The organism is Pseudomonas sp. Sample_22, assembly GCF_004307635.1.
GTDB lineage: Bacteria > Pseudomonadota > Gammaproteobacteria > Pseudomonadales > Pseudomonadaceae > Aquipseudomonas.
Map to the genome: position 1 here is coordinate 1 of NZ_RCNY01000010.1, position 52,048 is coordinate 52,048.

At 58.8% G+C, this 52,048-nt stretch carries 48 protein-coding genes and 2 tRNA genes; 30 read left to right on the forward strand and 20 right to left on the reverse strand.

Translation table 11 applies throughout. The features are described from left to right. Window positions 1-60: 60 nt before the first annotated feature. From msrQ to D8U73_RS01405, 6 genes are all read right to left on the reverse strand, one after another. Complete coding sequence (gene msrQ, locus D8U73_RS01380) at window positions 61-681, reverse strand: protein-methionine-sulfoxide reductase heme-binding subunit MsrQ (RefSeq protein WP_130903532.1); 621 nt, start codon at window positions 679-681, stop codon at window positions 61-63. Further along, the gene (gene msrP / locus D8U73_RS01385) at window positions 681-1,694 is read right to left on the reverse strand and encodes a protein-methionine-sulfoxide reductase catalytic subunit MsrP (protein WP_130903533.1); all 1,014 of its coding nucleotides are present in this window, start codon (window positions 1,692-1,694) and stop codon (window positions 681-683) included. The genes msrQ and msrP overlap by 1 nt, the downstream gene beginning before the upstream one ends. Before the next feature lie 63 nt (window positions 1,695-1,757). Further along, a complete protein-coding gene (gene pssA, locus D8U73_RS01390; protein WP_056855607.1) occupies window positions 1,758-2,615 on the reverse strand; it encodes a CDP-diacylglycerol--serine O-phosphatidyltransferase in 858 nt (285 codons plus the stop codon). 145 nt (window positions 2,616-2,760) lie between these two features. Further along, complete coding sequence (ilvC, locus tag D8U73_RS01395) at window positions 2,761-3,777, reverse strand: ketol-acid reductoisomerase (protein ID WP_003228216.1); 1,017 nt, start codon at window positions 3,775-3,777, stop codon at window positions 2,761-2,763. Between the two features lie 45 nt (window positions 3,778-3,822). Next, entirely contained in the window at window positions 3,823-4,314 is a 492-nt protein-coding gene (ilvN, locus tag D8U73_RS01400; protein ID WP_003176102.1) for an acetolactate synthase small subunit, read from the reverse strand. A 2-nt stretch (window positions 4,315-4,316) separates the two neighbouring features. After that, complete coding sequence (locus D8U73_RS01405) at window positions 4,317-6,041, reverse strand: acetolactate synthase 3 large subunit (RefSeq protein WP_130903534.1); 1,725 nt, start codon at window positions 6,039-6,041, stop codon at window positions 4,317-4,319. A gap of 400 nt (window positions 6,042-6,441) precedes the next feature. Here D8U73_RS01405 and D8U73_RS01410 point away from each other — a divergent pair, with 400 nt between their 5' ends. Next, the gene (locus tag D8U73_RS01410) at window positions 6,442-6,864 is read left to right on the forward strand and encodes a DUF4124 domain-containing protein (RefSeq protein WP_130903535.1); all 423 of its coding nucleotides are present in this window, start codon (window positions 6,442-6,444) and stop codon (window positions 6,862-6,864) included. Between the two features lie 49 nt (window positions 6,865-6,913). Here D8U73_RS01410 and D8U73_RS01415 read toward each other — a convergent pair whose 3' ends face one another. The 3 genes from D8U73_RS01415 to mrcB are packed head-to-tail and all read right to left on the reverse strand — an operon-like array spanning window position 6,914 to window position 10,318. Beyond that, complete coding sequence (locus D8U73_RS01415; RefSeq protein WP_130903536.1) at window positions 6,914-7,249, reverse strand: YqcC family protein; 336 nt, start codon at window positions 7,247-7,249, stop codon at window positions 6,914-6,916. Beyond that, the gene (locus D8U73_RS01420) at window positions 7,249-7,983 is read right to left on the reverse strand and encodes a hypothetical protein (protein ID WP_056855610.1); all 735 of its coding nucleotides are present in this window, start codon (window positions 7,981-7,983) and stop codon (window positions 7,249-7,251) included. The genes D8U73_RS01415 and D8U73_RS01420 overlap by 1 nt, the downstream gene beginning before the upstream one ends. A gap of 16 nt (window positions 7,984-7,999) precedes the next feature. Beyond that, complete coding sequence (mrcB, locus tag D8U73_RS01425; protein ID WP_130903537.1) at window positions 8,000-10,318, reverse strand: penicillin-binding protein 1B; 2,319 nt, start codon at window positions 10,316-10,318, stop codon at window positions 8,000-8,002. A gap of 116 nt (window positions 10,319-10,434) precedes the next feature. On the opposite strand from mrcB, the gene D8U73_RS01430 reads away from it, so the two are divergent. From D8U73_RS01430 to D8U73_RS01440, 3 genes are all read left to right on the forward strand, one after another. Beyond that, window positions 10,435-11,991: a bifunctional aminoglycoside phosphotransferase/ATP-binding protein gene (locus D8U73_RS01430; RefSeq protein ID WP_130903538.1), complete on the forward strand. Its 1,557-nt coding sequence runs from the start codon at window positions 10,435-10,437 to the stop codon at window positions 11,989-11,991. A gap of 90 nt (window positions 11,992-12,081) precedes the next feature. Next, on the forward strand, window positions 12,082-12,426 hold the full coding sequence (locus tag D8U73_RS01435) for a pentapeptide repeat-containing protein (protein ID WP_056855613.1): 345 nt from the start codon (window positions 12,082-12,084) through the stop codon (window positions 12,424-12,426). Between the two features lie 244 nt (window positions 12,427-12,670). Continuing rightward, complete coding sequence (locus D8U73_RS01440; RefSeq protein ID WP_056855614.1) at window positions 12,671-12,943, forward strand: TfoX/Sxy family protein; 273 nt, start codon at window positions 12,671-12,673, stop codon at window positions 12,941-12,943. A gap of 300 nt (window positions 12,944-13,243) precedes the next feature. Here D8U73_RS01440 and D8U73_RS01445 read toward each other — a convergent pair whose 3' ends face one another. Further along, complete coding sequence (locus tag D8U73_RS01445) at window positions 13,244-14,116, reverse strand: ABC transporter substrate-binding protein (RefSeq protein WP_130903539.1); 873 nt, start codon at window positions 14,114-14,116, stop codon at window positions 13,244-13,246. Between the two features lie 162 nt (window positions 14,117-14,278). Here D8U73_RS01445 and D8U73_RS01450 point away from each other — a divergent pair, with 162 nt between their 5' ends. Further along, window positions 14,279-14,596: a Rieske 2Fe-2S domain-containing protein gene (locus tag D8U73_RS01450; protein ID WP_130903540.1), complete on the forward strand. Its 318-nt coding sequence runs from the start codon at window positions 14,279-14,281 to the stop codon at window positions 14,594-14,596. Here D8U73_RS01450 and sfsA read toward each other — a convergent pair. Continuing rightward, a complete protein-coding gene (gene sfsA / locus D8U73_RS01455; protein WP_130903541.1) occupies window positions 14,593-15,306 on the reverse strand; it encodes a DNA/RNA nuclease SfsA in 714 nt (237 codons plus the stop codon). The two genes, D8U73_RS01450 and sfsA, sit on opposite strands and share 4 nt — an antisense overlap. Then, complete coding sequence (locus D8U73_RS01460) at window positions 15,306-16,478, reverse strand: pyridoxal phosphate-dependent aminotransferase (protein WP_130903542.1); 1,173 nt, start codon at window positions 16,476-16,478, stop codon at window positions 15,306-15,308. Before D8U73_RS01460 ends, sfsA begins: the two co-directional genes overlap by 1 nt. A gap of 334 nt (window positions 16,479-16,812) precedes the next feature. On the opposite strand from D8U73_RS01460, the gene dksA reads away from it, so the two are divergent. From dksA to D8U73_RS01540, 15 genes are all read left to right on the forward strand, one after another. Next, window positions 16,813-17,256, forward strand: a complete 444-nt coding sequence (gene dksA / locus D8U73_RS01465) for an RNA polymerase-binding protein DksA (RefSeq protein WP_056855619.1) — start codon at window positions 16,813-16,815, stop codon at window positions 17,254-17,256. 203 nt (window positions 17,257-17,459) lie between these two features. Next, window positions 17,460-18,356 (forward strand): tRNA glutamyl-Q(34) synthetase GluQRS, encoded by an 897-nt coding sequence (gluQRS, locus tag D8U73_RS01470; protein ID WP_130903543.1) that lies wholly within the window; start codon window positions 17,460-17,462, stop codon window positions 18,354-18,356. 77 nt (window positions 18,357-18,433) lie between these two features. Further along, window positions 18,434-18,610: a hypothetical protein gene (locus D8U73_RS01475; protein WP_003176118.1), complete on the forward strand. Its 177-nt coding sequence runs from the start codon at window positions 18,434-18,436 to the stop codon at window positions 18,608-18,610. After that, the gene (locus D8U73_RS01480) at window positions 18,594-21,548 is read left to right on the forward strand and encodes a sensor histidine kinase (protein ID WP_177434431.1); all 2,955 of its coding nucleotides are present in this window, start codon (window positions 18,594-18,596) and stop codon (window positions 21,546-21,548) included. Before D8U73_RS01475 ends, D8U73_RS01480 begins: the two co-directional genes overlap by 17 nt. 22 nt (window positions 21,549-21,570) lie before the next feature. Next, window positions 21,571-23,010 carry a sigma-54 dependent transcriptional regulator gene (locus D8U73_RS01485; protein ID WP_056855622.1) on the forward strand — a complete coding sequence of 480 codons (1,440 nt, stop codon included), beginning with the start codon at window positions 21,571-21,573 and terminating at the stop codon, window positions 23,008-23,010. A gap of 745 nt (window positions 23,011-23,755) precedes the next feature. After that, window positions 23,756-25,156 carry a polynucleotide adenylyltransferase PcnB gene (locus D8U73_RS01495; protein WP_056855623.1) on the forward strand — a complete coding sequence of 467 codons (1,401 nt, stop codon included), beginning with the start codon at window positions 23,756-23,758 and terminating at the stop codon, window positions 25,154-25,156. 3 nt (window positions 25,157-25,159) lie between these two features. Then, the gene (folK, locus tag D8U73_RS01500; protein WP_130903545.1) at window positions 25,160-25,645 is read left to right on the forward strand and encodes a 2-amino-4-hydroxy-6-hydroxymethyldihydropteridine diphosphokinase; all 486 of its coding nucleotides are present in this window, start codon (window positions 25,160-25,162) and stop codon (window positions 25,643-25,645) included. 361 nt (window positions 25,646-26,006) lie between these two features. Beyond that, on the forward strand, window positions 26,007-26,807 hold the full coding sequence (gene panB, locus D8U73_RS01505) for a 3-methyl-2-oxobutanoate hydroxymethyltransferase (RefSeq protein WP_130903546.1): 801 nt from the start codon (window positions 26,007-26,009) through the stop codon (window positions 26,805-26,807). Then, window positions 26,804-27,664: a pantoate--beta-alanine ligase gene (gene panC, locus D8U73_RS01510; RefSeq protein ID WP_130903547.1), complete on the forward strand. Its 861-nt coding sequence runs from the start codon at window positions 26,804-26,806 to the stop codon at window positions 27,662-27,664. Before panB ends, panC begins: the two co-directional genes overlap by 4 nt. 362 nt (window positions 27,665-28,026) lie before the next feature. Next, window positions 28,027-29,691, forward strand: a complete 1,665-nt coding sequence (gene pgi, locus D8U73_RS01515; protein ID WP_056855627.1) for a glucose-6-phosphate isomerase — start codon at window positions 28,027-28,029, stop codon at window positions 29,689-29,691. A 191-nt stretch (window positions 29,692-29,882) separates the two neighbouring features. After that, the gene (gene acs, locus D8U73_RS01520; protein WP_056855628.1) at window positions 29,883-31,820 is read left to right on the forward strand and encodes an acetate--CoA ligase; all 1,938 of its coding nucleotides are present in this window, start codon (window positions 29,883-29,885) and stop codon (window positions 31,818-31,820) included. A gap of 128 nt (window positions 31,821-31,948) precedes the next feature. Continuing rightward, the gene (locus D8U73_RS01525; protein ID WP_056855629.1) at window positions 31,949-32,821 is read left to right on the forward strand and encodes an oxygenase MpaB family protein; all 873 of its coding nucleotides are present in this window, start codon (window positions 31,949-31,951) and stop codon (window positions 32,819-32,821) included. Window positions 32,822-33,013: 192 nt separating this feature from the next. Further along, window positions 33,014-34,030 (forward strand): class I SAM-dependent methyltransferase, encoded by a 1,017-nt coding sequence (locus D8U73_RS01530; protein WP_056855630.1) that lies wholly within the window; start codon window positions 33,014-33,016, stop codon window positions 34,028-34,030. A gap of 93 nt (window positions 34,031-34,123) precedes the next feature. Then, window positions 34,124-37,075, forward strand: a complete 2,952-nt coding sequence (locus D8U73_RS01535) for a DUF748 domain-containing protein (protein ID WP_056855631.1) — start codon at window positions 34,124-34,126, stop codon at window positions 37,073-37,075. Beyond that, window positions 37,075-37,371 (forward strand): DUF2845 domain-containing protein, encoded by a 297-nt coding sequence (locus D8U73_RS01540; RefSeq protein WP_056855632.1) that lies wholly within the window; start codon window positions 37,075-37,077, stop codon window positions 37,369-37,371. The genes D8U73_RS01535 and D8U73_RS01540 overlap by 1 nt, the downstream gene beginning before the upstream one ends. 277 nt (window positions 37,372-37,648) lie before the next feature. On the opposite strand, the gene D8U73_RS01545 is transcribed toward D8U73_RS01540, so the two are convergent. Both D8U73_RS01545 and D8U73_RS01550 read right to left on the reverse strand, forming a co-directional pair. Beyond that, a complete protein-coding gene (locus tag D8U73_RS01545; protein ID WP_130903548.1) occupies window positions 37,649-38,002 on the reverse strand; it encodes a BON domain-containing protein in 354 nt (117 codons plus the stop codon). A gap of 305 nt (window positions 38,003-38,307) precedes the next feature. After that, entirely contained in the window at window positions 38,308-38,715 is a 408-nt protein-coding gene (locus D8U73_RS01550) for a pilin (protein ID WP_056855634.1), read from the reverse strand. A gap of 225 nt (window positions 38,716-38,940) precedes the next feature. On the opposite strand from D8U73_RS01550, the gene pilB reads away from it, so the two are divergent. Genes pilB through yacG form a run of 5 tightly spaced genes read left to right on the forward strand, consistent with a single transcriptional unit; the run spans window position 38,941 to window position 43,552 of the window. Then, window positions 38,941-40,641 carry a type IV-A pilus assembly ATPase PilB gene (pilB, locus tag D8U73_RS01555; protein WP_130903549.1) on the forward strand — a complete coding sequence of 567 codons (1,701 nt, stop codon included), beginning with the start codon at window positions 38,941-38,943 and terminating at the stop codon, window positions 40,639-40,641. 2 nt (window positions 40,642-40,643) lie between these two features. Continuing rightward, window positions 40,644-41,861, forward strand: coding sequence for a type II secretion system F family protein (locus D8U73_RS01560; protein WP_056855636.1), 1,218 nt, complete (start codon window positions 40,644-40,646; stop codon window positions 41,859-41,861). 1 nt (window position 41,862) lies between these two features. Further along, window positions 41,863-42,735, forward strand: coding sequence for an A24 family peptidase (locus D8U73_RS01565; protein WP_056855637.1), 873 nt, complete (start codon window positions 41,863-41,865; stop codon window positions 42,733-42,735). Beyond that, on the forward strand, window positions 42,732-43,355 hold the full coding sequence (gene coaE / locus D8U73_RS01570) for a dephospho-CoA kinase (protein ID WP_056855638.1): 624 nt from the start codon (window positions 42,732-42,734) through the stop codon (window positions 43,353-43,355). Before D8U73_RS01565 ends, coaE begins: the two co-directional genes overlap by 4 nt. Next, complete coding sequence (gene yacG / locus D8U73_RS01575; protein WP_056855639.1) at window positions 43,352-43,552, forward strand: DNA gyrase inhibitor YacG; 201 nt, start codon at window positions 43,352-43,354, stop codon at window positions 43,550-43,552. Before coaE ends, yacG begins: the two co-directional genes overlap by 4 nt. A 27-nt stretch (window positions 43,553-43,579) precedes the next feature. On the opposite strand, the gene D8U73_RS01580 is transcribed toward yacG, so the two are convergent. After that, window positions 43,580-44,269, reverse strand: coding sequence for an energy-coupling factor ABC transporter permease (locus D8U73_RS01580; RefSeq protein WP_056855640.1), 690 nt, complete (start codon window positions 44,267-44,269; stop codon window positions 43,580-43,582). A gap of 249 nt (window positions 44,270-44,518) precedes the next feature. Here D8U73_RS01580 and D8U73_RS01585 point away from each other — a divergent pair, with 249 nt between their 5' ends. Next, on the forward strand, window positions 44,519-44,761 hold the full coding sequence (locus tag D8U73_RS01585; protein ID WP_056855641.1) for a DUF2790 domain-containing protein: 243 nt from the start codon (window positions 44,519-44,521) through the stop codon (window positions 44,759-44,761). Between the two features lie 8 nt (window positions 44,762-44,769). Here D8U73_RS01585 and D8U73_RS01590 read toward each other — a convergent pair whose 3' ends face one another. From D8U73_RS01590 to D8U73_RS01600, 3 genes are read right to left on the reverse strand one after another with little or no spacing between them, the layout of a single operon-like run. Then, complete coding sequence (locus tag D8U73_RS01590) at window positions 44,770-46,038, reverse strand: OprD family porin (protein WP_056855642.1); 1,269 nt, start codon at window positions 46,036-46,038, stop codon at window positions 44,770-44,772. A gap of 10 nt (window positions 46,039-46,048) precedes the next feature. Further along, a complete protein-coding gene (locus tag D8U73_RS01595; RefSeq protein ID WP_130903550.1) occupies window positions 46,049-47,260 on the reverse strand; it encodes a benzoate/H(+) symporter BenE family transporter in 1,212 nt (403 codons plus the stop codon). Between the two features lie 3 nt (window positions 47,261-47,263). Further along, window positions 47,264-48,607, reverse strand: coding sequence for an aromatic acid/H+ symport family MFS transporter (locus D8U73_RS01600; protein ID WP_056855644.1), 1,344 nt, complete (start codon window positions 48,605-48,607; stop codon window positions 47,264-47,266). 219 nt (window positions 48,608-48,826) lie between these two features. Here D8U73_RS01600 and D8U73_RS01605 point away from each other — a divergent pair, with 219 nt between their 5' ends. From D8U73_RS01605 to D8U73_RS01620, 4 genes are read left to right on the forward strand one after another with little or no spacing between them, the layout of a single operon-like run. After that, window positions 48,827-49,453: a DUF1780 domain-containing protein gene (locus tag D8U73_RS01605; RefSeq protein ID WP_007970534.1), complete on the forward strand. Its 627-nt coding sequence runs from the start codon at window positions 48,827-48,829 to the stop codon at window positions 49,451-49,453. Then, the gene (locus D8U73_RS01610; protein ID WP_056855645.1) at window positions 49,450-49,977 is read left to right on the forward strand and encodes an MOSC domain-containing protein; all 528 of its coding nucleotides are present in this window, start codon (window positions 49,450-49,452) and stop codon (window positions 49,975-49,977) included. The genes D8U73_RS01605 and D8U73_RS01610 overlap by 4 nt, the downstream gene beginning before the upstream one ends. A gap of 51 nt (window positions 49,978-50,028) precedes the next feature. Further along, window positions 50,029-50,202 (forward strand): DUF3094 domain-containing protein, encoded by a 174-nt coding sequence (locus D8U73_RS01615; RefSeq protein WP_007970531.1) that lies wholly within the window; start codon window positions 50,029-50,031, stop codon window positions 50,200-50,202. A gap of 60 nt (window positions 50,203-50,262) precedes the next feature. Continuing rightward, window positions 50,263-51,561, forward strand: a complete 1,299-nt coding sequence (locus tag D8U73_RS01620; RefSeq protein WP_130903551.1) for an NAD(P)/FAD-dependent oxidoreductase — start codon at window positions 50,263-50,265, stop codon at window positions 51,559-51,561. A gap of 180 nt (window positions 51,562-51,741) precedes the next feature. Here the strand turns inward: D8U73_RS01620 and D8U73_RS01625 are convergent. Both D8U73_RS01625 and D8U73_RS01630 read right to left on the reverse strand, forming a co-directional pair. Next, window positions 51,742-51,818 (reverse strand) — tRNA-Pro (locus tag D8U73_RS01625). A 95-nt stretch (window positions 51,819-51,913) separates the two neighbouring features. Next, window positions 51,914-51,989 (reverse strand) — tRNA-Lys (locus D8U73_RS01630). Window positions 51,990-52,048 lie beyond the last annotated feature (59 nt).

Genomic DNA, 52,048 nt, shown 5'->3' on the forward strand with positions numbered 1-52,048 from the left:
TTCGACTGCGCCGGAAGTGGGGCGAATTATAGACACCTGAGATCTGCCGTCAACCACTATTTACGCCTTTTTGGCAGAAGAGGCCTTTTTTGTCATTAATCGTGGGATTCGGCGTGCCAACGGCGGTAGGCGCAGCACTAGCAGCAACACACCTATAACGGCATAGATCGCCCACTCCTTCAGATCGGCACGCACGATCCACAGCATATGCAGCAATCCAAGCCCCAGAATCACATACACCAGACGATGCAACTTCTTCCAACGAACACCCAACCTTCTTTGACTGTATCGATTGGAAGTCACAGCCAGTGCCAGCAAACACAGAAAACCTAGCGCACCAACAATGATGTAAGGACGCTTGCGCAACTCGACGCCCAATTGCGACCAGTCAAACCCCAGAATAAATGCCAAATAGGCGCTCAAGTGCAGTACGACATAACAGAAGCACCAAAGCCCCAGCTGACGCCGGACAGCAATCCACCCCGCCCAACCTGTGAGTTTCTGCAGTGGTGTCATACTTAATGTAATAAGCAAGAGGACAAGCGTTCCCAATCCCAACCGGTCGACCAGCACTTTGCCAGGGTCTGGCCCCAACACATCCTCCCAAGCCTGATACAACCAGAGCAGGGGCCACACCATCGCCGCAATGAAAACGCCAATACGCCAAAGCGGATATCGCATCAGTAATTCTTCCGCAGATCGAGCCCTGTATATAGAGAAGCAACTTCGTCCGCATAGCCGTTGAACATTTGCGTGTCCCGCACATTCGGCTTGAACAGACCACTTGGCAAGCGTCGCTCACGCGCCTGCGTCCAGCGTGGGTGGTCAACCGCAGGATTCACGTTCGCATAGAAACCATATTCGTCCGAGGCAATACTCTGCCAAGTGGTTTTGGGCTGCTCGCTCACCAGACTGATGCGCACGATGGACTTGATGCTTTTGAACCCGTACTTCCACGGCACTACCAAACGCAGCGGCGCTCCGTTCTGGTTCGGCAATTCGCGCCCGTACATCCCCACCGCCAGGATCGCCAAAGGATTCATCGCCTCATCCAGTCGAAGTCCTTCCACATAAGGCCAGTCAATCAAGGCAAAACCAGAGCGCTGCCCCGGCATGCTCTTGGGATCCTGCAGAGTTTCAAAGCGAATGAACCTGGCCTTTGACGTTGGCTCGACCTGGCTGAGCAAAGCCGATATCGGGAAGCCTATCCAGGGAATCACCATGGACCACGCCTCAACGCAGCGAAGTCGGTAAATGCGCTCCTCCAACTGATAAGGCTTCATGAAGTCTTCCAGCGCATACCGTCCCGGCTTGCCCACCTCCCCGTCCACGATCACCGTCCACGGTTCAGTCTTCAGCGTGCCGGCATTGGCAGCCGGATCGCCCTTGTCGGCACCGAACTCATAAAAGTTGTTGTAATGGGTCGCATCCTTGAAGGGGGTTATTGCCTCATCCCTGACATTGACCGCGCCCCATTTGGTCGAAGGCAGCTTCTCACTGAACCAGTAAGGCGCCTTGCCAGGCTCCACATCCGGATAACGCGCCGCCTCATCAGCCACTGCCCATTGAGGCAGAGCGCCCACAGCCAATCCGGCAGCAGCAGCGCCCAACACAGTGCGTCGAGAAAGATAAATAGATTCAGGCGTGACGTCCGATTCATGGCAATCGGACGCTTTGGGGATTTTGATCAGCATGGCTACTCCGCAGCATTGGAGAACAGATGCACCAACAGTCTGCGGAGTATGAGGGAAATTACATCACTCGACGCTTTTGCGCCGACGAAGATGTAACAAGTACTGCACCGGTCCGGAAGCCGCATAGGCGAGGAACACCAGCAGCAGAATGCGCGGAGGATCACTGAACACGACTGCGAACACCAGCACGACAGCGAGGATAGCCACGAAAGGTACGCGTCCTTTCAGGTCCAGCTCCTTGAAGCTGTTGTACTTGATGTTGCTGACCATCAGCATGCCCGCGGCTGCCACCATCAACGCCACCAGGAAGGACATCTTGGAGCCCTGAATGCCGTAATCGCTGAACGCCCAAACGATACCCGCCACGACTCCGGCGGCAGCCGGGCTGGCCAGACCGATGAAATAGCGCTTGTCGGCGGTGCCGACCTGAGTGTTGAAGCGCGCCAGACGCAACGCAGCGCCCGCTACATATATGAAGGCGACCATCCAGCCAACCTTGCCCATGTCGCCCAGCGCCCAACCAAATGCCAGCAATGCCGGCGCCACACCGAAAGCGACCATGTCCGACAGCGAGTCGTACTCGGCACCGAACGCACTCTGGGTGTTGGTCATGCGGGCAACACGACCATCCAGGCCGTCAAGCACCATGGCGACAAAGATCGCGATGGCAGCGAAAGCGAAGTACTTGCTTGCGCTGACCGAGTCGCCGGCGCTCAAGGCGGCCTGCGCGCTCATCGAGTTGATGATGGAATAGAAACCTGCGAACAGGTTCGCAGTGGTAAACAGATTCGGCAAAAGATAGATACCACGATGCCGGACTTTACGGCCTTCAGCGTCGTGCCCTTCTTCGATATGTTCATCGATGGGCAGCAGGCTTTCGGCGTCAGAGGCCTGGTTTGGCTCTTCGGGACGTTCGCTCATGGACAATACCTTGCAACGGGGTGGAAAGTTTCGACAGGTGTCTGCGACAGCGGTTCGCATCGCAAACGATGCAGCTTTATACCAGAACCGGCGATCCAAACGAAAAAACGCGGCCTAAGCCGCGTTTTTCGTACAAGTGTCAGACTTAGTTTTTGGCTTTGTCGACGATCTTGTTGGCACCGATCCACGGCATCATGGAGCGCAGTTGCTCGCCGATGATTTCGATACCGTGAGCGGCGTTGTTACGGCGCTTGGCGGTCATCGAAGGATAGCCGGTAGCGCCTTCGCTGATGAACATCTTGGCGTATTCGCCGTCCTGAATGCGTTTCAGGGCATTGCGCATGGCCTGACGGGATTCGGCGTTGATGACTTCCGGGCCAGTCACGTACTCGCCGTATTCGGCGTTGTTGGAGATCGAGTAGTTCATGTTGGCGATACCGCCTTCGTACATGAGGTCAACGATCAGCTTCAGTTCGTGCAAGCATTCGAAGTAGGCCATTTCCGGCGCGTAGCCAGCTTCAACCAGGGTTTCGAAACCGGCTTTAACCAGTTCAACGGTACCGCCGCACAGAACGGCTTGCTCGCCGAACAGGTCGGTTTCAGTCTCGTCCTTGAAGGTGGTTTCGATGATGCCAGTACGACCGCCACCAACGCCAGCTGCGTAGGACAGTGCAACGTTTTTGGCGTTGCCCGAAGCATCCTGGTAGATAGCGATCAGGTCAGGGATACCGCCGCCTTTCACGAATTCGGAACGTACGGTGTGACCTGGAGCCTTCGGCGCGATCATGATCACGTCGAGGTCAGCGCGTGGCACTACCTGGTTGTAGTGGATCGCGAAACCGTGGGAGAAGGCCAGGGTAGCGCCCTTCTTGATGTTCGGTTCGATTTCGTTCTTGTACAGGGAGGACTGGAACTCGTCCGGGGTCAGGATCATGACCAGGTCGGCAGCTGCAACAGCGGAAGCAACGTCAGTCACTTTCAGGCCATGAGCTTCAGCCTTGGCAACGGTGGCCGAACCTTTACGCAGGCCAACGGTAACGTCAACGCCGGAGTCTTTCAGGTTGCACGCCTGAGCGTGGCCTTGGGAACCGTAACCGATGATGGCAACTTTCTTGCCCTGGATGATCGACAGGTCGCAGTCTTTATCGTAGAAAACTTTCATGAATTTCCCCTATATCAGGCCGTTCAGGCCATTCGCTAATTTGGTTTAGATGCTGAGTACTTTGTCGCCGCGGGCAATACCGGTGACGCCACTGCGGACGGTCTCCAGAATCGAGGCGGTGCCAATGGACTGAATGAAGCTGTCGAGCTTGTCGCTGGTACCGGTCAATTGAACGGTATACACGCTGGCACTGACATCGACGATCTGTCCACGATAAATATCGGTGGTGCGTTTGATCTCGGCGCGCTGGGCACCGGTAGCCTTGACCTTGACCAGCATCAGCTCACGCTCGATGTGCGCGCTTTCCGACAGGTCGACCAGTTTGACTACTTCGATCAGTTTGTTGAGGTTCTTGGTGATCTGCTCAATGACCTCATCGTGACCGACAGTGGTCAACGTCAAACGCGACAGGGTCGGGTCTTCGGTTGGCGCCACGGTCAGGCTTTCGATGTTGTAGTTGCGCTGCGAGAACAGACCAACCACACGAGACAAAGCGCCCGGTTCGTTTTCCAGAAGCAAGGAAATAATGTGCCGCATGATTAGGTACGCTCCGTCTTGCTCAGCCACATATCGCGCATGGAGCCGTCTTTGATCTGCATCGGATAGACGTGCTCGCTGGTGTCGACCGAAATATCGATCACTACCAGGCGATCCTTCATGGCAAACGCTTCTTCCATCTTCGACTTCAAATCTTTCGAATCGGTGATGCGCACGCCAACGTGACCATAAGCCTCTGCCAGCTTGACGAAATCAGGCAGCGATTCCATGTAGGAGTGAGAGTGGCGGCTGCCATAGCTCATGTCCTGCCACTGGCGAACCATGCCCAGTACACCGTTGTTCAGGATGACGATCTTTACCGGCAAACCGTATTGCAGGCAGGTCGACAACTCCTGAATGTTCATCTGGATGCTGCCCTCGCCCGTTACGCAGGCGACGTCATCATCCGGAAAGCTCAACTTGATGCCCATGGCCGCCGGAAAACCGAAGCCCATGGTGCCCAGGCCGCCGGAGTTGATCCAGCGGTTCGGCTTGTTGAACTTGTAGTACTGCGCCGCGAACATCTGATGCTGACCCACGTCAGAAGCAACAAAGGCATTGCCCTTGGTCACTTCGCAAAGGGTCTCGATCACGGCCTGCGGCTTGATGACGCTGCCGTCACCCTTGTCATAAGGGAACAGGCCACGATCACCGCGCCACTCGTCGATCTGCTTCCACCAGCTGGCAACGGACTCCTTGTTCGGGGTCTCGCCGATTTCCTTGAGGATCGCGACCATTTCGGTCAGGACGCTCTCGACCGGACCAACGATCGGCACATCGGCCTTGATGGTCTTGGAAATCGAAGCCGGGTCGATGTCGATGTGAATGATCTTGGCATTCGGGCAGAACTTGGAGGCGCCGTTGATCACGCGGTCGTCAAACCGTGCGCCGACAGCCAGGATCACGTCAGCGTGGTGCATCGCCAGGTTGGCGGTGTAGCTGCCGTGCATGCCCAGCATGCCGATGAACTGACGATCCGTACCGGGGAAACCGCCCAGGCCCATCAGGGTATTGGTCACTGGCAGGTTAAGCATTTTCGCCAGCTCGGTCAGCGGCGCGGAGCCACCACCGAGAATCACGCCACCGCCCGAGTACAGCACAGGGCGCTTGGCCGCCAGGAGCATTTCTGCCGCCTTGCGGATTTGCCCGGAGTGACCGCGAACGGCCGGGCTGTAGGAGCGCAACTTGGCTTTTTTCGGGAAGACGTATTCGAACTTCTCGGCCGGGTTGGTCATGTCTTTCGGGATATCGACAACGACCGGACCAGGACGACCGGATTGCGCCAGGTAGAAAGCTTTCTTCATGACTTCCGGGATTTCCGACGCATGCTTGATCATGAAGCTGTGCTTCACGATCGGCCGGGAAATACCGATCATGTCGGTTTCCTGGAAGGCGTCGGTACCGACCATGGTGCTCGGCACCTGGCCGGAAATAACCACCATCGGAATGGAGTCCATGTAGGCGGTGGCAATACCGGTGATGGCGTTTGTAGCGCCAGGACCGGACGTCACCAGTACCACACCGGCTTTACCGGTGGCACGGGCGTAGCCGTCAGCCATATGGGTAGCCGCTTGCTCGTGACGAACCAGGATGTGGGTCACTTCCGGTTCTTTGAACAGGGCATCGTAGACATGAAGAAGAGCACCACCCGGGTACCCGTAGATATATTTGACGCCTTCGTCACGCAAGAAGCGGACGAGCATCTCACCGCCAGATAAAAGCTCCACGTTGCTCACCTCTAAAACGCCAGAATACCGCCCACGAAAAATGGGACGGGTCTTAATAGGTTTACTTCTCTGCAGAGCATGAGCGACGGTGGTCGCCGACTACGTCAGCACTGACTGAGCAAGTATTGGGATCGTCCCAAGTGTTGCGGGCTTCTCCCACCCAGCGCGAGGTAACGCGTTGCGGGTGTAACAGGTCGGCGCGGATGTGCGCCTCATGATCTGCTGAGAGGGTCTGCTTCTGGCAGTCCCTGTACAGCGGACTTTGGATTCTTCTGTTTCGCCCTTCGCAAGTCAAGCCGTCTATGTGCTTTATTCTAGTAACCGCATGAGAACGCAAGAAAAAACCTATAAATCCCATGTGTGTTAGCTTCAATTGCGCAACTTTTGACTAGGAATTGGCATGCGTACGCACTTCTTCATTGCCGGCCTGTTGGTCGTCCTCAGCCCGGCGGCCATGGCCGCGCAGATTTATAAATGGGTCGACGCCCAAGGCGTTACCCATTTCGATGGCCAGCCGCCCCCAGGCCTGCCAGCCACGACCATCGTCACCCCCGCTTCATCGCCGGGAAAACCATCCATCCCCGCCAACGGCGGCGCCATCGGCGATCAACAGGCCATCGACAACAGCGTCAAGAAGCAGGTTGCCGAGCAGCAGGAACAGTTGAAAGTGTTTTGTGAGCAGGCGCGAACGAATCTTGCGCAGTTGCAGAACAATCCGCGACTCAGGGAGGAAGTGGAAGGACAGTTGCGCCGTCTGGACGATGCACAGCGGCAAGAGCGTATCGGCGAAACGCAGAAACAGATCGCGGACAACTGCCAGTGAACGCCTGCAGGAGCCGAGTTTGGTCCGGCTCCTGCAATGGGCGGTGGGGTCAGCGGGCCGCGGTGATCAGTTGATCAAACTCTTTGAGCAGCACTTGCAACTGGCGATCCCGGCCCTGGACATTGCGTCCAGCGAAGACCATTTCGGCCATTTCCTGAATCCCTGAAGCATTCGGCAACGGCAGGTCCTGCTCGAGGATCGCTTTCATGCGCGGCAGGAATATCCACTGCAGCCATTGTTCGAAGTCCAGCGTATCGACCGAAAAGGGTTCCACGCTGGAAAGTGCTTCGGCGGATGGCCGAACGTCGTCCCACCACCCTTGTATCCGCAGCTCTCGCTCGATCAGCAGCAACTGATCGGCGATCTGGAGAAAACGTGTGTCCATTACGACGTAACCTTGGCTTTCTGACGGGCCAGTGCCGCACCCGAGGAATCACCCTGTTTCTCGCGAGCCTGAGCGATCAGCTCCCAGAGGCTGGCTTGAAGAGCCGGACGGCCATTGGCGAAGGTCAGGCCACGACGGGCGAATTGCTCGGCTTGCGCGGCATCACCTTGGGCCATGCGCACTTGCGCCAGGCGATAAAGCACTTGAGGTTCACGCGGGGCTACTCGTTGGGCGCGCTCAAGGCTCGAGGACGCACCGTTCAGGTCGCCGCCAGCCTGTTGTTGCTGAGCAGTGGTCAGCAGCGCAAGGACCGGGCCGTCCAATTGCTCGTCGGCGGACAGGCCACCGGAACTCGCCGACGGAATTCCGCTCGGCGTCGACGGCATGCTGTAGCTGCCCTGATTGACCGGCGCAGATTGAACCGGCGATGTATCAATCGGCCCTGGCGTGATCGGCCCAGGAGTAATCGGTGTGGTGCTGATCGGTGTCGACGTCGTTGCGCCCCCGCCCGGGATCATCACAACCACACCGGTATCGCCTTGTGGAATCGCCTGTGTTTGCGATTGCACGGGACGCTTCACCGTCGTCTGGCGATAACCACCGTTCGCGGAAACGCGCTCGCTGTTGGAAACCGCGGTACCGGAATCCACAACCGGAATCGAACCACGCTGCACTGAAGAACAACCGCTGAGCAAAGCCACGGCGGTAACCGCTGGAATCAACCACTTGTTCACTTGAAACCCTCTTTGCTTAATTCATCCAGCCCTTGACCCAATCCATCACCGTCTCTGCAGGGTTTTCACCCCCACAAGCGGCACCGGGAGGCGGTTCGCTGCCGCGAATATACGGCATCTGCACGGCACCTGGGCAACCGGCATTGGAGCCTTGTCCGGTTCGCGAATCAACCCAGGCCTGAACGATATTGTCCGGCTGCGGCATGTCCAGGGGAAGTGGGTCTGCCTTGCGCATGAAGCTGGTCCAGACCTGCAATGCGCCGGTAGCGCCGGTGAATGGCGTCTTGCCATTGTCATCGCGCCCCAACCAGACCACCGCCAGCAAGTCCTGACTGAAGCCAGCGAACCAACTGTCTCGGGAGTCGTTACTGGTCCCCGTCTTCCCCGCCAGGGTCAAGGTTTTCGGTAACACGTTGTAAACCGAACTGCCGGTGCCTTCCCGCATGACCCGCTGCATGGCGCTCTGGATCAGATAAATCGAAGCCGGGTCGAAACGCTGTTGAATCTGGAAAGGGTAACGCTTGAGCGGCTCCCCCTCCGCCGTCAGCACGCTGCGAATCCCGCGCATCGGCGTATTGAAGCCACCGTTGGCGAGTGTCTGATACATGGTCGCGACTTCAATCGGCGTCATGCCGCCAGCCCCCAGCAACATCGAAGGGAAGGCCGGAAATTCGCGGCTTACGCCCAGACGCCCCAAAGTCTTGAGGACATTGGGCACACCCACCGCCAGACCGAGACGCGCAGTCGACAGGTTGTAGGAATGCGCCAGACCTTGATAAAGGAAGACCGTGCCGTGAGAACGACGATCATAGTTTTGCGGCTTCCAGACCTGGCCATCCGCCCCTTTGACCGAAAAGTATTCGTCCGACAACCAACTGGTCAATGTGTACTGGCTGGGTTTCTCAAGCGCTGTCAGATACACCGCTGGCTTGATCAACGAGCCGATAGGTCGCACAGCATCCAGTGCCCGGTTGAAACCGGCAAAACTGGCCTGGCGACTGCCAATCATGGCCTGGACCTCACCGGTTTCCGGATTGGTCACGACCATGGCCGCCTCGACGTCGTCAGATCCTTTGCGCCCGGAAAGACGCTTGAAGGTGTCGTTGACCGACGCTTCGGCCTTCATCTGCAGGATCGGGTCAAAACTGGTGAAGATGCGCAGGCCTTCTTCGGTCAAGTCTTCGTCGCGATAGTCTTCACGCAGTTGACGCTTGACCAGATCAAGGAAGCCAGGGAACGAGCTGTCCGCCAGCTTGCCTCGCGTTGTCACGCCCAACGGCATTTTTTTCGCGGCGGCGACTTGCTCGGCACTGGCAACACCTTGTTGTTCAAGCACGTCCAGCACCAGATTGCGCCGCTCGAGTGCCCGCTCAGGATTGCGACGCGGGTTGTAATAGGAAGGCCCCTTGACCATGCCTACCAGCATCGCGACTTGATGCAGCTTCAGTTCGGACAATGGCTGCCCGAAGAAAAACTGGCTGGCCAGACCGAAACCGTGCACAGCGCGCTGACCGTCTTGACCGACGAACACTTCATTGAGGTAGGCCTCAAGAATTTCCCGTTTGTCGTAATGCAACTCGAGCAACATCGCCATCATGGCTTCGGTGAGTTTACGACTCAGGCTGCGTTCGCTGGTCAGGTAGAAATTCTTGACCAGTTGTTGCGTGAGCGTACTGCCGCCCTGAGTCATCTTGCCGCCAGAAGTGTTGACGTAGACGGCTCGCGCAATCGACTTGGGCGACACGCCCCAATGGCTATAGAAATCCCGATCTTCCACCGCGACCAGGGTTTCCAGCAAATAGGGCGGGACTTGATCGATTTTGATCAGAATGCGGTCTTCGAGGTTCTTCGGATAAATCCCGCCGATCAGCAGCGGCTCCAGGCGCACTACCGAAAGCTTCGAACCGTTCGTCGCCGAGAGTTCGGCCACATAGTCGCCGGAGAAACGCACACGCACCGGCTGCGCCTGTTCCATGCCTTCATAAAACTGGAAACCACGGGTATTCAAATCAACAGTATTACCGTTGACCGCCGCAGCGCCGGGGCCATTGCTCACACTTTCACGGCGATAGCCCAAAGCATCGAGCTCGGTAAGAAAGTCGTCGCGACTCAGCTTTTGTCCGACGAACAGCTCGAGCGGGCGCGCGTATACCTTCGCCGGAATGGTCCAGCGCTTGCCGGAAAACTTCTCCTGCACGACGGCATCGAGGTAAACCGCGAATCCGGCCAGCACTACCAGGCCGACCAGACTGAGTTTAAGGGCCCAGCCCAGCCAAGGCCGCAAGCCTCGGGAAGGTGGTTTTTTAGGGGTACGGGGGGATCGGGTACGAGTCATGGCGGCGGATTATACGCACTTTATTCGTCCCCAACAGGAGCCCTCCGAGTTTGCGTTAGGCTGGCTAGCCGCCATAATAGCGACCTGAAATTTTTCCAGACTCTGAAGGATCGCCTGTGAGCCAGTCCCTGATCGCCGCCCTGCAAAACCCGGCCCTCTACCCGCACTCCGTAGACGGGTTCCAGCTCATCGAAACCCACATTTCCTGGGTACTGCTGACTGGCGACTTTGCATATAAAGTGAAGAAACCGATGAATTTCGGCTTCCTCGACTTCACGACCCTCGAAGCCCGCAAGCATTTCTGTGGCGAAGAGCTGCGCTTGAACCAGCGCCTGACTGACGATCTTTATCTTGAAGTATTGCCGATTACCGGCAGTGCCGAAGCACCTCAATTGGGCGGGGATGGCCCGGCCATCGAATACGTGCTGAAAATGCGCCAGTTCCCCCAGACCGGCTTGCTCAGCACCCTGCAAGCCAACGGCGAACTGACTACCGCACACATCGATGAGATGGCAGCCCAGATTGCTCGCTTCCACCTCAACGCACCGAAAGTCCCGGCGGAACATGAAGCCGGCACCCCCGACAGCGTGATGGCCCCCGTGCGCCAGAACTTCGAACAGATCCTGCCGTTCATCAGCGACAAGGCTGACCTTCAACAACTCGACGCCCTGCAAGCCTGGGCCGAAAGCAGCTTCGAACGCCTCAAGCCACTGCTCGAGCAACGCAAGGCAGATGGCTTCATCCGCGAATGCCATGGTGACATCCATTTGGGTAACGCCACGGTGATCGACGGCAAGGTCGTGATCTTCGACTGCATCGAGTTCAACGAGCCCTTCCGCTTCACCGATGTTTACGCCGACAGCGCTTTCCTGGCGATGGACCTGGAAGACCGTGGCCTTAAATGCCTGGCACGGCGTTTCATCAGCCAATACCTGGAACTGACTGGCGATTATCAGGGCCTGGAACTGCTGAACTTCTATAAAGCCTACCGTGCGCTGGTGCGCGCCAAGGTCGCACTGTTCAGCATGCCGGCCGATGCCACGCCGGTGCAACGTGCCACCAGCCTGCGCCAGTACCGCAATTACGCCAACCTGGCGGAAAGCTACAGCACCATTCCTTCCCGTTTCATGGCCATCACCCACGGCGTCTCCGCAGTAGGCAAAAGCCATGTGGCCATGCGTCTGGTGGAAGCACTGGGCGCCATTCGCCTGCGCTCCGACGTAGAACGCAAACGCCTGTTTGGTGAACAGACGATGGCGAACGATCTGCAGGCAGGCATCTACAGTAGCGAAGCCAGTACCGCCACGTACCAGCGCCTGCATGAAATTGCCGCGGTGATTCTGCACGCCGGTTTCCCGGTGGTGGTTGATGCGACCTACCTAAAGCACGATCAACGTGACAGTGCAGCAAAGGTGGCAGAAGCGACTGGCGCACCGTTCCTGATTCTGGATTGCAATGCCCCTCAAGCTGTCATCGAAAGCTGGCTGCAACAACGTCAGGCCGAGAAATCGGATCCATCCGACGCGACATTGGCCGTTATCGAGGCTCAACAAGCCAGTCGCGAAGCCCTCACGCCAGCGGAAATTCTCTGCAGCAAACGCGTCCAGACCAATGAAAGCGGGACGCTTGACACCGTGGTAGAGCAGATTCGCCAACGCCTTCCGGGGCTGTAAAAAGTATTTCGGTCGTGAAGCCCTCTGCGGCTTCACGGCTGTCAAATAGTGGCACTATACTGGCGTCATAAAACCAACAGGTGATGCGACATGAGCCAGCCGAAACTTCTCGACACCCCGCTGTATGCCTTGCTGCACAAGGACGACATCACAGGATTCAATAACGAACGACCAAAGGAAGGACCGATCGACATGGTCGGAGGTGATTTCCGAGGCCTGGACCTGCGCGAACTCAATGCTGATGGTATCGACTTCACCGATGCTTATTTTCGATCCGCCGATTTGCGTGGCATCGATTTTCGCAAGGCTTCGCTTGAAGGCGCGAGCCTGGCCCATGCACAGATTTCCGGCGCCTACTTTCCAGCGGAACTCAGCGCTGACGAAATTCTGATGTCGATGAACTTCGGTACCCGATTGCGTTATCGCACACGCTGAATCCCGTGCGTAAATTGACAAGTCCAGCGCCCCCGCCTTGCGCTGGACTTCAGGTGTATTTCCTCTGATTTCCAGCTGTTCCCCGCTGCTTCCTGCCCGTTTCGCGGATTTTATCCGCGTGCTTTTTCAACGACGCTTAGAAGCTTTTGCGTCGAAAACGACCAAACGATAACGCTTTTCCTGCTGATGGCTACACTCCTCAGAAGCTTGCCCACGCACCATTCGGCCATCGCAAGGAGGCTTGATGAATGATGAACTGCAACACCTGAAAAATCTTGGCAAGACGTCGGCGCAGTGGCTGCATGCCGTGGGCATCCACAGCGCCTCTGACTTGCGTCGCCTCGGGGCGGTGGATGCTTATCGGGCCGTGCGCACGCGCGGCTTCAGGGCTTCCAAGGTGTTGTTGTATGCAATAGAAGGCGCCCTGATGGATGTGCACTGGAATGACATTCCTGCCGAACGCAAAGAAGCCCTGAACAAACAATTGGAGGCTATTTCTTCACGCCACAAGAGCTGAATGACGGCTGTCGCTTCCCTTGGAATCAAGCCAATGAAAAATTAACTCATCAAAACGATCGACCAAAGCCCGCTATTTCAATGACTTACATCGAAAGCTCATCAACAGGCTGGAAAACGAGCAATCAGATGTTGACTCGCTAATGAGAATCGCTATGATTATCACAACCGGTCGCGAGACTGGTCGATTTTCTGAATAGCCCTTGGTTCGGACTCTCAGATTATCTCCTCATCAGGCTAATCACGGTTATTTGACCCGGCTCTTGCCGGGTCTTTTTTTGCCCTGGAAAAGTCCCGTGATTCACTGACTGTCTGTTTCGGGATAGAACTCGTCGGCGAGCTTTTTCAGAACCTCAGGTAAACGTGGCCCCAATCCACCTACGAGCAAGGTTGGATCGAGCTCGATGACCCGCCCATCCCTGGCGGCACGAGTGGATGCCAGAATCGGGTTTTCCTTGAACAACGCGGCCCGCGCCGCATTGCCGCTCAATGCCCTGTCGGCAAACACCAGGACATCGGGATCCAGGCTCACCAGCGACTCGTTGGAGAATGGTTTGTATCCGGTGTGGGTCGCCAGATTGTGGCCGCCGGCCCGTTGCAGCAGCCAATCGGCAGCGGTGTCCTTGCCGGCAATCAGCGGCTTGCCACCTGCATGACCGAGCAACATCAGAACACCGGGCGATGGTTTCGTCAGCTGTGCACGGGTCACCCGGACTTTCTGTTGCTCAAGGGCCTGTTGATAAGTGGCCAGCAATTGACTAGCCCGGTCTTCCGCGCCGAGTAACTTGCCCAAATGCTGGAGGTTATTCTGCAGCGTGGAGAGGTCCGGTTGCGCCGAGAATAATTCGACCTGCACACCCGCACTGCGTACCTGCGACAGCACCGGCGGCGGCCCCATTTCCTCTGTGCCGACCAATATCTGCGGGCGCAAACTCAAGATGCCCTCCGCCGAAAGCTGGCGTTGATAGCCGATACTGGGCAGTGCCTTGAGGGTTTCAGGATGTTGACTGGTGGTATCGACCCCGACCAATTTCGCCTCGCCACCCAATGCAATCACCCACTCGGACAGCGCTCCCCCCGCACTGACCCAGCGCTGGGGCAACTCGTTGGCAGTCACGTGACAGCAAACGAAGAATCCGACACAGAGTGCAGCAACACGGGTAGTCAGACGCATGAAGAGCTTCCTTTTAGGGTTTCCCGGGCGCTGAATCGACAAGCCAAGTATCCTGCGCATCTGGCTGCCGCTAGGCCGGCTAGTCAGTCATTTGATAATCACTCGCATTTTTACGTCAAGCTCATACACATCCGGTCACCATTGCGGGACCTGAGGACCAACATGAAACTTCTGTGTGCCGGCGTTGAGCTGGCCGATGCCAGTAGCCGCGGCTTCGAGATCGATGGCCAGAAACTCTTTGCCGTGCGCCGGGGCGGCCAGGTTTATGTGTACATCAATCGCTGCCCGCACCGGGGCGTGGGCCTGGAGTGGACGCCTGACCAGTTTCTCGACCCCAGCAACAGCTTGATCCAGTGCGCCACCCACGGCGCGCTGTTCTTGATCGAGGATGGCGAATGTGTGTCCGGCCCTTGCGCGGGCCAATCGCTGACCCGCGTTACCTGCCGTGAGGATAGCCAAGGGATCTGGGTCAACCTTTAATCGCCCAACAGCACCTCCAGCCGTCGATCCACCACCATTTCTTCATGGGTCAGGCTCACGCCATATGCCAGGACTTCAACACCACAAGCCACAGCCTCACGTAACGCCGCCGCGTAGACCGGGTCGATTTCTTGTGCCGGGCGCACGGCGTCGATCCCGGTCAGGTTGACACAATACAGTTGCACCGCACGAATCCCGTCTCGAGCCAAGTGGGCAAGCTCCCGAAGGTGTTTGGCCCCGCGCTGGGTCACGGCATCAGGGAACGCGGCAATGGCGATGCCGCCGAAACCCAGGGTGACGCTTTTCACCTCTACATAGGCCGGCCCTTCGGGGTAGTCGAGACGGAAATCGATCCGGCTCTTTTCCTGACCATAGGCCACTTCGCGCTTGAACTCGGTAAAACCGTTCAGTTCCGTGATAACACCCGCCCGCAGCGCTTCTTCGATCAAGCCATTGGCCCGACCGGTATTCACGCAAAAATGCCGGCCATGTGGCGTCTCACCAATTTCCCAGGTACCTGGCAATTTGCGTTTGGGGTCATTGGAGCGGCTGAACCAGACTTGCCCGCCTTCGACCTGACAATTGAGCATCGAGCCGGTGTTTGGGCAATGAATAGTCAGCAACTCGCCGCTAACGGTCTCGATATCGGCAAGAAAGCGCTTGTAACGACGTATCAGCCGACCTTCTTCGAGAGGAGGATGAAAGCGCATCAGCCTTGCCAACTCCGCAGACCACGAGCGATCCGATCCACCGCTTCCTCCAGGCGTTCCAGGCTTTGGGTATAAGCAAACCGCACATGGTGCCCCGCCTGATAGCGACCGAAATCCAGCCCAGGGGTAAACGCTACGTGTTCGGTTTCGAGAAAATGGCGGCAGAATGCGAAGGCATCACCGCCGAACTTGCTGATATCAGCGTACAAATAGAAGGCACCTTCCGGCTCGACGGCAATCCCGAAGCCTAACTCACGCAGTGCTGGCAACAGGAAATCCCGACGCCGCCCGAATTCGGCACGACGCTCTTCGAGAATGCTGATGGTCGCCGGCTCGAAGCAGGCCAATGCGGCGTGTTGAGCCATGCTTGGGGCGCTGATGTACAGGTTCTGCGCAAGCTTCTCCAACTCGCCGACCGCGGCTTCTGGCGCGACCAGCCAACCCAGGCGCCAGCCGGTCATGCCGAAATACTTCGAAAAACTATTAAGCACGAAGGCACTGTCGTCGACTTCCAGCACACTGGCGGCATCGGTGCCATAGGTCAGGCCATGGTAGATCTCGTCCACCACCAGGTGACCATGGCGCTCCTTGATCGCGCGAGACAGCCCGGCCAGCTCATCGCGGGTCAGTATTGTCCCGGTCGGATTGGCCGGTGACGCAACCAGCGCGCCGACGCTGTCATGATCCCAATGCCGCTCGATCAAGCCGGGCGTCAATTGATAACGCACATCCGGGCCGACCGGCACCAATTGCGCCGCGCCTTCGACCAATCGCAAAAAGTGTCGGTTGCACGGGTATCCCGGGTCTGCCAGCAGCCAATGCTTGCCCGGATCGACCAGCAAGGCACTGGCCAGCAACAGGGCACCGGAACCCCCGGGCGTTATGAGAATGCGGCGCGGGTCGATGTTCAGCCCGTAACGCTGTTGATAAAAGCCCGAAATGGCCTCACGCAGTTCAGGAATGCCACGGGCCGCGGTGTAACGGGTCCGGCCTGCCTCCAGCGCGGCTTGCCCCGCACGAATGATCGGCTCGGCGGTAGTGAAGTCCGGCTCGCCGATTTCCAGGTGGATGACATCGTGGCCGGCGGCCTGCAATTCATTGGCCCGTGCGAGCAACGCCATGACATGAAAAGGTTCGATCGCGCGACTGCGAGCACTGTAGGACTGAGCCATTGGCCTTCCTTCAACGAAGAAAAGAATCGATTCTACCCAAGCGCAGGAACGAGCGAGAACCTAAAGCGGTCAGAGGCGTTATGGCCCAGACCCAAAACGACTCAAGCGAGCGCCCAAGGTTTGACTAAAATCAATATTTGAGCAGCGCTCCAGACCCACCAGACAGCGCTTTGCCAGCATTTGCAAGCGCCACAGGCCGCGGGCTCGACATCCGGGAGTAGCGCGGTCTGATTTGATCTGGTAAGTTCGCCCGCTTGCAGCCGCAGGGCCGGCAGGTGTCGGTGATGGAGCAATCCTGCGCAGATGGATTACAAGAGTAGAGGCGGTCTATTTCATGTCCACCCAAGCAAAGCAACAGGCAGTCCCGTCGATCAGCGGCTTCGAACCCTATAAAGAAGTTCCGGGCGAGGAGTACATGGGCAAGCCCATGCGCGCTCATTTCACCAAGGTCCTGAACAAGTGGAAACAGGACTTGATGCAGGAAGTCGACCGTACGGTTGATCACATGAAGGACGAAGCAGCCAACTTCCCGGACCCGGCAGACCGTGCCAGCCAGGAAGAAGAGTTCGCCCTCGAACTGCGGGCCCGCGATCGTGAGCGCAAGTTGATCAAAAAGATCGACAAGACGCTGCAACTGATCGAAGACGAAGAGTATGGCTGGTGCGAGTCGTGCGGCGTTGAAATCGGCGTCAAGCGCCTGGAAGCCCGCCCTACGGCCGACATGTGCGTTGACTGCAAGACCCTCGCGGAAATCAAGGAAAAGCAAGTCGGCAAATAATGGCGACTTGAATGAAAAACGGAGCGTGCGAACGCTCCGTTTTTGTTTCCGATATTTGCCGATACCTGTTACGCCTTCGGAATCGCCTTCGCGAGCAAGCTTCGCTCCTACAGAGACTGGCGATATCTCCTGTAGGAGCGAAGCTTGCTCGCGAAGGCCGCTCGAGCCATGCTCAAAACGATTGGACAGCCCGACATCGCTTTATGACCACCATCACCTCCCCCACCTACATCGGGCGCTTCGCCCCCACGCCAAGCGGCCATTTGCATTTTGGTTCGCTGGTCGCGGCACTGGCTTCTTACCTGGATGCGCGTGCGGTGGGTGGCCGTTGGCTGATGCGCATGGAAGACCTGGACCCGCCCCGTGAAGAACCCGGTGCCCAGGCCGCCATACTCAGGGCGCTGGAAAGTTACGGTTTCGAGTGGGATGGCGAACTGATTCGCCAGAGCGAGCGTCACGACGCCTACGCTGAAGTGCTCAATCGCCTGCTCAACCACGGCCTGGCCTACGCCTGTACGTGCTCGCGCAAACAATTGGAGCCGTATCACGGCATTTACCCCGGTTTGTGCCGCAACGCCGGGCATGGCACTGAAGACGCCGCAATCCGAATACGCGTTCCTGAACTGGATTACCACTTCATCGACCGCGTGCAAGGCGAGTTTCACCAACACCTGGGGCGGGACGTCGGTGACTTCGTCATTCGCCGCCGCGACGGACTCTACGCCTATCAATTGGCGGTGGTGCTGGACGATGCCTGGCAAGGCATTACCGACATCGTGCGTGGCGCCGACCTGCTCGACTCCACGCCGCGCCAGCTTTACTTGCAGGAACTGCTTGGCTTGCGCCAACCGCGGTACTTGCACATCCCGCTGATTACCCAGCCCGACGGCAACAAACTGGGCAAGTCCTACCGTTCGCCACCGCTGACGGAAGACCAGGCCACACCTTTGTTGCTGCGAGCCTTACGCGCACTGGGGCAAAACCCCGGCGCCGAACTGGTTCATGGCACACCACGGGAAGTGCTCGACTGGGGCATCGCCCACTGGGACGCCTCGCTGATCCCGCGCACACTGAGCCTTCCCGAGGCACAACTACAGTGATCATGCTTGCAGTGGCACGCCCATCCGTTACCATCGCCGCACGTTTTCGGGCACGCGGATAAAAAAGAGAGGCCGGGATGTACATCTATCGCTTGGTCCTGCTCCTGGTAGTGGGGATTTATCTGTTTTCCCCGGCCATCATGGATTGGTGGATCGACGCCACGGGCGCCTGGTATCGCCCTTATCTGCTTTGGCTGATCCTGATCGTCGTGACCTTCATCCTGCAGAGCCAAAAAGATGCCGATGAGCTTTAGCCTGACCCAGATGATCCTGATCAGCGCCGCGTACCTGGCGGTGCTGTTCGGCGTAGCCTGGATCAGCGAACGGGGCATGATCCCGCGGGCGATCATTCGCCATCCGCTCACCTACACCCTGTCGCTGGGCGTCTACGCCAGTGCCTGGGCGTTTTACGGCACGGTCGGCCTGGCCTATCAGTACGGCTACGGCTTCCTGTCCAGCTATCTCGGTGTTTCCGGCGCATTTCTGCTGGCGCCGGTGTTGCTGTATCCGATCCTGAAAATTACCCGTACTTATCAGCTGTCGTCCCTGGCGGACCTGTTTGCTTTCCGCTTTCGCAGCACCTGGGCTGGTGCGCTCACCACGATTTTCATGCTGGTCGGCGTATTGCCGCTGCTGGCGTTGCAGATTCAGGCGGTGGCGGACTCCATCGGCATCCTCACCCGCGAGCCGGTGCAGCATCGCGTGGCCCTGAGTTTCTGTGCGCTGATCACGCTGTTCACGATTTTCTTCGGCTCCCGACACATCGCCACCCGTGAGAAACATGAAGGGCTGGTGTTTGCGATTGCCTTCGAATCGGTGATCAAGCTGATTGCACTCGGTGGCGTCGGCCTGTATGCGCTGTACGGCGTATTCGATGGCCCGCAGCAACTCGAGCTTTGGCTGCTGCAAAACCAGACCGCTCTCGCCGCGCTTCACACGCCGCTGCAGGAAGGCCCGTGGCGAACCTTGCTGCTGGTGTTCTTCGCCTCCGCCATCGTGATGCCGCACATGTATCACATGACCTTTACCGAAAACCTCAACCCGCGCTCATTGGTGAGTGCAAGCTGGGGCTTGCCGCTGTTCCTGCTGTTGATGAGCCTGGCAGTACCGTTGATTCTCTGGGCCGGCCTGAAACTCGGCGCCACCACCAACCCGGAATATTTCACCCTGGGCATTGGTATTGCCGCCAATAGCAAGGCGTTGGCGTTGCTGGCCTATATCGGCGGATTGTCCGCCGCCAGCGGCCTGATCATTGTCACTACGCTGGCGTTGTCGGGGATGGCGCTCAACCATCTGGTGCTGCCGCTCTATCAGCCGCCAGCCGAGGGCAACATCTACCGCTGGCTGAAGTGGACCCGCCGCGCCCTGATCGTCGCGATCATCATGGCCGGTTACGGCTTCTATCTGCTGCTGGGTGCCGAACAGGATCTGGCCAATCTCGGCATCGTCGCGTTCGTTGCCACCTTGCAGTTCCTGCCCGGCGTACTCTCGGTCCTTTACTGGCCGACCGCCAACCGCCGCGGCTTCATCGCCGGTTTGCTGGCGGGGATTCTGGTGTGGCTGGTGACCATGCTGTTGCCGTTGGTCGGCAATCTGCAAGGCTTCTACATTCCGCTGTTGAACATGATCTACGTACTGGACGACACCAGTTGGCACATGGCCGCAATCGCCTCGCTGGCCGCCAACGTGTTGATGTTCACCCTGATCTCGCTGTTCACCAACGCCAGCACCGAAGAAGCCAGCGCCGCCGAAGCTTGCGCCGTGGACAACGTGCGTCGCCCGCAACGCCGCGAACTGCATGCCGCCTCGCCACAGGAGTTCGCCACGCAACTGGCCAAACCGTTGGGCGCCAAAGCGGCACAGAAGGAAGTCGAACAGGCCCTGCGCGACCTCTATCTGCCCTTCGACGAGCGTCGACCTTACGCCTTGCGCCGCTTGCGTGACCGCATCGAGGCCAACCTCTCCGGTCTGATGGGGCCGAGCGTGGCCCAGGACATGGTCGAGACGTTCCTGCCTTACAAGGCGGGTGGCGAAAACTATGTCACCGAAGACATTCACTTCATCGAAAGCCGCCTCGAGGATTACCACTCGCGCCTGACCGGCCTGGCGGCTGAACTCGATGCCCTGCGCCGCTATCACCGCCAGACCCTGCAGGAGTTGCCGATGGGCGTCTGCTCGCTGGCCAAGGATCAGGAAATCCTCATGTGGAACAAAGCCATGGAGGAGCTGACCGGTATCGCCGCGCAGCGCGTGGTCGGTTCGCGCCTGAGTACGATCGCCGACCCATGGAAAGAACTGCTGCAAGGCTTCATCAACGTCCCCGACGAGCATTTGCACAAGCAGCACTTGGCCCTCGACGGCCAGACGCGCTGGCTCAACCTGCACAAAGCGGCGATCGACGAGCCGCTCGCGCCAGGCAACAGCGGCTTGGTGCTGCTGGTGGAAGACCTGACCGAAACCCAGATGCTCGAAGACAAACTGGTGCACTCCGAACGCCTGGCCAGCATCGGTCGACTGGCCGCCGGGGTAGCCCACGAAATCGGCAACCCGATCACCGGAATTGCTTGCCTGGCGCAAAACCTGCGCGAGGAGCGCGAAGAGGATGGCGAGCTCAAAGAAATCAGCGGGCAGATCCTCGAACAGACCAAACGTGTGTCGCGCATCGTGCAATCGCTGATGAGTTTTGCCCATGCGGGCAGCCACCAGCACAGCGACGAGCCCGTTTGTCTGGCGGAGGTCGCCCAGGACGCAATCGGTTTGCTGGCGCTGAACCGACGCAATTTCGAAGTGCAGTTCTACAACCTGTGCGACCCCGATCACTGGGTCGAAGGCGACCCGCAGCGGCTGGCGCAGGTATTGATCAATCTGCTTTCAAACGCCCGCGATGCCTCGCCTCCCGGCAGCGCAGTGCGGGTCAAGAGCGAAGCCGGCGAACACACGGTCGACCTGATCGTGGAAGACGAAGGCAGCGGTATCCCCTCGAGCATCATGGACCGATTGTTCGAACCCTTCTTCACCACCAAGGACCCGGGTGAAGGTACCGGTCTGGGCCTTGCACTGGTCTATTCCATCGTTGAAGAGCATTATGGACAAATCACCATCGACAGCCCGGCTGATGTTCAGAGCCAGCGCGGCACCCGTATACGGGTGACATTGCCGCGTCATGTCGAAGCGACGTCCGCTGTGAACTGAGACCGTCGAGAGTATCGAATCAATGCCGCACATTTTGATCGTCGAAGACGAAACAATTATCCGCTCCGCCTTGCGCCGCCTGCTGGAACGTAACCAGTATCAGGTCAGCGAAGCCGGTTCAGTGCAGGAAGCACAAGAACGCTTCACCATTCCCACGTTCGACCTGATCGTCAGTGACCTGCGTCTTCCGGGCGCCCCGGGCACCGAGCTGATCAAACTCGGCCAGGGCACTCCGGTGCTGATCATGACCAGTTACGCCAGCCTGCGCTCGGCGGTGGATTCGATGAAAATGGGCGCGGTGGATTACATCGCCAAGCCTTTCGATCACGACGAAATGCTCCAGGCCGTCGCGCGCATCCTGCGCGACCGCCAATCGTTGCAGACCAGCGGTGAACCGGTTGTCGGCAAAACCAGTAATGGCGCAGCCAAATCCGGCCCGGACAACAGCAACGGTGAAATCGGCATCATTGGCTCGTGCCCGCCGATGCAAGATCTGTACGGCAAGATCCGCAAAGTCGCACCGACCGATTCCAATGTCCTGATCCAGGGCGAATCCGGCACGGGTAAAGAATTGGTGGCGCGCGCCTTGCACAACCTCTCCAAGCGCGCCAAGGCACCGATGATCTCGGTGAACTGTGCGGCGATTCCGGAAAGCCTGATCGAGTCCGAATTGTTCGGCCACGAAAAAGGTGCGTTCACCGGCGCCAGCGCCGGGCGTGCAGGCCTGGTGGAAGCCGCTGATGGCGGTACGCTGTTCCTCGATGAAATCGGCGAGTTGCCACTGGAAGCCCAGGCTCGACTGCTGCGCGTGTTGCAGGAAGGCGAGATTCGCCGGGTCGGCTCGGTTCAGTCGCAGAAAGTCGATGTGCGCTTGATTGCCGCGACCCACCGCGACCTCAAGAGCCTGGCCAAGATCGGCCAGTTCCGTGAAGACTTGTACTACCGCCTGCACGTGATTGCGCTGAAATTGCCCGCCTTGCGCGAGCGAGGTGCCGACGTCAACGAAATCGCCAATGCCTTCCTGGCGCGGCAGAGCGCACGGATCAATCGTACCGACCTGAAATTCGCCCCGGACGCGGAGCAAGCCATTCGTCATTACTCATGGCCAGGCAACGTGCGTGAGCTGGAGAACGCCGTCGAGCGCGCAGTCATTCTTTGTGAGAGCCCGGAAATCTCCGCCGAGCTGCTGGGCATCGATATCGAACTCGGTGATCTGGAAGACGACGAGTTCATCGGCCTGCCCCCGCAACAGGGCAGCGCCAGCACCGGTAACAACAATCATGAGCCGACCGAAGATTTGTCCCTGGAGGATTATTTCCAGCATTTCGTGCTCGAGCACCAGGACCACATGACCGAAACCGAACTGGCCCGCAAACTCGGGGTCAGCCGCAAGTGCCTGTGGGAACGCCGTCAGCGCCTGGGCATTCCACGGCGCAAAACCGGGGTGGCCAGCGAGAGCTGAACCGCAGCTACCTCATGTGCGGGTAACAGGTGACTTTGTGAAAAAACTGTTACCTCAGTTTTTTTCACGTAACAGAAGCCGGGGCTTACGGTAACGAAGCCCCGGCTTTTTTTGGCCTGCGCAAACCTCATCAGCACGCCTAACCCCTTGTTTTACTGGGTTTCACAAAAGTTGGCACGCACCCTGCTATATGTTTGGTACAAGAACAATAACAAGCAATGCACAAGACAATAAAAATAAGACGAATCGACTCACGCACAATAAAAACAAGACGGCGAGAGGCGCAGCTAACTGATTCTTTTGGAGAGGCGTTGTATTTGGGGCTTGCCCCACGACCAGGCCGAGAACAACAAAAACTGTCTTAAGACAGAGCCTGTACTGGTTGGATCGAGAGATCACTGCAATTCAGCGACCAAAGCAATCCGTTTGCTCTTGGCTCCCGATTGGGAGGGTCATGAAGGAAAGCTTCATGGCGAGGGCACTTAACAAAAACAAAAAGCCCGAAACCAATAACAAAAATAGAGCATGCAACTACTTCTTGGGGAGCTTCGGCTCCCCTTGTAGTTTCTGGCGTTTGGCGCCCTGCGCTCCCAGAGTCTGCCGCTATGCCTATTGCGTCCGCAGACAGCCCCTTCAAGCTCTTGCGCAGCTTCCTACACCATCCCCCGACTAAATGCTAGAATCCCCGCCCATCATGCGGTCATTCTTCTGTTTTGGCCGAACATTCCTTCAAACAGTGCATCCCATGCTGAAGAAGCTGTTCCAGTCATTCCGTACTCCCCTGCGTCGTACGCAACACATCCGCAGCACGCCTGAAGTGCTCAACAGCGGCCAACATTCGCTGCAAAAGGGGCAATTCAGCCGTTACGCGGTGAACATCGTCGAACGCCTGCAGGGCGCTGGCTACCAGGCGTATCTGGTTGGCGGCTGTGTGCGTGACATGCTGCTCGGCATTACGCCGAAAGACTTTGACGTTGCCACCAGTGCCACCCCTGAGCAGGTTCGGGCCGAATTCCGCAATGCGCGAATCATCGGTCGCCGGTTCAAACTGGTGCATATCCACTTTGGTCGCGAAATCATCGAAGTTGCGACCTTCCGCGCCAATCACCCGCAAAACGATGAAGAGGAAGACAACAATCAATCCTCGCGCAATGAAAGCGGGCGCATCCTGCGCGATAACGTGTATGGCACCCTGGAAGAAGACGCACAACGCCGCGACTTCACCATCAACGCCCTGTATTACGATCCGGTCAGCGAACGGATTCTCGATTACGCCAACGGCGTACACGACATTCGCAATCAATTGATCCGTCTGATCGGCGATCCGAAACAGCGCTACCAGGAAGACCCGGTGCGGATGTTGCGAGCCGTGCGTTTTGCCGCCAAGCTGAATTTCGGCATCGAAAAACACAGCGCTACGCCAATCCGCGACCTGGCACCGATGCTGCGCGAGATTCCATCGGCCCGTCTGTTCGAGGAAGTACTCAAGCTGTTCCTTTCCGGCCACGCCGCGGACACCTTCGAGATGCTGGTCGACCTGCAACTGTTCGATCCTCTGTTCCCGGCCAGTGCCGAGGCCCTGGAGTACAACCCGACTTACACCCATACGTTGATTAGCGAAGCGCTGATCAACACCGACCTGCGGATCAAGCAGAACAAACCGGTGACTCCGGCCTTCCTGTTTGCGGCGCTGCTCTGGCCAGCCTTGCCGGCTCGCGTCCTGCGCTTGCAGGAACGTGGGATGCCGCCGATTCCGGCGATGCAGGAAGCAGCCCACGAACTGATTGCCGAGCAATGCCAGCGCATCGCGATCCCGAAACGTTTCACCATGCCGATCCGCGAGATCTGGGACATGCAGGAACGCCTGCCCCGCCGCAGCGGCAAGCGCGCCGATCTGCTGCTGGACAACCCACGCTTCCGTGCCGGTTACGACTTCCTCTTGCTGCGCGAAAGCGCCGGCGAGCAGACCGATGGCCTGGGCGAATGGTGGACCGATTATCAGGATGCCAATGAAAGCGAACGTCGCGACATGATTCGCGACCTCAGCGGCAAGGACGAAGCTGGCGGCGCGCCGCGCAAGCGTCGTCGCAGCGGCGGCTCCAAGCGCAAACGCGCAGCGGGCGCTTCGAGTACCACGGGCGAGTAATCGATGGAACGCATCTACATCGGCATGGGCAGTAACCTGGCTGACCCGGCTGAACAATTGCGCAGCGCTGTTGAAGCGCTGGCGCAGCTGCCGCAATCGAAACTGGTCGGGGTTTCCGCCTTTTATCAAAGCGACTCGCTGCTCCCTGGCCAACCGCGTTACACCAATGCGGTGGCCGCCCTCGACAGCACGCTGGCGCCACTGGACCTGCTGGATGCCTTGCAAGCCATCGAAAACGGCCAGGGCCGCGAGCGACTGGAGCGATGGGGCCCGCGTACGCTGGACCTCGATATCCTGCTGTTCGGCGAGCGGTTGATCGATGAGCCGCGCCTGAAAGTGCCGCACTATCACATGCAGGAGCGGGCTTTCGTTCTATACCCGCTGGCCGAACTGGCGCCCGCGGATCTGCACCTGGCCGATGGCCGCACCCTCCGCGAACTGCTGGCCGCCTGCCCGTTCGTCGGACTTGAACGCCTGTCCCAAGATTGACGCAGCCCCCTGTAGGAGCGAGCCTGCTCGCGATGGCGATTGAACAATCACCAGGATTGTTGACTGACACGCCGCTATCGCGAGCAGGCTTGCTCCTTAATTGGGTTACTTTGCGTCCGGCAGTCTGCTGAAACGCATCAGTTACTTCGGTAACACCCCACCCGTAACAATGCGGTAACACACCGGATTGACTTCCCGAGTTCTCATCACGACTATAGGCGTCCCGCTGCCGCCAATGCGGCACACAAGGGCGCAATCCAGGCCTTATAAGCACGACAAAAGACCGTGCGCCTGAGTACATGACGAATCACGCGCGTTACTCGCAGTAGTTTCCATAGCGCCTGAACGAGGATTTTTTGACATGCCAGCCATCACCCTGACCACGCTCCAGAGCCTCAAGCAGAAAGGTGAGAAAATCACCATGCTGACCTGCTATGACGCGACCTTCGCCCACGCCTGCAATCAGGCTGGCGTCGAAGTACTGCTGGTGGGCGACTCACTCGGCATGGTTTTGCAGGGTCACGACAGCACCTTGCCGGTCACCACCGCCGAAATGGCTTACCACGTCGCCGCCGTCAAACGCGGTAACAGCGATGCGTTGATTCTCGCCGACCTGCCTTTCATGGCCTATGCCACCACCGAACAAGCCATGACCAACAGCGCCCTGTTGATGCAAGCGGGTGCGCACATGGTCAAGGTCGAAGGTGCATTGTGGCTGGCAGATTCCATTCGCCTGCTCGCCGAACGCGGTATCCCGGTTTGCGCGCATATGGGCCTGACCCCGCAATCGGTGAATATCCTTGGCGGCTACAAAGTCCAGGGCCGCAACGAAAACCAGGCACGGCAGATGCGCGCCGACGCAATTTCGCTGGAACAGGCCGGCGCAGCCATGCTGTTGCTCGAATGTGTGCCAAGCGAATTGGCCGAAGAAATCACTCAGGCCGTCAAGATTCCCGTGATTGGCATTGGCGCAGGCAACCGCACTGACGGCCAGGTACTGGTCCTGCACGACATGCTCGGCCTGTCGATCACTGGTCGCGTACCGAAGTTCGTGAAAAACTTCATGGCTGGCCAGGAAAGCATTCACGCGGCCTTGAGCGCCTACGTCAGCGAAGTCAAGGCAGCGACCTTCCCAGGCATCGAACACGGATTCTCTGCATGAACACCGTAAAAACCGTACGCGAACTGCGGGCCGCCGTGGCCCGCGCCCGCAGCGAAGGCAAGCGCATCGGCTTCGTGCCGACCATGGGCAACCTCCACAGCGGTCACGTTGCGCTGATCACCAAGGCCACCCAGCGGGTGGATTTCGTGGTCGCGAGCATTTTCGTCAACCCGCTGCAGTTCGGCGCCGGCGAAGACCTCGACAAGTACCCGCGCACTCTCGCGGCGGATCAGGAAAAACTGCTCGAAGCTGGTTGCGATCTGTTGTTCGCACCCACCGTTGAAGAGATGTACCCCGAGGGCATGACCGGCCAGACCCGTGTCAGCGTCCCGCAGCTGTCCGAAGGCCTGTGCGGCGCCAGCCGTCCGGGACACTTCGAAGGCGTGGCGACGGTGGTCAGCAAACTGTTCAACATGGTCCAGCCGGACCTGGCGATTTTCGGCGAGAAAGACTTCCAGCAACTGGCGGTGATTCGCGCGCTGGTTCATGACCTGAACATGCCGATCCAGATCATCGGCGAGCCGACCGTCCGTGCGGCCGATGGATTGGCGCTGTCGTCGCGCAATGGTTTCCTCAGCGAAGAACAACGGGCCGTGGCGCCAGTGGTTTATCGCTCGCTGCGCGAGATTGCCGAGTCGATCAAGCAGGGTGAGCGGGATTTCCCGGCGCTGATCAATGCGCAGATCCAACAGCTTGAAGCTGCAGGCTTACGCACGGACTACCTGGAAATTCGCCACGCCCTGACCTTGCGCCCGGCAACGGCCGAGGATCGCGACCTGGTGATTCTGGTGGCGGCGTTCCTCGGGACGACGCGGTTGATCGACAACCTGCACCTGAATCTCGACACCCCCATCTAAACAGCACAAACCCTCTGTGAGAGCCAACCTGCTGGCGATCGTGAATGTTCAGTCACCCATGTTTTTTGACGGACACACCGCCATCGCCAGCAGGCTGGCTGCCACGAAGGCGATCTTCGCCAGTCCAAATTGCCTGATTCCAGACCTCTCCCCTTCCGTTTGTCGGACCGTTCCTAACCTTGATGTTAAAAAAGTACCGGAAACGGGTCAGACAAAGTCAAGACAGATCACTGCGCGGGGTTTACTGTAGTCGCCCTGCGCCATGAATTCGTGTCGACGCAGTTGACCGGACCGCCGACCCCTGGCGCTCCGGTATTTTTAGTGTTCAAAAGGCCGTTCAAGTAAAAAGGAAACCCGCAGCGATGGCGTATTACCGCACTCCTCACGACGTGACCGCTCTGCCCGCCTGGCAAGCGTTGAATGACCACCGCCAAGCCATGCAGGATTTCAGCATGCGCGAGGCTTTCAATGCCGACCCGCAGCGTTTTACCCAGTTCACCCTCAGCAGTTGCGGCCTGTTTCTCGACTATTCGAAGAACCTGATCAACGCCGAGACCCGCAACCTGCTGGTGGGTCTGGCCAATGCGGTCGACCTCCAGGGCGCGATCAAGTCGCTGTTCGACGGCGAAATCGTCAACGCCTCCGAAGGCCGCCCAGCCCTGCACACCGCGCTGCGCCGTCCGGTTGGCGACAAGCTGTCGGTCAACGGTGTCAATGTGATGCCCGAAGTGCACAAGGTGCTGAACCAGATCACCGATCTGGTGGGCCGCATCCATGACGGTCTGTGGCGCGGTTACTCCGAGAAGCCGATCACCGACGTGGTGAACATCGGTATCGGTGGCTCGTTCCTCGGCCCAGAGCTGGTATCCGAAGCCTTGCTGTCCTACGCGCAGAAAGGCGTGCGTTGCCACTATCTGGCAAACATCGACGGCAGCGAGTTCCACGAGCTGACCATGAAACTGCGCGCCGAGACCACGCTGTTCATCGTCTCGTCGAAATCCTTCAACACCCTTGAAACCCTGAAGAACGCCCAGGCCGCCCGCGCCTGGTACCTGGCCCAGGGTGGTTCGGAAGCCGAGTTGTATCGCCACTTCATCGCGGTTTCGAGCAACAATGCCGCCGCCGTGGCCTTCGGTATCCGCGAGGAAAACATTTTCCCGATGTGGGACTGGGTTGGCGGGCGTTACTCGCTGTGGTCTGCCATCGGTTTGCCGATTGCCCTGGCCATCGGCATGTCGAACTTCAAGGAATTGCTGTCCGGTGCCTACACCATGGACCAGCACTTCCAGAGCGCGCCGTTCGAACAGAACATGCCGGTGCTGCTGGCGTTGCTCGGCGTGTGGTACGGCAATTTCTGGGGCGCGCAGAGCCACGCAATCCTGCCTTACGACCACTACCTGCGGAACATCACCAAGCATTTGCAACAGCTGGACATGGAATCCAACGGCAAGAGCGTGCGCCAGGACGGTACGCCGGTTGCTACGGATACCGGGCCAGTGATCTGGGGCGGCGTCGGCTGCAACGGCCAGCATGCTTATCACCAGTTGCTGCACCAGGGCACCCAGCTGATTCCGGCCGACTTCATCGTGCCGATCGTCAGCTTCAACCCGGTGTCCGACCACCACCAGTGGCTGTACGCCAACTGCCTGTCGCAAAGCCAGGCGTTGATGCTGGGCAAGACACTGGCCGAGGCGCAAGCCGAGCTGCGTGAGAAAGGCATGAGTGAAGACGACGTGCAGAAACTCGCACCGCACAAGGTGATTCCGGGCAACCGTCCGAGCAACACCCTGGTGGTCGAACGCATCAGCCCGCGTCGCCTCGGCGCACTGGTGGCAATGTACGAACACAAAGTCTTCGTGCAGAGCGTGATCTGGGGCATCAACGCCTTCGACCAGTGGGGCGTGGAGCTGGGCAAGGAACTGGGCAAAGGCGTCTACAACCGCCTGGTCGGCAGCGAGGAAACCCCGGCTGACGACGCGTCCACCCAAGGCCTGATCAACTACTTCCGCGGGCGTCACCGCGGGTAATCCAGCCCCACATAGCTATCCCTGCAGGAGCGAGCCCGCTCGCGATTGCGGTCTGACAATCAACCTTTGCGTTGAATGTCATGCCCCATCGCGAGCAGGCTCGCTCCTGCAGTTGTTTTGGGTACGACTTGAACCCTTCGGTCTCTCGGCGCATCTTTATTCTTGTCGCACAACAAGAATAAGGAACCGTCATGTTCGATATCAGCACGTTCCCCAAGGCCGATGCCGTCCGCCGGGCTGCACAACTGAGTCAAGACGACTACCACCGCCTGTACCGCGAATCCATCGAACACCCCAGTACGTTCTGGGCCGAGCAAGCCACCCGCTTCCTCGACTGGAGCACGCCTTGGCACACCGTCCAGCGCTACGACCTGAAAACCGGTGAGGCCAATTGGTTTGCCGGCGCGAAACTCAACGTCAGCTACAACTGCATCGACCGTCACCTGGAAAAACGCGGTGATCAGATCGCGATCATCTGGGAAGGCGACGATCCGGCCGAATCCACCCAGATCACCTATAGAAAACTCCATCACAATGTCTGCCGCCTGGCCAACGTGCTTAAAAGCCGTGGCGTGAAGAAAGGCGACCGTGTGTGCATCTACATGCCGATGATTCCTGAAGCGGCCTACGCCATGCTCGCCTGCACGCGTATCGGTGCGGTGCACTCGGTGGTGTTCGGCGGTTTCTCCCCGGATTCGCTGCGCGACCGGATTCTCGATGCCGACTGTCGCACCGTGATCACCGCCGATGAAGGCGTGCGCGGTGGCAAATTCGTGCCGTTGAAACAGAATGTCGACAAAGCCCTGCAAAGCTGCCCGGACGTGAGCACCGTAGTGGTGGTCGAGCGCACACAGAATCAGGTGAATTGGGTCGAAGGCCGGGACATCTGGTATCACCAGGCATTGCGCGATGTCGGCGACGACTGCCCGCCCGAGCCGATGGACGCCGAAGATCCGTTGTTCATCCTGTACACCTCCGGCAGCACCGGCAAACCCAAAGGCGTGCTGCACACCACCGGCGGTTACCTGCTGCAAGCGGCGATGACCTTCAAGTACGTGCTGGACTACCGTGATGGCGAAGTGTTCTGGTGCACCGCCGATGTCGGCTGGGTGACGGGCCACAGCTACATTGTCTACGGGCCGTTGGCCAATGGTGCGACCACGTTGATCTTCGAGGGCGTGCCGAGCTACCCGAGCACTTCGCGCTTCTGGCAGGTGATCGACAAGCACAAAGTGAACATCTTCTACACAGCACCCACCGCTTTGCGCGCACTGATGCGTGAAGGTCCGCAACCGTTGAAGGAAACCTCCCGGGCCAGCGTCAGATTGCTCGGCACGGTCGGTGAGCCGATCAACCCGGAGGCGTGGGAGTGGTACTTTCATGCAGTCGGCGAAGAGCGCTGCCCGATTGTCGATACCTGGTGGCAGACCGAGACCGGCGGCATCATGCTCAGCCCGCTGGTGAGCGCGCAACGGATCAAACCCGGCTGCGCCACACAACCGATGTTTGGTGTGCAACCGGTATTGCTCGACGAACAAGGCAAGGAAATCAAGGGCGCCGGTAGCGGCGTGCTCGCCATAAAATCAAGCTGGCCGGCGCAGATCCGCAGCGTCTATGGCGATCCGCAACGGATGGTCGACACCTACTTCAAGCCCTACCCCGGCTATTACTTCACCGGTGACGGCGCCCGTCGTGACGAAGATGGCGATTACTGGATCACCGGGCGCATCGACGATGTGATCAACGTGTCCGGGCATCGCATCGGCACCGCCGAAGTGGAAAGTGCCCTGGTGCTGCACGACAGCATCGCCGAGGCCGCCGTGGTGGGTTACCCTCACGACGTCAAGGGCCAGGGCATCTACGCCTTCGTCACCCCCATGAACGGCGTCGAACCCGGCGACGAACTGAAGAAAGAATTGCTGGCGCTGGTCAGCAAGGAAATCGGCAGTTTCGCCAAACCGGATCTGATCCAGTGGGCACCCGCGTTGCCAAAAACCCGTTCGGGCAAGATCATGCGGCGCATTCTGCGCAAGATCGCCTGCAACGAACTCGACAGTCTGGGCGACACCTCGACCCTGGCCGACCCAAGCGTGGTGCAAGGCCTGATCGATAAACGCCTGAACCAATAACGCACTGCTGTCGGTAGGAGCAAAGCTTGCTCGCGATGAACGATAACGCGGTTCAACAGTAGATGGCGTGATCGTTCATCGCGGGCAAGCCATGCGCCCACAGAAAAACAGGAAATCACCGGGACACCATGGAATTCATCCGCACCCGCATTGAAACCCAGATCATGAGCCTGACCGGTCTATCCTTGGGCAAGCTCGATCTGGAGAACCCCAAGGGCGATCCCGGGCTGTTCGGGCCTGACTCCGTGAGCTGGCAAGTTCATGGTGACTTCAGCAGCATGCTCATCGGTGGCATCAGCGCGCTGATGCTTCAAGCTTTGCATCCGCTGGCCCTCGCCGGCGTCTGGGACCATTCGAATTTCCGCGAGGACATGCTCGGCCGATTACGCCGCACCGGGCAGTTCATTTCCGGCACCACGTTCGGCTCGCGACAGGATGCCGACTGGCTGATCGAAAAAGTCCGCACCATTCACCTGCAAATAACCGGCACTGCGCCTGACGGCCGCCCCTACGCCGCCAGCGATCCCGAGCTCTTGACCTGGGTGCATGTAGCCGAGGTCAGCAACTTCCTCGCCGCACATTTGCGCTATCGCAATCCACATCTGTCGCCGGAAGATCAGGACCGCTATTACGCTGAAATAGCGCGGGTGGCAGAACGCTTGGGTGCCCGGAATGTGCCGTGCTCACGGCAGGAAATTTCCGCATACCTTGAGCGCATTCGCCCGCAATTGCTGTGCGATGAGCGCAGTCGGGAAGTGTTGCGGCTGTTGTTGAATGCGCCATCCCCCAGCCGCCTCGCCAGGCCTTTCGGCGGATTGATGATGCAGGCCGGCATTGACCTGTTGCCGGACTGGGCCAGTGACATGCTGGGCGTCAGCCAAAACCCACTGCAACGCAAACTGATCCGCGCCAGCGTCAATCGCAGTGCGCCGATGTTGCGCTGGGCGGTACGCAATGGCTCGGTACAGCGGGCCAAGCGACGGATGGGCCTGCTGACTTGACCCCGGACTCTGTGGCGAGGGAGCTTGCTCCCGCAGGGCTGCGAAGCGGCCCCAAAACCCAGGGACATTTCGATTTTTTGCGAGCGCTGCGCACTCGAGCGGGAGCAAGCTCCCTCGCCACAGGCAAGCCCCTCATCCAAACTCCACAGTGTTAAACTCCCGCGCCAAATCACCTCCTGCAAGGCGCCCAGCATGTCTTCCTTGAACCAGGCGCTGCGCGCCGCCCTCGATCATCGCCAGGACCTGTTGGCCGAGCTGCACAGCCAGGGCACCGATTGCTATCGCCTGTTCCATGGCAGCCAGGAAGGCGCCGGTGGCCTGACCATCGATCGTTATGGTCCGCAGCTGATGGTGCAGAGCTTTCATCAATCGCTGGAACGCGAAGACCTGCTGAACCTGCACGAAACGATCAACAACCATCTGGGCCTTGAAACCCTGCTGGTCTACAACGACCGCTCCCGCGGCAACTCGCGCATCGACCGCGAAGACAGCGTCTACCGCGCGGAGGAAGCAGCGCTGCAAGATCTGGTCGGTCACGAGTGGGGCCTCAATTACCGCGTTCGCGGCCGTCACGCCGGGCAGGATCCGCTGCTGTTCCTCGACCTGCGCAATACCCGTGGCTGGGTCAAGGATCACAGCAAGAACAAAAGTGTACTGAACCTGTTTGCCTACACCTGCGGCGTTGGCCTCAGCGCAGCAGCCGGTGGCGCCCGCGAGGTGTGCAACCTGGACTTCGCCGAAGGCAACCTGGCGGTCGGTCGCGAAAACGGCATGCTCAACCCGCAGTTGCCGACCATGGCGTTCATCCAGTCCGATTATTTCCCGGCCATTCGCCAACTCGCCGGCCTGCCGATCAGCCAGCGTCGCGGGCAGAAGCTGCCGAGCTATCCGCGCCTGGAACAGCGCCAGTACGACCTGGTACTGCTCGACCCACCCGCCTGGGCCAAGAGCGCGTTCGGCACCGTCGACCTGCTGCGCGATTATCAGAGCCTGCTCAAACCCGCGCTGCTGACCACCGCCGACGACGGCGTGCTGATCTGCTGCAACAACCTGGCGAAAGTCAGCATGGACGATTGGCGTGAACAGGTTTTGCGTTGCGCCGAGAAAGCAGGACGGCCGGTGCGCGAGTGGACGGTCATGAAACCGGGTGCCGATTTCCCGTCCATGGACCAACAACCACCGCTGAAAACCCTGATCCTGCAGCTTTGATCCGTGTCAGATAAATCTGAAAAAAGCTGAACAGGCTGATTGCTTCGGAACCGGAATCGCGTGCCATACTCCAAGGCACTCCGATTCACACAGATGAAGCCACGCATGTACAAAGGATTGATTCGCGCCGTCGGCGCCTTGTTGACTGCTCTGGCCCTCTACAGTTTGCTGGGCTTCTTGATTTTGCCGGGCATTGCCCTGCGCATCGCCAACCAGCAATTGGCCAATTATTCCACGATGCCCGCCACGCTCCAGCGGATCGAACTCAACCCGTTCAGCCTCGAAGTCACGCTCTGGGGTCTGAGCATTGGCGAGCCCGGCAAAGAGCAAATCGGCTTCGAACGTCTATACGCCAATCTGCAACTCGACAGCCTGTGGACCAAGGCGCTGCATCTGTCGGATATCGAACTGGACAAGTCCAAGACCGAAATCCTCTTCAGCAAGGACGGCAAACTCAACCTGCTCGGGCTCTTCAAGATTCCGGCCAGCGAACCGACACCCGCCGACCCGGATGCCAAGCCGTTTCCGTTGCGCATCGAACGGATCAAGCTGGCTGGCGGTGCCGTGCACTTTGAGGATGCCCGGCCCAGCGAGCCCATCGAATTCATCTACGACTCACTCGATTTCGAGCTGAAAAACCTCAGCACCCTGCCCGAAGACAGCGCCGATATGACCCTGGTGGCCGTCGGCCCCAACGGCGGGCAAATCGACTGGACCGGTAACTTCAGCCTGATCCCGATTGCCTCCGAAGGTAAGCTGAAAATCACCGATGGCAAGATGAAAGCCTTCTGGCCCTATGTGCGCGATGCTGTCCCGCTGGACCTCGAAAGCGGTGTCATGAGCATCAGCACCGACTACAAGCTCAATCTGTCCAAGGAAACCGAACTGCTGCTGAGCAACGTCTCGGCCACCATCGCCCCCTTCGCGATCAAGGCGCCGGACGGTCGGCCGCTGGTCAGGCTTGAGCGTCTGGACGTCAGCGAAACCACCGTCGACCTGGCCAAGCAACAAGTGGTGGTCGGCAAGATTCGCAGCCACAAACTGGAAACCTGGGCCGCGCTGGAAGCCGATGGCCAGCTCGACTGGCAGAAACTGTTCGCCAGCCAGCCTTCCAAACCCGCCGCCAAAGCGAACGCCGAACCGACCAACACGCCCGCTGCCGCTGACTCGCCGAAAGCGGACCCCGTCCCGAGCAAGCCCTGGCAAGTGCTGCTCAATGACGTGCAACTGCGCAACTATCAAGTGCACCTGGCTGATCGCAAGGCTCAGCCCGCCGTGGCGCTGGAACTGGGGCCGCTGAATCTCGACCTGCAGAAATTCGACAGCCTCAATGGTTCACCCTTCCTGCTCAAGCTCGACACCGGTGTCGGCAAGCAAGGCAAGCTGATGGCCGATGGCGAGGTCAACCTGGCGCCGATCAGCGCCAGGCTGAATGTGCAGACCAAGGACATTGACCTGCGCGTCGCCCAGTCCTACATCAGCCCGTTCATTCGCCTGGAGTTGCGCAGCGGCATGCTCGGCAGCGATCTGGCGGTCAACCTGAAAAGCACCGAGCCGCTGGCTTTCAGCGTCACCGGTCGCGCCCAGGTCGATCAACTGCATACCCTCGACACCCTGAAAACCCGCGACTTCCTCAAGTGGCAGCAGGTGATGGTCGAAGGCCTGAATTATCAGCATGGCGACAGCCTGTCGATCGACAAGATCAACCTGCTGCAACCCTATGTACGCTTCATGATCAACGATGACCGCACCACCAACATCGATGACTTGTTGATCCCGCAACCCCCCGACACCGCCGCCAAACCTGCCGTCGCCAAACCCGCCGCCAGCAAAGACAAACCGCTGGGTATTCACATTGGCGGCATTGCCATCAATGACGGCTCGGCCAACTTCGCCGACTTCAGCCTGACGCCGAATTTCGCCACCGCCATCCAGCAGCTCAACGGCCAGATCGGCACCATTGACAGCCGCCAGGCGAAGCCGGCCAGTGTCGACGTCAAAGGCAAGGTCGACCGCTATGCACCGGTGACCATCAAAGGTGCGGTCAACCCGTTCGATCCGATGGCCAGCCTCGATATCGCTACCAGTTTCAAACGTGTGGAACTGACCACGCTGACGCCTTACTCCGGCAAGTTTGCCGGCTATCGCATCCGCAAGGGCCGGCTGAACCTCGACCTGCATTACCAAATCACCAAGGGCCAGCTGAAAGCCGAAAACAAAGTGGTGGTCGAACAGTTGCAACTGGGTGAAAAAGTCGACAGCCCCGACGCCGTCAGCCTGCCGCTGAAACTCGCAATTGCTCTGCTCAAGGATGTCGACGGCAAGATTTCCATCGAACTGCCAGTCACCGGCGATCTCAACAACCCGCAGTTCAGCGTCATGCCGATTGTCTGGCAGACCCTGCGCAACCTGATCGTCAAGGCCGCTGCCGCGCCGTTCAAACTGATTGGCGGTCTGGTCTCGGGGGGAGGTTCGGAAGATCTTGGCAGCGTGTCGTTCGCGCCCGGTTCCAGCGATCTGAGCAAGGATGCCGAAGGTGCCCTGGACAAACTGTCGAAGGCGCTCAAGGAACGTCCGGCCCTGCGCCTGGAAATCGAAGGTACGGCGGCGAAAAGCAGCGATGGTCCGCTGATCGCCGAGCAGCGTCTGGAGCGGGAATACCAATACAACTACTACAAAATGCTCCAGCGTCGAGGCGATAAAGTTCCGGCCCAAGCGTCGTTGCTGGATGTTCCGGACAGCGAAAAAGGGCCGTTGCTTGAAGGCATCTACCGCACACGCCTGAAAACCCAGCCACCGGCCGAATGGAAAGACCTGGGCAAGGAAGAACGCACAGCGAAGATGCGCGAAGGCGTCATTCAGTTCTGGAGCTCCAGCGATGTGCTGCTGCGTCAGTTGGGCCAGGACCGGGCCAGCAGCATCAAGGATTATCTGGTCGACAAAGGTCAGCTCGCCGATGACCGTGTGTACTTCATCGACGCACAGTTGGGCGAAGCCGAAAAAGACGGCAAGGTCGTCACGCCAATGCATCTGGACGCCGAGTGATGTACAAGCATCGCCTGCTAGCACTGGCGTTGACGGCAGCGGCGAGCCAGGCCTGGGCGGCGGATACTTTGCGCTGTGGCAGCCAACTGATCAGCGTCGGTGACCGGTCGAGCGAAGTACTGCAAAAATGCGGCGAACCGGTCGGTCGCGATTTGCTCGGTTACAAGCGCAGTGCCAATCGACGGGAAGAGTTCCAGGTCGAGGAATGGACTTACGGTCCGAATGGCGGGATGTACCAGTACTTGCGCTTTGAAGGAAATCGGCTGGTGCAGATCACCAGCAAGCGCGGGAATTAAGGCTGCCAATAGAACCCATGAAGGAGCGAGCCTGCGGTGTCTGGACGTTTTTCGCCAGCAGGCTGGTTCCTACAAGGATTGCGGCATGTTCGGCAGATATCAGCCGGCTCCCACAGGGTTTTGCATTGATCTTGAAATAGAACAGGCCCCGACACGAATGCCGGGGCCTGTAATGGCCACGTCCTTGTGGCCGTTCGCATGAACACTCAAGAAGCGATAGACGTATGACTCGGCCCGTCTATCGCGTCTTCTCCCGGTCCAGGCGAGAAGCCTTGCCTTACTCGGATTTCAGGCCGTCAGCGGATACTGCTTTGACGCCTTTGATTTTTTTGGTGATCGCCACGGCGGTGTCTTTCTGAGCATCGGTCACCGCAACGGTGGACGACAGGGACACGACGCCTTTGTTGGTTTCAACTTTGATATCGGTACCTGGGATGCCTTTTTCGGTAATCAGGTCTGATTTGACTTTGGTAGTGATCCAGGTATCGGAAACATCCTCTTTCGCTTCGGTGACTTCACCGGCGGCCAGCATCATCGGTGCTTGAGTGGCCTGAGTCTGGGCAAATGCAACGTTGGCCATGGTCAGGGTCAGCGCGGTAGCAGCAGCGGCAGAGATAGCGAACTTCTTCATACGAGTAACTCCTGTTTTTCTGGAAAGTCTGCTGGGTTCATGTCAGCAGGGTTACCAGAGATATTGCGAACGCTGTGCCAAGTTTGAGACAGACAATTAATCCTTAAAAATCAATACGTTATGAAAAACGCAATTTTCCGGATTCGTGCAAAATGCATGAGTTGAACTTTATCTACATGCAAGTTGCGGGTTTTCTCGCCGGCCTAAGGCCATGAAATTTCGGCAATTTTTATCAATACTCAATCCAACTGCCTGACGCGAAAAAAAAACCCCTGCATAAGCAGGGGTGGATATACCAAAAAAGGTCAGACTTTGGTGCAGCCTTTAGGTGCATATTCCTGATCCACAGTGGTCGTACAGGTCCACCCGGTCAGAGCACGCGTAAGAGTGATGGTCTTGTTCAGTACCGGCCCTGGCGCATTTAGAATCGTGCAAGCGATCGTGCCAGTTCCATCAACAGCCTTGCCCGACGCGGTCGTAGTGCAATTAGCCGTAGTCGCAGTTCCGCCTACCTTGGTTAGATCAGGGTCGGTCCCTTGATTGATAACGTCCTCAAAAGGCACTTTCAACGCCGAAATCTCCGCCAGCCCCGCCGTGACCTTGGCCCGCGCCTGATACTTGGAATACGCCGGTATCGCAAACGTCGCGAGAATCCCGATGATCGCCACCACGATCAGCAACTCGATCAGGGTAAAACCTTTTTGAGTGTTCATAGACAGCCTCCGTGCATGAGTCGAAATCTCATGATCTGAACCTGCCGCAGCACAGCCCATGCCAAGCCCTGCACGCCCTGTTGGCGGGGTACTCGCCAGCCTTGAAGACCTTTCCTACTCCCAGGATCCGCACTATCTGACACTTTTTGTCACCTCGGCGCTGCTGGTTTGGTTCCGTTGCTTGACTAGGCTATAAGTCATTAAATGTCTGCGTCCGGTATCCCAATGAATGACATCGCCCTCAGCGGTCTGGCCAAGCAATTGGTCCTGGCCGAGCTGCTCACTGACAAAAGCGCGCAACAGGCGTATCAACAAGCCCAACGCAACCGTATTTCCCTGGTGACCTACCTGGTCCAGAACAAGCTGGTTAAAAGCCGCCAGGTTGCCGAGATCGCCTCGGAACATTTCGGCCTGGCCCTGCTCGACCTGCATACCCTGGACAAGGACATCCAGCCCAAAGGCCTGGTCAGCGAGAAACTGGTCCGCCAGCATCACGCCCTGCCCCTCTGGCGCCGTGGCAACAAGTTGTTCGTCGGCGTTTCCGACCCGACCAACCATCAAGCCATCAATGACATCCAGTTCAGCACCGGGCTCACGACCGAAGCGATCCTGGTCGAAGACGACAAACTCAGCGATGCCATCGAGAAGTTCTTCGACAGCCATGGCTCTGGCCTGGAAGACATCGCCGATGTAGACCTCGATGGCCTCGACATCGAGACCACCGACGACAAACGCCAGGACGCTATCGGCGGTCAGGAGGCCGATGACGCACCGGTGGTGCGTTTCGTCCATAAAATGCTGCTCGATGCGATCAGGAGCGGTTCTTCAGACCTGCACTTCGAGCCCTACGAAAAGAACTACCGCGTGCGGATGCGCACCGATGGCGTGTTGCATGAAGTCGCCCGGCCGCCGTTCCAATTAGCCAACCGCATCGCCGCACGATTGAAGGTCATGGCCAGCCTCGACATCTCCGAACGCCGCAGACCCCAGGACGGCCGGATCAAGATGCGTCTGTCCAAAAGCAAATCCATCGACTTCCGGGTCAATACCCTGCCGACACTGTGGGGCGAGAAAGTGGTCATCCGGATTCTCGACCCCACCAGCGCGCAAATGGGCATCGACGCCCTCGGTTACGAGCCGGACCAGAAAGACCTGTACATGGCTGCGCTGAAACAGCCGCAGGGAATGATTCTGGTGACCGGCCCCACGGGTTCGGGCAAAACGGTTTCGCTCTACACAGGGCTGAACATTCTCAATACCGTGGATATCAATATTTCAACCGCCGAAGACCCGGTCGAAATCAACATGGAAGGCATCAACCAGGTCAACGTCAACCCGAAACAGGGCATGGATTTCGCCCAGGCGCTGCGTTCATTCCTGCGGCAGGACCCGGACGTGATCATGGTCGGCGAAATTCGCGACCTCGAAACCGCCGAAATCGCCATCAAGGCTGCGCAGACCGGGCACCTGGTGCTGTCGACCCTGCACACCAACAGCGCCGCGCAAACCTTGACCCGTCTGCACAACATGGGCATCCAGGGTTTCAATATCGCCACCTCCGTCAGCCTGATCATTGCCCAGCGCCTGGCGCGCAAGTTGTGCAGCCATTGCCGCGTTCCGCTGGAAATTCCCCGCGAAGCGTTAATCAAGGAAGGCTTTCCTGAGGAACGCATCGGCACCTTCACGATCTATGGACCGGTCGGTTGCGATCACTGCAATGGCGGTTACAAAGGGCGAGTGGGGATTTATGAAGTGGTGAAGATCACGCCGGACCTGCAACGGCTGATCATGGCCGAAGGCAACGCACTGCAAATCGATGACCAGATGCGCAAGGATGGTTACAACGACCTGCGCACCTCAGGGCTGCTCAAGGCCATGCAGGGCATCACCAGCCTGGAAGAAATCAATCGGGTCACCAAGGACTGAACATGGCGGTCAAGGCAGCGAAAATCAGCGTGTATGCCTGGGAAGGCACAGACCGCAAAGGCACTAAAATCAGCGGTGAGCTGAGTGGGCAGAACCCGGCGCTGGTCAAGGCCCAACTGCGCAAGCAAGGCATCAACCCCGGCAAGGTACGCAAGAAAACCACGTCGATTTTCGACATGGGCAAACGCATCAAGGCCCACGACATTGCCCTCTTCACCCGGCAAATGGCGACCATGATGAAAGCCGGTGTACCGCTTCTGCAATCGTTCGACATCATCGGCGAAGGCTTCGACAACCCGATGATGCGCAAGCTGGTGGACGAGGTGAAACAGGAAGTCGCGGCGGGTAACAGCTTCGCCGCCGCCTTGCGCAAAAAACCGCAATACTTCGATGAGCTGTACTGCAACCTGGTGGACGCCGGTGAGCAGGCCGGCGCGCTGGATACGCTGCTGGAACGGGTAGCGACCTACAAGGAAAAGAGCGAAAGTCTCAAGGCCAAGATCAAGAAAGCCATGACCTACCCGCTGGTGGTGGTGTTCGTCGCGATCATCGTGACCGGCATTTTGCTGGTCAAGGTGGTGCCACAGTTCCAGTCGGTGTTCGAAGGCTTCGGTGCCGAACTGCCAGCGTTCACCGTCATGGTCATCGGCCTTTCACGGTTCATGCAGGACTGGTGGTGGGTCATGCTCGGCGCGCTGATTGCGGCGATTTTTGGAGTGCGCCACGCCTTCAGGACGTCACAGGGCTTTCGCGATCGCACGGACGCCTGGCTGCTGAAGCTGCCGCTGGTGGGCACGTTGATGTACAAGTCCGCCGTGGCACGTTTTGCCCGCACGCTGTCGACCACTTTCGCCGCCGGCGTACCGTTGGTGGAAGCCCTGGAGTCGGTGGCCGGGGCCACCGGCAACATCGTGTTCAAGCGTGCGGTACTGCGCATCAAGCAAGACGTGTCGACGGGCATGCAGCTGAATTTCTCCATGCGTACATCCGGCATTTTTCCAAACATGGCGGTGCAGATGACCGCCATCGGCGAGGAGTCCGGTGCACTGGATGACATGCTCGACAAAGTCGCCGGGTTCTACGAAGACGAGGTCGACAACATGGTCGATAACCTCACCAGCCTGATGGAACCGTTCATCATGGTGGTGCTGGGTGTTATCGTCGGGGGATTGGTGGTTGCCATGTACCTGCCCATCTTCCAACTCGGTTCAGCGATCTGACATGCCCTTGAGCGAAATATTGATTCAACACCCGCTGGCGTTCGTAGTGATCGCCGGGGTGATCGGCCTGCTGGTCGGCAGCTTTCTCAACGTACTGGTGTGGCGCCTGCCGAAAATGCTCGAGCGCGAATGGCGCGTGCAGGCCCATGAAATCCTCGGCCTGCCCGGCGAATCGCCGCTGCCGACGTTCAACCTGATGCTGCCGCACTCCCATTGCCCACAGTGCGGCCACCGGATTCGCCCGTGGGAAAACATTCCACTGCTCAGTTTCCTGTTCCTGCGCGGGCGCTGCTCTGGCTGTGCAGCACCGATCAGCAAGCGTTATCCGCTGATCGAACTGGCCTGCGGCCTCGGGTCGGCATTCATTGCCTGGCATTTCGGTTTCGGCTGGCAAGCGTGCATGGCATTAGCCCTCAGCTGGGGCCTGTTGGCCATGAGCCTGATCGACGCCGAGCACCAACTGTTGCCGGATGTGCTGGTACTGCCCTTGCTGTGGCTGGGGTTGATCGTCAACAGTTTCGCTCTGTTCGTGCCGTTGCCTGATGCGTTGTGGGGCGCGATTGCCGGTTACATGGCGCTCTGGTCGGTGTTCTGGCTGTTCAAGCTGCTCACTGGCAAGGACGGCATGGGTCATGGAGATTTCAAGCTGCTGGCGATGTTTGGCGCCTGGGGCGGCTGGCAGATTCTGCCGCTGACGATCCTGTTGTCGTCCCTGGTGGGCGCTGTTGTTGGCGTGATTTACCTGCGTGTGCGCAACGCCAGAACGTCGACGCCGATCCCCTTTGGCCCCTATCTGGCAATTGCCGGCTGGATTGCCTTGCTCTGGGGTGGTCAAATAACCGACTTCTATTGGCAGTTTGTCGGTTTGAAATGAATACCCCTGTGGAAAAACCCTGGATTCTCGGCCTGACCGGCGGCATTGGCAGCGGCAAAAGCGCGGCTGCCCAGCATTTCATCGACCTGGGTGTGCACGCGGTCGATGCCGATCACGCCGCACGCTGGGTGGTGGAACCGGGCCGGCCAGCGCTGGCGAAAATCGCCGAACACTTCGGCCCCGGCGTATTGCAGGCCGATGGCCAACTGGATCGCGCCGCGTTGCGCAATCTGATCTTCGAAGTCCCGGATGAACGTCGCTGGCTGGAAGCCTTGCTGCATCCGCTGATCGGTGAAGAAATCGCCCATCACCTGGCACTGGCAAAATCACCTTACGCGATCCTGGTATCACCACTGCTGATCGAGTCCGGCCAATACGCGATGACCCAAAGGGTGCTGGTCATCGATGCCCCTGAACAGCTACAGATCGAACGCACCTTGCAGCGCGACAAGACCAGCGAACAGCAGGTCCAGGCGATTCTCAAGGCGCAGTCCAGCCGTCAGGATCGCATCAGCCATGCCGACGATGTGGTGGTCAATGACCGCGACCTCGCCTGGCTGCACAGCGAGGTCGAACGCCTGCATCACTTTTACCTAACTTTGCGTGGAGGCCAGTCATGAGCCAAACCCCAACCGTCGAATGCCCGACCTGCGGCGCCCCTGTGGAATGGAGCGCAGAGAGTAAATTCCGGCCGTTCTGCTCGGACCGTTGCAAACTCATCGACCTCGGCGCCTGGGCGTCGGAAGAGCATAAAATTCCGGTCGCCCCCGATGCCGAGGACGAACTGTTCAGCGGCGATTTCGATCCGCGCCACTGAGCCGTCGCAACGACGATCCCGGGCTCATCAAGACTTGGGATCGTCGTCCTTCCACGGCGCCGACAGATAGCGCGTGCGGTTGAAGGTCTCCAGCCACTCGGGACAGAACACCACCAACGCGCTGACCACCATGCCGTTGATGAATGCCTCCGGAAAAATGATCAGCCACAGGTAACCGACGAAGTCTTCCAGCCAGTACGGCATGGCAAAACGTTCGTCGAACCACAGCAACCAAAGCGCCAGCAGCAGGCACAGTAACGCCGACAGAGCCGCCGCAAAAAATCCGGAAACGAAGATGTACACAAAGGGGTTACGCGGCTGCGCGCGCTCCACAAGGATTGCGCAGCATTCGGTCACCAGCACCGGCAAGGCGATCAACAAGGCGCCGTTGACCCCGACGGCAGCGAGGTCCTGACGTCCCAGCAGCACCAGCCCCATCTGCGCCACCAACCCGCCGACGAGTGCCAGCGGCCAGTCCAGCAGCAGGGTCACCGCCGTCATGCCGATGAAGTGGTAAGACACGCCGGTATCGAAATCGCGCCGTACCAACCACAACAGAAACAACGCGAACACCGTGCCGAACAGCAAATGCTGGCGACGACTGTCGGTGAACAGTTCGACCCAAGGCGCACGCGCAGCAGCCCAAATCAAAACCGGTACGTAGATCAACCAACCCACGGTGAGGGTTGCGCAAGACAGTAACTCGGCACCGATCATGACGGGGCGCACTCCCTTTTCTTGCCGTAGGCGGACAGGCCTCCAGTCTACACCGCCCCTTTCGATCTCATGCCCAATGCTGCAGATCGTCGATGACCGCCTCATACCTGGCGAACAATTTCGCCAACGCTGCACAGAGCAGGCCGTGATTGTTACGTTTTACGCAAGACTGCATCCGGCATTCGCCCCTTTATCGGACGCTGGCGAAGACTAAAATTTATCCATGAAACCGAACCGGAGCACGCCAGCATGAAAACGTTGATCAGCCTGTTGCTGACCGTCATCGCCACCTCGGCCATGGCTGCCGACAACCAACCTGCCGCGGTGATGTACAACCCGGCGCAGCCACTGGACATCGCCAAGGTGGTTTCGGTGTCCGACACAGCGACCGCCTGCGGGGTTGTACCGGCGACCATGGTGTACATCGACCATCAGGGCCAGACCCATCGTGTGACCTATGACGTCATGGGTGATTGCACCAGTAACCTGTGATCAGCGCGTCATAACAAGGTCCAGGTGTAACTGAAGATCAAGCGGTTCTCATCGATATCACTGCGGTAGTTGGATCGCGCCATGGCATTGCGCACGCGTATGCCCAAACCCTTGAGACTGCCGCTCTGCAGCACATAGCCGATGTCCAGGTCTCGCTCGCGATCCTTGCCTTCGAAGCCTTGCCCGGTATCGACATTGTTACCACTGATGTAGCGCACGGTACTGGTCAACCCCGGAACCCCGAGCGCCGCGAAATCATAGTCATAGCGCGCCTGCCAGGAACGTTCATCGGTGTAGGCGAACTCGTAGGTCGGCACTTCGTTGCCCAGCGGCGAGATGTTGGCAAACACCCGTGGGAACGCGCTGTCGCCGAACATGCCCTGATAGCCGACGTAAAACGTATGGCCACCACGCTTGGCCGACAGCAACGAGAAGAGCGCCTGGTTGTCGATGTTGCCCAGTAACTTTTTGCCGTCCTCACGCGAATCGAAGTAACCGAGATTGGCGCCGAGAATCCAGTCGCCCAAAGGCTCACTGTGCTTCAGACCGAGGAAGCGCTGGTTGTAGATATCTTCCAGCTGACCGTACCAGGCGCTGACCGAGGTGCGCTTTTCGTTGAAGGCGTAATCAGCACCGGCAAAATTGAACCCGTCACTGCTGGCCTGACGCTGCGGAACGTGGCCAAGCATGGCTTGCATCTTCTCATCGCCAGCCTCGTTGCGCAGGCTGGTTGAACGCAAATGACCACCTTGCAGGGTCAGGCCATTGATCTCGTTGGAAGTAATGCTTGCGCCCTGGTAACTCGGAGGCAGAAGGCGAATATCGCTGAACACCAATACCGGCAGATTGGGTTGCAGCTCACCGACTTTCAGCTCGGTTCTGGAGTAGCGCATTTTCAATGCGCCCTCCAGACGGCTGTAGTTGTCCGCCGCACGGCCGTCGTCCTGCACCGGCAACAAACCGGTATTGGTCCGGTCAGGGGCACTGTCGAGCTTGAGGCCGAGCAGGCCAATGACGTCCACACCGAAGCCGACGGTACCCTGGGTGTAACCGGATTTCACATTGAGAATGAAGCCTTGCGCCCACTCCTCGGCCTTCGATTGCCGGTTGGCGCCGACGATGTCGGAATAGTCACGGCTGAAGTAATAGTTGCGCGCCTGCAACGTCGCTGTGGTGTCTTCGATAAAGCCTTTTTCTGCGGCCATTGCGTCCGTGGAAAAACCCGAGACGAAAGCCAGGGACAACGCTGAACCGGTTGTTGGGAGACTCTGTTTCATTGCCTTTCTCTTATTGTTTTTGATCGACAGGTTGAAGAGCTTCAGTTGCATCGGATTCGCGACGGACGTTCAACAGCGCATGGGTGACCATGCCGAAAATCAATCCCCAAAACGCCGCGGACAAGCCAAACAAAGACATGCCCGAGGCCGTGATCAGAAAGGTCACCAGCGCGGCTTCACGATCGCTCGGCACAGCCATCGCACCCGCCAATGCCGAGGCAATGGCGGCGAACAACGCCAACCCGGCCAGCGCCGCGATCAACTCTTTGGGGAACGCCGAAAACAGCGAAACCAGCGTGGCACCGAAGATCCCGAGCAGCAGGTAGCAGAGGCCGCCCACAACCCCGGCTACATAGCGTTTGCGTGGGTCTTCGTGGGCTTCGCGACCGGTGCAGATCGCGGCGGTGATCGCCGCCAGATTCAGCCCATGGCAACCGAACGGCGCCAGCAGCGCCGTGCCCAGCGCACTGCTGGCGATGATCGGGCTGGCCGGCGTCGGATAACCGCTGGCGCGCAGCACCGCCATACCGGGCACGAACTGACCGGTCAGCGCCACCATCACCAGCGGCAAGGCGATGTTCAGGATTGCACCCAGGCTGAACTCGGGCGTGATCCACACCGGCGTGGCCAGGCCGATCACCAACGCTTCACGATGCAAATCGCCAGTGAATGCGGCAATCGAACAGCCCACCAGCAACACCATCATCACCGCATAACGCGGCATCACCCGCTTGCACACCAGGTAGCTGGCAAACATGGTCAGCACCAGCAACGGCTTGTGTTGCATCGACACAAACAACCCGGTACCGAAACTGAACAGGATCCCCGCCAGCATCGCCGCGGCAATGGCGGCGGGAAGCTTGCTGATGATCCGGTCAAAAGCTCCGGAAATGCCGACCAGGAAAATGATCAGGCTGCTCACCAGATAAGCGCCGACCGCCTGCGCCATGGAAATTTCCGGCAACAGCGCCACCAGCAACGCCGAGCCCGGCGCCGACCAGGCGATGATCACCGGGACGCGGTAGCGCAGGCTCAAACCGATTCCGAGCACAGCGCTGCCGATGGAGATCGCCCAGATCCAGGACGACAACACTTGCCGAGAAAGATCTGCCGCTTCAGCCGACTGAAAGATGATCACCAGCGGCCCGGCGTAGGAAATCACCGTGGCGATGAATCCAGCCACGGCCGCTGATAGCGAGAAGTCCTGGAAAAACCGTTTCATGACTCAGGCACCGGTCGCTGGCAGCGCCGGGCTGACGCTCAAGGCGCTGCGACGGCTGCTGATGGCGAACACGGTCATGGCCAGGGCCGCCACCGCACCGGGCACGGCAAACGCCATGAAGTTCAGTTGCAGGGGCAGGCTGATTCCGAGCAAGGCACCGCCCAGCAGCGGACCGACAATGGCGCCGTTGCGTCCGATGCCCGAAGCCCAGCCCAGGCCGGTGGATCGAATGGTCATGGAGTAAAACTGCGCGGCGCAGGCGTACAACAGAATCTGCGAACCGATGGTAGTGGCGCCGGCAATGGCGATCAGCAGGTACAACACCGGCATCGGGCTGTTAAAGCCCAACAGGGTGATCGACACCGCCGCCATGGCAAAAAACCCCGCCAGCACTTTCGGCAGATTGAGTTTGTCGCCCAATACCCCGCCGCCCACAGCGCCGAAAATCGCCCCGAAATTCAATACCAGCAGGAACGACAAACTCGAACCCAGACTGTAACCGGCATTCGCCATCAGCTTCGGCAACCAGGAACTCAACGCGTAGACCATCAACAGGCAGCAGAAGAACGCCAGCCACAGCATCAGCGTACGCAACGCACGGCCCTCGCGGAACAGCTGCAACACCGGAGTGCCCGTGCCCTTCACTTCAGCCATGTGCAATTGATCAGACGTTTGCGCGACGTAAGCGGGATCAATGCGTTGCAGAACGTTGCGCGCCTCTTCATTTCGCCCCTGACGCAACATGAAGCCCACCGACTCCGGCAGGAAATACATGATCAGCGGCAACAACAGCAACGGCAGGATCGCTACGTAAAACACCGACTGCCAGCCGAAACTCGGGATCAGCACAATGCCCAGCCCAGCGGACAACATGCCGCCCACCGAGTAACCACTGAACATGATCGCTACCAGTGTGCTGCGGATTTTTTTCGGTGCGTACTCGTTCATCAGGGCCACGACATTGGGCATCACGCCACCAATGCCGAGGCCGGCAATGAAGCGGCAAATGCCGAACTCGGTGGGGTTTCGTGCAAAACCGTTGATCACGGTGAAGCCACTGAAGAGTATTACGCAGAGAGTGATGGCTTTCTTGCGGCCGATCCGGTCAGACAACGGGCCGAAGAACAGTGCGCCGAACATCATGCCGAACAGGGCATAGCTGCCCAGAGCACCGGCCTGCAGGGGACTGAGCCCCCACTCTTTCATCAGCATTGGCAAGACCACGCCGTAGATTACCAAATCGTAGCCGTCGAAGATGATGATCAGCGCACACCAGAACAGCACCATCCAGTGAAAGCGGTTGAAACGAGCGTTGTCGATAACCTCATGTACGTCGATCTTGCGCATGGCATATATCTCTTGTTGTTGTTTTTTTAGAGCGTCGGTAACACGGCTTACGTCCGTACAGCCGAGGGTAGAGCCAGCGGATACGCGGCAATATCCAGTGCGCGCAGATCACTATCCGTTTTGTGCAGCGCCCTGAAACGGGCATGGAAACGTGAGGAATCGGCCCTCCGCGACAAATTGTCTTCTTTGCGAACACATTTGGACGCTAAGCTTGGGCCTATGGATGACTCAGATTACTTACGCCTGCTGACCATCGCGGCCGAGCAAGCCAACGCGTTCCTGTCCAATGCCCGCAAATGGGAGCGTGAGCGTTGGGTCTGCCAACGCCTGCTGCAAGGGCTGAACATTCCCTATCGCGCCGACGAATTCGCCCCGGCCGGGGAACCGCCGGATGTGTTGTTTCGCGATGCCAGTTTCGAAGTGTTCTTCGTGCTCGATGAGGGCCGGCGCCTCAATGATGAGTGGCGCGATGAACTGCAACGTCGACGCAGTGCGTTTTCCCTGAGCCAACTGGTGCGTCGCGAGGCCAAGCCACGACGCATCCCGGCCAACGAGTTCCTGCTGCGGCTGGCGCCGACCTTGCGCAAAAAGGCGCATAACTACAAAGAACGCGGCATGGACCTGGGCGAACTGGACATCATTGCCTTCGCCAGCCTCAAGCGCGAGGTGCTGGACCTCAACAGCCATTTCCCGCCGCCCACCGAGTACCTGCGCCAGGGTTGGCGCTCGCTGTCGCTGGTGGGGCCTACATTCGCCCGTGTGCTGTTCGCCCATCCCGATGCACCGGACTTTCTGCGCAGCAATCTGGGACGCAGCATCGTGTTCGATGTAGGGATCAGCCTGTGAGTCCATTGCAGGAACTGATTGCCCAAGTCCCGCAAACCGGCCGCGTTCGCTGGATCGGCGTGCGCCCGGCACCGCACGTGCCAATGATCGAACTGGATGCCGTGGAAGCCCGGCTCGAGGCCGGGTTGACCGGTGATCGCGCACGTCCCGGTGTGCGCAATGCGCGGCAGGTGACGCTGATTCAGTGGGAGCATCTGGCTGTGATCAGCTCATTGATGGGCCGCCCGGATGATCGACCGGTCAAGCCTGAGGATCTGCGGCGCAATCTCGTTATCAGCGGAATCAACCTGTTCAGTCTCAAGGGCCGGCGCTTTCGCATCGGCCAGGCGATTTTCGAAACCACCGGCTGGTGCCAACCGTGCGCTCGCCTGCAAAACAACCTCGGCCCAGGGACATTTCAGGCCGTACGCGGACATGGCGGGATCACTGCCCGAGTGTTACAAAGTGGCATCATCCGTCTGGACGATACGCTGAGCGTCGAGCCTGTTCCGGACACCGGCTATGCTCCGTTCAACGTTCGTTGAATCAGCCTGTAGCTTCTACACACTCAGCAACGTCTACCTGACGAGGCCTTTATGACCAGCCGCCTGAACCCCGACGACCAAAAGCATGTCGAAGAGTACCTGCAACTGTCCCAGCACCAAGTCGAGCGCCGACCTTTCCGGCCGTGGATGCTCCTTGTGCTGGTGCTGGCAGTGACCATTGGTTTGGGCCTGTTGAGCCGACTTATCAGTTACCTGACGCTATGAGCTGCCTCACGCTCGCACGGGTAATTGCACCGATTTCCTTTAGCCTTGCGAGTTATCCCCATGTCCCATCGTATTGTCATTGTCGGCGGCGGCGCCGGCGGTCTGGAGTTGGCTACCCGTCTGGGTAAGACTCTGGGCAAGCGCGGTACGGCCAGCGTGATGCTGGTCGACGCGAACCTGACCCACATCTGGAAACCGTTGTTGCACGAAGTGGCGGCCGGGTCGCTGAACTCCTCCGAAGATGAACTCAACTATGTTGCCCAAGCCAAATGGAACCACTTCGAGTTTCAGTTGGGGCGCATGAGCGGGCTCGATCGTGCGAACAAGAAAATCCAGCTGGCTGCCACCTATGACGAAGCCGGGCTGGAACTGGTGCCCGCCCGCGAAGTACCTTACGACTCGCTGGTGATCTCCGTCGGCAGCACCACCAACGACTTCGGCACCTTGGGCGCGGCCCAGCACTGCCTGTTCCTCGATACCCGCAAACAAGCCGAACGCTTCCACCAGCAATTGCTCAACCACTACCTGCGCGCCCATGCCGGGCAGACCGACAAAGTCGAGCAGATCAGCGTGGCCATCGTCGGCGCCGGTGCCACCGGGGTCGAACTGGCCGCCGAACTGCACAACGCGGCACATGAGCTGGCAGCCTATGGCCTGGACCGGATCAAACCGGAAAACATGCACATCACCCTGATCGAAGCCGGTCCACGGGTACTGCCAGCGCTGCCGGAACGCATCGGTGGGCCTGTGCATAAAACCCTGGAGAAACTCGGGGTCAACGTGATGACCAACGCAGCGGTCAGCGAAGTGACGGCCGACAGCCTGATCACCGCCGACGGCAACGTGATCAAGGCCAGCCTGAAGGTCTGGGCGGCGGGGATTCGCGCACCGGGTTTCCTCAAGGACATCGACGGCCTGGAAACCAACCGCATCAATCAGCTGCAAGTGCTGCCGACCCTGCAAACCACCCGCGACGAGAACATCTTCGCCTTCGGCGACTGCGCCGCCTGCCCGCAGCCGGGCAGCGACCGCAACGTACCGCCGCGAGCCCAGGCTGCGCACCAACAAGCGTCACTGCTGGCCAAATCGCTGAAGCTACGGATCGAAGGCAAGACGCTGCCGGAATACAAGTACACCGACTACGGCTCGCTGATCTCGCTGTCGCGTTTTTCGGCAGTCGGTAATTTGATGGGCAACCTCACCGGCAGCGTAATGCTTGAAGGCTGGTTGGCGCGGATGTTTTACGTTTCGCTGTATCGTATGCACCAGATGGCGCTGTACGGGCCGTTCCGTACGGCAATGCTGATGCTGGGCAGCAAGATCGGACGTGGGACTGAGCCACGGCTCAAGCTGCACTAAAACACGCCAATCCCTGAGGGAGCGGGCTTGCCCGCGATTGCGGTGTCTCAGTCGACATCTTCGCTGAATGACCCACCGCAATCGCTGGCAAGCCAGCTCCCACAAGTTTTTATGGTGTTCGAGAGCGTTTTTCGAAGACAAAAAAAATCCCCGTATCTTTCGATACGAGGATTTTTAATATGGTCGGGGTAAGGGGATTCGAACTCCTGACATCCTGCTCCCAAAGCAGGCGCGCTACCGGACTGCGCTATACCCCGGTAAAAAAAAGGCACCTTCGAAAGGCGCCTTCTGCGAACAGAGCTTTTGGCGTCTGATCTTAAGATTCGATCCCAGCGCTAACTGGTTTCAAAAATGGTGGGTCGTGTGGGATTCGAACCTACGACCAATTGGTTAAAAGCCAACTGCTCTACCAACTGAGCTAACGACCCAAAAATGGTCGGGGTAAGGGGATTCGAACTCCTGACATCCTGCTCCCAAAGCAGGCGCG

Bases quoted from the DNA above. Each gene is read 5' to 3' on its own strand.
- msrQ (WP_130903532.1), bottom strand. From the start codon at position 681: ATGCGATATCCGCTTTGGCGTATTGGCGTTTTCATTGCGGCGATGGTG.
- msrP (WP_130903533.1), bottom strand. From the start codon at position 1,694: ATGCTGATCAAAATCCCCAAAGCGTCCGATTGCCATGAATCGGACGTC.
- pssA (WP_056855607.1), bottom strand. From the start codon at position 2,615: ATGAGCGAACGTCCCGAAGAGCCAAACCAGGCCTCTGACGCCGAAAGC.
- ilvC (WP_003228216.1), bottom strand. From the start codon at position 3,777: ATGAAAGTTTTCTACGATAAAGACTGCGACCTGTCGATCATCCAGGGC.
- ilvN (WP_003176102.1), bottom strand. From the start codon at position 4,314: ATGCGGCACATTATTTCCTTGCTTCTGGAAAACGAACCGGGCGCTTTG.
- D8U73_RS01410 (WP_130903535.1), top strand. From the start codon at position 6,442: ATGCGTACGCACTTCTTCATTGCCGGCCTGTTGGTCGTCCTCAGCCCG.
- D8U73_RS01415 (WP_130903536.1), bottom strand. From the start codon at position 7,249: ATGGACACACGTTTTCTCCAGATCGCCGATCAGTTGCTGCTGATCGAG.
- mrcB (WP_130903537.1), bottom strand. From the start codon at position 10,318: ATGACTCGTACCCGATCCCCCCGTACCCCTAAAAAACCACCTTCCCGA.
- D8U73_RS01435 (WP_056855613.1), top strand. From the start codon at position 12,082: ATGAGCCAGCCGAAACTTCTCGACACCCCGCTGTATGCCTTGCTGCAC.
- D8U73_RS01440 (WP_056855614.1), top strand. From the start codon at position 12,671: ATGAATGATGAACTGCAACACCTGAAAAATCTTGGCAAGACGTCGGCG.
- D8U73_RS01445 (WP_130903539.1), bottom strand. From the start codon at position 14,116: ATGCGTCTGACTACCCGTGTTGCTGCACTCTGTGTCGGATTCTTCGTT.
- D8U73_RS01450 (WP_130903540.1), top strand. From the start codon at position 14,279: ATGAAACTTCTGTGTGCCGGCGTTGAGCTGGCCGATGCCAGTAGCCGC.
- sfsA (WP_130903541.1), bottom strand. From the start codon at position 15,306: ATGCGCTTTCATCCTCCTCTCGAAGAAGGTCGGCTGATACGTCGTTAC.
- D8U73_RS01460 (WP_130903542.1), bottom strand. From the start codon at position 16,478: ATGGCTCAGTCCTACAGTGCTCGCAGTCGCGCGATCGAACCTTTTCAT.
- dksA (WP_056855619.1), top strand. From the start codon at position 16,813: ATGTCCACCCAAGCAAAGCAACAGGCAGTCCCGTCGATCAGCGGCTTC.
- gluQRS (WP_130903543.1), top strand. From the start codon at position 17,460: ATGACCACCATCACCTCCCCCACCTACATCGGGCGCTTCGCCCCCACG.
- D8U73_RS01475 (WP_003176118.1), top strand. From the start codon at position 18,434: ATGTACATCTATCGCTTGGTCCTGCTCCTGGTAGTGGGGATTTATCTG.
- D8U73_RS01480 (WP_177434431.1), top strand. From the start codon at position 18,594: ATGCCGATGAGCTTTAGCCTGACCCAGATGATCCTGATCAGCGCCGCG.
- D8U73_RS01485 (WP_056855622.1), top strand. From the start codon at position 21,571: ATGCCGCACATTTTGATCGTCGAAGACGAAACAATTATCCGCTCCGCC.
- D8U73_RS01495 (WP_056855623.1), top strand. From the start codon at position 23,756: ATGCTGAAGAAGCTGTTCCAGTCATTCCGTACTCCCCTGCGTCGTACG.
- folK (WP_130903545.1), top strand. From the start codon at position 25,160: ATGGAACGCATCTACATCGGCATGGGCAGTAACCTGGCTGACCCGGCT.
- panB (WP_130903546.1), top strand. From the start codon at position 26,007: ATGCCAGCCATCACCCTGACCACGCTCCAGAGCCTCAAGCAGAAAGGT.
- panC (WP_130903547.1), top strand. From the start codon at position 26,804: ATGAACACCGTAAAAACCGTACGCGAACTGCGGGCCGCCGTGGCCCGC.
- pgi (WP_056855627.1), top strand. From the start codon at position 28,027: ATGGCGTATTACCGCACTCCTCACGACGTGACCGCTCTGCCCGCCTGG.
- acs (WP_056855628.1), top strand. From the start codon at position 29,883: ATGTTCGATATCAGCACGTTCCCCAAGGCCGATGCCGTCCGCCGGGCT.
- D8U73_RS01525 (WP_056855629.1), top strand. From the start codon at position 31,949: ATGGAATTCATCCGCACCCGCATTGAAACCCAGATCATGAGCCTGACC.
- D8U73_RS01530 (WP_056855630.1), top strand. From the start codon at position 33,014: ATGTCTTCCTTGAACCAGGCGCTGCGCGCCGCCCTCGATCATCGCCAG.
- D8U73_RS01535 (WP_056855631.1), top strand. From the start codon at position 34,124: ATGAAGCCACGCATGTACAAAGGATTGATTCGCGCCGTCGGCGCCTTG.
- D8U73_RS01540 (WP_056855632.1), top strand. From the start codon at position 37,075: ATGTACAAGCATCGCCTGCTAGCACTGGCGTTGACGGCAGCGGCGAGC.
- D8U73_RS01545 (WP_130903548.1), bottom strand. From the start codon at position 38,002: ATGAAGAAGTTCGCTATCTCTGCCGCTGCTGCTACCGCGCTGACCCTG.
- D8U73_RS01550 (WP_056855634.1), bottom strand. From the start codon at position 38,715: ATGAACACTCAAAAAGGTTTTACCCTGATCGAGTTGCTGATCGTGGTG.
- pilB (WP_130903549.1), top strand. From the start codon at position 38,941: ATGAATGACATCGCCCTCAGCGGTCTGGCCAAGCAATTGGTCCTGGCC.
- D8U73_RS01560 (WP_056855636.1), top strand. From the start codon at position 40,644: ATGGCGGTCAAGGCAGCGAAAATCAGCGTGTATGCCTGGGAAGGCACA.
- D8U73_RS01565 (WP_056855637.1), top strand. From the start codon at position 41,863: ATGCCCTTGAGCGAAATATTGATTCAACACCCGCTGGCGTTCGTAGTG.
- coaE (WP_056855638.1), top strand. From the start codon at position 42,732: ATGAATACCCCTGTGGAAAAACCCTGGATTCTCGGCCTGACCGGCGGC.
- yacG (WP_056855639.1), top strand. From the start codon at position 43,352: ATGAGCCAAACCCCAACCGTCGAATGCCCGACCTGCGGCGCCCCTGTG.
- D8U73_RS01580 (WP_056855640.1), bottom strand. From the start codon at position 44,269: ATGATCGGTGCCGAGTTACTGTCTTGCGCAACCCTCACCGTGGGTTGG.
- D8U73_RS01585 (WP_056855641.1), top strand. From the start codon at position 44,519: ATGAAAACGTTGATCAGCCTGTTGCTGACCGTCATCGCCACCTCGGCC.
- D8U73_RS01590 (WP_056855642.1), bottom strand. From the start codon at position 46,038: ATGAAACAGAGTCTCCCAACAACCGGTTCAGCGTTGTCCCTGGCTTTC.
- D8U73_RS01595 (WP_130903550.1), bottom strand. From the start codon at position 47,260: ATGAAACGGTTTTTCCAGGACTTCTCGCTATCAGCGGCCGTGGCTGGA.
- D8U73_RS01600 (WP_056855644.1), bottom strand. From the start codon at position 48,607: ATGCGCAAGATCGACGTACATGAGGTTATCGACAACGCTCGTTTCAAC.
- D8U73_RS01605 (WP_007970534.1), top strand. From the start codon at position 48,827: ATGGATGACTCAGATTACTTACGCCTGCTGACCATCGCGGCCGAGCAA.
- D8U73_RS01615 (WP_007970531.1), top strand. From the start codon at position 50,029: ATGACCAGCCGCCTGAACCCCGACGACCAAAAGCATGTCGAAGAGTAC.
- D8U73_RS01620 (WP_130903551.1), top strand. From the start codon at position 50,263: ATGTCCCATCGTATTGTCATTGTCGGCGGCGGCGCCGGCGGTCTGGAG.